The organism is Gordonia gummivorans (assembly GCF_022513585.1).
Classification (GTDB): Bacteria; Actinomycetota; Actinomycetes; order Mycobacteriales; family Mycobacteriaceae; genus Gordonia.
In genome coordinates, this window is the sequence record NZ_JAKWBF010000025.1 from 1 (window position 1) to 57671 (window position 57671).

General features: G+C 64.8%; 39 protein-coding genes (1 of these 39 running past the window's edge). 16 read left to right on the forward strand and 23 right to left on the reverse strand.

The features are described 5' to 3' along the window. Positions 1–137: 137 nt before the first annotated feature. From MKW15_RS17355 to MKW15_RS17375, 5 genes are read right to left on the reverse strand one after another with little or no spacing between them, the layout of a single operon-like run. The gene (locus MKW15_RS17355) at positions 138–935 is read right to left on the reverse strand and encodes an SDR family oxidoreductase (RefSeq protein WP_240860374.1); all 798 of its coding nucleotides are present in this window, start codon (positions 933–935) and stop codon (positions 138–140) included. Between the two features lie 9 nt (positions 936–944). Then, positions 945–1694 (reverse strand): SAM-dependent methyltransferase, encoded by a 750-nt coding sequence (locus MKW15_RS17360; protein ID WP_240860376.1) that lies wholly within the window; start codon positions 1692–1694, stop codon positions 945–947. 10 nt (positions 1695–1704) lie between these two features. Then, on the reverse strand, positions 1705–2001 hold the full coding sequence (locus tag MKW15_RS17365; RefSeq protein ID WP_240860378.1) for a hypothetical protein: 297 nt from the start codon (positions 1999–2001) through the stop codon (positions 1705–1707). 9 nt (positions 2002–2010) lie between these two features. Then, positions 2011–3750, reverse strand: a complete 1740-nt coding sequence (locus MKW15_RS17370; RefSeq protein WP_240860380.1) for an ABC transporter ATP-binding protein — start codon at positions 3748–3750, stop codon at positions 2011–2013. Then, complete coding sequence (locus tag MKW15_RS17375; RefSeq protein ID WP_240860382.1) at positions 3747–6332, reverse strand: ABC transporter ATP-binding protein/permease; 2586 nt, start codon at positions 6330–6332, stop codon at positions 3747–3749. The genes MKW15_RS17370 and MKW15_RS17375 overlap by 4 nt, the downstream gene beginning before the upstream one ends. Before the next feature lie 179 nt (positions 6333–6511). On the opposite strand from MKW15_RS17375, the gene MKW15_RS17380 reads away from it, so the two are divergent. Next, entirely contained in the window at positions 6512–6979 is a 468-nt protein-coding gene (locus MKW15_RS17380) for a YdeI/OmpD-associated family protein (protein WP_240860383.1), read from the forward strand. A 156-nt stretch (positions 6980–7135) separates the two neighbouring features. Here the strand turns inward: MKW15_RS17380 and MKW15_RS17385 are convergent, their stop codons facing one another. The 4 genes from MKW15_RS17385 to MKW15_RS17400 are packed head-to-tail and all read right to left on the reverse strand — an operon-like array spanning position 7136 to position 12349. Beyond that, positions 7136–8800 (reverse strand): dipeptide ABC transporter ATP-binding protein, encoded by a 1665-nt coding sequence (locus MKW15_RS17385; RefSeq protein ID WP_240860384.1) that lies wholly within the window; start codon positions 8798–8800, stop codon positions 7136–7138. Then, complete coding sequence (locus MKW15_RS17390) at positions 8797–9669, reverse strand: ABC transporter permease (protein ID WP_240860385.1); 873 nt, start codon at positions 9667–9669, stop codon at positions 8797–8799. The genes MKW15_RS17385 and MKW15_RS17390 overlap by 4 nt, the downstream gene beginning before the upstream one ends. Further along, positions 9666–10694, reverse strand: coding sequence for an ABC transporter permease (locus tag MKW15_RS17395; RefSeq protein WP_240860386.1), 1029 nt, complete (start codon positions 10692–10694; stop codon positions 9666–9668). The genes MKW15_RS17390 and MKW15_RS17395 overlap by 4 nt, the downstream gene beginning before the upstream one ends. Then, complete coding sequence (locus MKW15_RS17400; RefSeq protein ID WP_240860387.1) at positions 10691–12349, reverse strand: ABC transporter substrate-binding protein; 1659 nt, start codon at positions 12347–12349, stop codon at positions 10691–10693. Before MKW15_RS17400 ends, MKW15_RS17395 begins: the two co-directional genes overlap by 4 nt. A 168-nt stretch (positions 12350–12517) precedes the next feature. Between MKW15_RS17400 and MKW15_RS17405 the strand changes: the two genes are divergently transcribed. Then, positions 12518–13906 carry an LLM class flavin-dependent oxidoreductase gene (locus MKW15_RS17405; RefSeq protein ID WP_240860388.1) on the forward strand — a complete coding sequence of 463 codons (1389 nt, stop codon included), beginning with the start codon at positions 12518–12520 and terminating at the stop codon, positions 13904–13906. Positions 13907–13982: 76 nt separating this feature from the next. Then, positions 13983–15710 carry a DUF3556 domain-containing protein gene (locus MKW15_RS17410; protein WP_240860390.1) on the forward strand — a complete coding sequence of 576 codons (1728 nt, stop codon included), beginning with the start codon at positions 13983–13985 and terminating at the stop codon, positions 15708–15710. A 308-nt stretch (positions 15711–16018) separates the two neighbouring features. Here the strand turns inward: MKW15_RS17410 and MKW15_RS17415 are convergent, their stop codons facing one another. The 4 genes from MKW15_RS17415 to MKW15_RS17430 all read right to left on the reverse strand — a co-directional run bounded on the left by MKW15_RS17415 (position 16019) and on the right by MKW15_RS17430 (position 22170). Further along, on the reverse strand, positions 16019–17314 hold the full coding sequence (locus tag MKW15_RS17415; protein ID WP_240860392.1) for a PucR family transcriptional regulator: 1296 nt from the start codon (positions 17312–17314) through the stop codon (positions 16019–16021). A gap of 13 nt (positions 17315–17327) precedes the next feature. After that, on the reverse strand, positions 17328–18740 hold the full coding sequence (locus MKW15_RS17420) for a phytoene desaturase family protein (protein ID WP_240860395.1): 1413 nt from the start codon (positions 18738–18740) through the stop codon (positions 17328–17330). Then, a complete protein-coding gene (locus tag MKW15_RS17425) occupies positions 18737–20587 on the reverse strand; it encodes a DUF3556 domain-containing protein (protein ID WP_240860398.1) in 1851 nt (616 codons plus the stop codon). The genes MKW15_RS17420 and MKW15_RS17425 overlap by 4 nt, the downstream gene beginning before the upstream one ends. A 95-nt stretch (positions 20588–20682) precedes the next feature. After that, the gene (locus MKW15_RS17430) at positions 20683–22170 is read right to left on the reverse strand and encodes a class I adenylate-forming enzyme family protein (RefSeq protein ID WP_240860400.1); all 1488 of its coding nucleotides are present in this window, start codon (positions 22168–22170) and stop codon (positions 20683–20685) included. A gap of 165 nt (positions 22171–22335) precedes the next feature. Here MKW15_RS17430 and MKW15_RS17435 point away from each other — a divergent pair, with 165 nt between their 5' ends. From MKW15_RS17435 to MKW15_RS17445, 3 genes are all read left to right on the forward strand, one after another. After that, positions 22336–22770, forward strand: coding sequence for a nitroreductase/quinone reductase family protein (locus MKW15_RS17435; protein ID WP_240860401.1), 435 nt, complete (start codon positions 22336–22338; stop codon positions 22768–22770). A gap of 396 nt (positions 22771–23166) precedes the next feature. Further along, positions 23167–23694 carry a hypothetical protein gene (locus tag MKW15_RS17440; protein WP_240860402.1) on the forward strand — a complete coding sequence of 176 codons (528 nt, stop codon included), beginning with the start codon at positions 23167–23169 and terminating at the stop codon, positions 23692–23694. An 88-nt stretch (positions 23695–23782) separates the two neighbouring features. Then, the gene (locus MKW15_RS17445; protein ID WP_240860403.1) at positions 23783–25333 is read left to right on the forward strand and encodes a serine/threonine-protein kinase; all 1551 of its coding nucleotides are present in this window, start codon (positions 23783–23785) and stop codon (positions 25331–25333) included. Here MKW15_RS17445 and MKW15_RS17450 read toward each other — a convergent pair whose 3' ends face one another. Together MKW15_RS17450 and MKW15_RS17455 are read right to left on the reverse strand one after the other, a co-directional pair. Then, on the reverse strand, positions 25334–26959 hold the full coding sequence (locus MKW15_RS17450) for an HNH endonuclease signature motif containing protein (protein ID WP_240860404.1): 1626 nt from the start codon (positions 26957–26959) through the stop codon (positions 25334–25336). It lies immediately after the preceding gene. A gap of 114 nt (positions 26960–27073) precedes the next feature. Next, positions 27074–27856: a M15 family metallopeptidase gene (locus MKW15_RS17455; RefSeq protein ID WP_240860405.1), complete on the reverse strand. Its 783-nt coding sequence runs from the start codon at positions 27854–27856 to the stop codon at positions 27074–27076. Positions 27857–27911: 55 nt separating this feature from the next. Between MKW15_RS17455 and MKW15_RS17460 the strand changes: the two genes are divergently transcribed. Beyond that, the gene (locus MKW15_RS17460; RefSeq protein ID WP_240860406.1) at positions 27912–28616 is read left to right on the forward strand and encodes an endonuclease/exonuclease/phosphatase family protein; all 705 of its coding nucleotides are present in this window, start codon (positions 27912–27914) and stop codon (positions 28614–28616) included. Between the two features lie 122 nt (positions 28617–28738). After that, entirely contained in the window at positions 28739–31990 is a 3252-nt protein-coding gene (locus MKW15_RS17465; RefSeq protein ID WP_240860407.1) for a BTAD domain-containing putative transcriptional regulator, read from the forward strand. 11 nt (positions 31991–32001) lie between these two features. Here MKW15_RS17465 and MKW15_RS17470 read toward each other — a convergent pair whose 3' ends face one another. Next, complete coding sequence (locus MKW15_RS17470) at positions 32002–32793, reverse strand: oxygenase MpaB family protein (RefSeq protein WP_240860408.1); 792 nt, start codon at positions 32791–32793, stop codon at positions 32002–32004. Positions 32794–32919: 126 nt separating this feature from the next. Here MKW15_RS17470 and MKW15_RS17475 point away from each other — a divergent pair, with 126 nt between their 5' ends. Continuing rightward, positions 32920–34074 (forward strand): serine hydrolase domain-containing protein, encoded by a 1155-nt coding sequence (locus tag MKW15_RS17475; RefSeq protein WP_240860410.1) that lies wholly within the window; start codon positions 32920–32922, stop codon positions 34072–34074. A 242-nt stretch (positions 34075–34316) separates the two neighbouring features. Here the strand turns inward: MKW15_RS17475 and MKW15_RS17485 are convergent, their stop codons facing one another. Continuing rightward, on the reverse strand, positions 34317–37067 hold the full coding sequence (locus tag MKW15_RS17485; RefSeq protein WP_240860412.1) for a cation-translocating P-type ATPase: 2751 nt from the start codon (positions 37065–37067) through the stop codon (positions 34317–34319). 150 nt (positions 37068–37217) lie between these two features. On the opposite strand from MKW15_RS17485, the gene MKW15_RS17490 reads away from it, so the two are divergent. Then, positions 37218–37715, forward strand: a complete 498-nt coding sequence (locus tag MKW15_RS17490; protein WP_240860414.1) for a hypothetical protein — start codon at positions 37218–37220, stop codon at positions 37713–37715. Here the strand turns inward: MKW15_RS17490 and MKW15_RS17495 are convergent. The 3 genes from MKW15_RS17495 to MKW15_RS17505 form a co-directional block, all read right to left on the reverse strand. Further along, positions 37704–38672: a DUF808 domain-containing protein gene (locus MKW15_RS17495; RefSeq protein ID WP_240860415.1), complete on the reverse strand. Its 969-nt coding sequence runs from the start codon at positions 38670–38672 to the stop codon at positions 37704–37706. The two genes, MKW15_RS17490 and MKW15_RS17495, sit on opposite strands and share 12 nt — an antisense overlap. A gap of 438 nt (positions 38673–39110) precedes the next feature. Beyond that, positions 39111–39509 (reverse strand): HepT-like ribonuclease domain-containing protein, encoded by a 399-nt coding sequence (locus MKW15_RS17500; RefSeq protein ID WP_240860416.1) that lies wholly within the window; start codon positions 39507–39509, stop codon positions 39111–39113. Further along, positions 39509–39982, reverse strand: coding sequence for a nucleotidyltransferase domain-containing protein (locus MKW15_RS17505; RefSeq protein ID WP_240860417.1), 474 nt, complete (start codon positions 39980–39982; stop codon positions 39509–39511). The genes MKW15_RS17500 and MKW15_RS17505 overlap by 1 nt, the downstream gene beginning before the upstream one ends. Before the next feature lie 175 nt (positions 39983–40157). Here MKW15_RS17505 and MKW15_RS24590 point away from each other — a divergent pair, with 175 nt between their 5' ends. From MKW15_RS24590 to MKW15_RS17520, 3 genes are all read left to right on the forward strand, one after another. Beyond that, positions 40158–40940 carry a hypothetical protein gene (locus MKW15_RS24590; protein ID WP_240860418.1) on the forward strand — a complete coding sequence of 261 codons (783 nt, stop codon included), beginning with the start codon at positions 40158–40160 and terminating at the stop codon, positions 40938–40940. Then, the gene (locus tag MKW15_RS24595; protein ID WP_240860419.1) at positions 40937–41224 is read left to right on the forward strand and encodes an FGGY-family carbohydrate kinase; all 288 of its coding nucleotides are present in this window, start codon (positions 40937–40939) and stop codon (positions 41222–41224) included. The genes MKW15_RS24590 and MKW15_RS24595 overlap by 4 nt, the downstream gene beginning before the upstream one ends. A gap of 284 nt (positions 41225–41508) precedes the next feature. Beyond that, the gene (locus tag MKW15_RS17520; protein ID WP_240860420.1) at positions 41509–41859 is read left to right on the forward strand and encodes a hypothetical protein; all 351 of its coding nucleotides are present in this window, start codon (positions 41509–41511) and stop codon (positions 41857–41859) included. A gap of 456 nt (positions 41860–42315) precedes the next feature. On the opposite strand, the gene MKW15_RS17525 is transcribed toward MKW15_RS17520, so the two are convergent. The 3 genes from MKW15_RS17525 to MKW15_RS17535 form a co-directional block, all read right to left on the reverse strand. After that, positions 42316–42975, reverse strand: coding sequence for a hypothetical protein (locus MKW15_RS17525; protein ID WP_240860421.1), 660 nt, complete (start codon positions 42973–42975; stop codon positions 42316–42318). Next, positions 42923–43942: a hypothetical protein gene (locus MKW15_RS17530; protein ID WP_240860423.1), complete on the reverse strand. Its 1020-nt coding sequence runs from the start codon at positions 43940–43942 to the stop codon at positions 42923–42925. Before MKW15_RS17530 ends, MKW15_RS17525 begins: the two co-directional genes overlap by 53 nt. 246 nt (positions 43943–44188) lie before the next feature. Continuing rightward, positions 44189–44866, reverse strand: a complete 678-nt coding sequence (locus tag MKW15_RS17535; protein ID WP_240860425.1) for a site-specific integrase — start codon at positions 44864–44866, stop codon at positions 44189–44191. A gap of 1412 nt (positions 44867–46278) precedes the next feature. On the opposite strand from MKW15_RS17535, the gene pglW reads away from it, so the two are divergent. The 3 genes in view from pglW to MKW15_RS17550 are tightly spaced (each overlapping or abutting the next) and all read left to right on the forward strand, a layout consistent with a single transcriptional unit that may run on beyond the window. Beyond that, entirely contained in the window at positions 46279–50493 is a 4215-nt protein-coding gene (gene pglW / locus MKW15_RS17540; protein WP_240860427.1) for a BREX system serine/threonine kinase PglW, read from the forward strand. Beyond that, positions 50490–54086 (forward strand): BREX-2 system adenine-specific DNA-methyltransferase PglX, encoded by a 3597-nt coding sequence (pglX, locus tag MKW15_RS17545; protein ID WP_240860429.1) that lies wholly within the window; start codon positions 50490–50492, stop codon positions 54084–54086. The genes pglW and pglX overlap by 4 nt, the downstream gene beginning before the upstream one ends. Further along, positions 54041–57671, forward strand: partial view of a DUF6079 family protein gene (locus MKW15_RS17550; RefSeq protein WP_240860430.1) — the 5' portion only. Its footprint extends 197 nt past the window's final position; the window shows 3631 of its 3828 coding nt (coding positions 1–3631); its start codon is at positions 54041–54043; the stop codon falls past the right edge of the window. Before pglX ends, MKW15_RS17550 begins: the two co-directional genes overlap by 46 nt.

Here is a 57671-nt window from a genome sequence, read left to right on the forward strand (position 1 = left end):
CCTACTCTTGGAGTCCTCCCCCAAGAATTTCTAGGGGACGACTGTGAACCCCGGGGAAGAAGTTCTTCCCCTATTTTCAGGGACAGACCACTGCGGCGTTTTCCCAGGTCAGAGCGTCGGTCACCCAACTCTTCGAGTCAGCTCAACGAACGCTGGAACCGCCGCATACCGCGTAGCCAGCGGTCGTAGTCGGTGCCTTTGTGCCGATACATGTCGAGCACCTCGGGGTGCGGCAGGATGAGGAATCGCTCGTCGGCGATGGCCGCCATCACCTCGTCGGCGACGACGTCGGGTGTCAGCACCGCACCTGCGGTCTCGACGGCACGCTGCATAAGCGCCTGATCTGCCTGCACCACAGCGTCTTTGGGTCGCAACAGTGCGGTGTCAACGCCCATCGGGCACAGGCAGCTCACCCGGATTCCGTTATCGCCGTAAGTGATGTTGAGCCACTCGGCGAAGCCGACGGCGGCATGCTTGGTGGCCGCGTACGTCGCGTTGCCCAGCTGGGTGAGCAGACCGGCGGCCGACGCAGTGCTGATGAAGTAGCCCTCGCCACGCTCCACCCAGCCGGGCACCAGTCGGCGGGCAGCACGTACGTGGGCCATCAGATTCACATCGAGTGCAAGATCCCAGACCGCGTCCTCGGTGTCGACGCCACCGCCACTGCCGATGCCCGCGTTGGCGAAATAGAGGTCCACCGGACCGAATTCGCTCTCGGCGAGTGCAACCACGGCATCGATGTGCGACGGGTCGGCGGCGTCGCCGGCGAGCGATACCGCGTCGGCGCCCAAGGCGTCAGCGACGGTTGAGGCCGACGCCGCGTCGAGATCAGTGACCACCACCCGCGCACCACGGGCGACGAGGGCACGGGCGATCGCACTCCCGATGCCGCCACCGCCGCCGGTCACGATCGCGACCTTGCCGGCTACCTCCATGACAACTCCTCACTGAGTCACGACCGTCGCAGGTCGCAGTACGTATGCGGTATAGCCGAACTCGTCGCCGTGACGTTCCCACATCGCGATCTCCTCGCGAAACGGTGCCAAGGATTCGGCAGGAACCCCACTTCGCGTCAGGTCGTCGAGCCGGGTCCTCAGCGGTCCGTAGTAGGTCGCCCAATCAGCCTTGGGGAGAACATAAGTCGCGCACAGCGTCCAGCCGGCATCCGCTATCGCGGCGACGTTCTGCGCGGTTGTGCGCATCGCCGGGTAGCCCGCATTCCAGTAATCCCGCACCGCCGCTGCCGGTTCCGAGGTCATCCACTCGGCCTCGGTCACCACGACGACGCCGTCGTCGGCGAGCAGCGGCCGCCACGTTGCCAGTGCGGTGTCGAATCCGATGATGTACGCGGCACCTTCGGACCACAGCAGATCCACCGAACCGGCGGGAATCGGCATCGCGTCCATCGACGCGGCGAGCGTTTTGACCCGCTCGGTGACACCGACTTCCGCGGCCCGACGCTGCACTTCGGCAAGAAGGGGTTCGTGCAGATCGACGGCCGTCACCGTTCCGCCGGTGAGTTGCGCGAGTGGTACCGTGGCGGCACCTGGCCCGCTGCCCACATCGAGAACCGTTGGCTCTTCGGGTAACTCGCCCACCAGTCGCAGCAGCAACGCGGCGGTCTCGACCGAACCGGGCGCCGCCCTGGGCAGGCCGTCGTACACCTGCCAGATCAGCTCGTCCGGATCGCTCATGCCAACTCCCTCACGCCCGCGAGGTCACCGCATACGTCGTCGCGGCAGTCGCACCGGTCACCGCCAACACCGACGGCCACGCGCCGATCTTCTTCGCCAGCGGATGCGACGCCCCAAACGCAGCGAGGTAGGTGGCCAACAGACCGCCGGCGACGGCCGGACTCTGGCGCGCCCATTCGCGGGTGCAGTACGCACCGGCGGCGGCGAGAACGACCCCACCGAGTTCGCGTCGGCCACTGAACCGCGCCGCGCCGTAACCGCCGATCAGACCTGCCACAACCACGGGCACCGTGGGGCTCACACTCATGGGGCCAGGCTACTGCGTCGCGGTGAGCGACCACGATGCGGTCGCACCCTGGTGCTCCCAGAACTGCGCGAATCCTCCACCCGCTTCCCGCAGCTCGTCGGGGTTGCCGTCCTCGACGATCGTCCCGTCCTCGAGGAACACCACCCGATCGGCTCGGCGGATGCCCGCCTGCCGATGCGCGACGATGACGCGGGTCTGCGTCACAGTGTCCGCCGACAGCGCGTCGACGACGGCCCGCTCGTTCTCGTTGTCGAGTGCGCTGGTCGCCTCGTCGATCAGCAGGATCGGCGCCCGCTTCAGCAGTGCGCGCGCAATGCTGACGCGCTGCCGCTCGCCGCCCGACAGCACCGCACCACCCTCACCGACCTGCGACGACAAGCCGTCGGGCAGTCGGACGGTGATCTCGTCGACCCGAGCAAGAGCGGTTGCCGCAGAGACTGCTGCCGGCTCCGCCGTCGGATCGCCGGCCAGGATGTTCTCCTCGATGGTCCCGGAGATGAGATACGGCTGCTGGAACACGACGCTGGTCAAGGTGCGTCGTACCTCCGGATCGAGCGTTGCGGCATCCACACCGTCGATCAGGACACGCCCGGCGTCGGGCTGGTAAAGACCCGCGATCAACCCGAGGATGGTGCTCTTACCCGATCCGGACGGCCCGATGACAGCCGTCGTGGTACCGGGCTCGAGGACCAGGTTCAGGTTGTGCAGCACCGGTTTTGCGTCGCCGGCGTAAGCGAAGGTGACGTTCTCGAACTCGACTCTCGGGGCTCCGGAAGCGACGCGAGTCTGGTCACCGGCGGTGACAAGCGGGCCGTCGAGCACGGTCTTGATGCGACGCAACGTGAGTCGCGTGGTCTCGAGCGCCGGTGCGAGTTCGGCGAGCGAGGTGAACGGTTCGAGGTAGCGCACGGCCACCACGATCAGCGCCACGGCCTCCGCGCTTCCGATCTCGCCGCTGACTGTGAGCCAGGCCGCGGTGCCGGCCAGAACGAATAGTGCCACCTGGGCAACGACGCTGAAAAGCAACTGTCCGGGGATCTGCATGAGGAGTAGCCGGACGGTCGCGCCGTGCTGGCGGGCCAGTGCTTCGCCGGCGAGGCTCCGCTCGTTCTCCACCCGGCGCGACACCCGCAACGCCTGCTGCGTGCGAGCGAATTCGACCACCCGCTCGGTGAGTTGGGTGTTGGCCGCATCCGCGACGTGGTCGGCCCGCTGGCTGAACGCGCCGGCCGCCCACATCGCCCCCAACATCAGGGGCACGCCGATCAGTGCGACGACGCCGAGTTGCCAGGCGACCGGGATCAGCGCGATGGCGATGGCGATGGGCACCAGCAGTGCACCCGACATCGGGACCACCAGATAGACGATCAGACCCACCAGGTCGGGGCCGGTCGCGGCGATTGCCTGTCGTGCGGTGGCGGTGTGGTCGGCGGAGAACCAGGTCAGACGAATACGCGAGAGTCGTTCGGAGACACCATGTTGCGCGCTGTTCAGCAGGGTGAAGCCGAGGTCGTGACCGCATCGCGACGCCGTCGCGTCGACCGCCCACCCGATCACCGTGGCAACGGTGAGAACACCGAGCCAGGTCAACGCCCGATCGTGGTCTCCGTCGATGAGCGCCGAGATCAGCGGCACGAGCACCACGACACCGATGGCGCGCGCGATCACCGACACGACCGTGAGTACGACGAACCGCGCGATGACCGGACGGCTGGTGACCGGTAGCAGGGTCAGGATGGTGCGGATCATTGCTGAGCTCCCATCGTGGCGTCCGCGGAGGTGGTCGGCACTTCGGTGGCGTCCCACAGCGCGCGGTAGCGACCACCCGCCGCCATCAGGTCACCGTGGGTTCCGGTCTCGACGACATGTCCGGCGTCGAGCACCACGATGTTGTCGGCTCCGGTGACGGTGTGCAGCCGGTGCGCGATGACGAGCACGGTGCGTCCGGCCGCGAGGCGGCTGAGTGACTGCTGCACAAGGTATTCCGATTCCGGATCGGCGAACGCGGTGGCTTCGTCGAGGATCAGCACCGGCGCGTCGGCGAGCAGCGCCCGCGCGATGGTGAGACGTTGTCGTTCGCCGCCGGACAGCGCCGCGTCGGGCCCGAGTGGGGTGTCGTATCCCCGGGGCAGACGCAAGATGCGGTCGTGGATGTTGGCGGCGCGGGCAGCCGCCTCGATCTGTTCTGCCGTGGCGTCGGGCTTGGCCAGTGCGATGTTCTCCGCGACGGTCGCCGACACCAGCTGCGTCTGCTGCAACACGAAGCCGAGGTGGCGGTACAGCTCGTCGGGTTCCATCGTGGTGATGTCGCAGCCGTCGACGCTGATGCTGCCCGCGTCCACGTCGTGGAAACGCGCGAGCAACGCGGCCAGCGTCGATTTGCCCGACCCCGACGGCCCCACCAGCGCGGTGACCGTCCCTGGCGCGAGCCGCAACGAGATGTCGTGCAGCACCGGCAGATCGGGTCGGTAGCCGAAGGTCACGGTGTCGAACACGACTTCACCTGGAGTACCGGGGGTCTGGGTCGAGGCGACGTGCGTGGTCAGTTCCTGTTCGTCGAGCACGTTCTGGATGTCGCGCGCCGCGATCATGCCCGCCCGCAGCCCGCCCAGCCCGTAGCCGATGCCGAGGAGCCGGGCGCCGAACGTGGTGCCCAGCAACAGGAACGGCAGCAAGTCGACCGGGTTGATCCAGCCCCAGATGACGAAGAACGTGCCCACCGCGGCGATCAGCCACAGGAAGGTGGTGGGCCGGGTGATGAGATCCATCGTGGTCTTGGCGCGTCCGAACGGTCGTTGCCAGCCCTCGAGGAAGTCGATGTAGTCGTCGAGGTTGCGGCGGAAGCTCGACGCCATCACCCCGCCGAAGACGCGGATCACCGGTTGGGCGTCCAGATACGAGGCGGCTTCGCCGTTCATCCGTTCGATCCATGCCTGCGAGAGCGGAATCTTGGCGCTGGACTGGATCAGCATCCGGTACATCGTGATGACGTAGCCGAGCACCGGCACCAGCAGGAACAGTGCGACACCCCAGTCGACAGTGAACAGGTAGATCAGCACGGCCAGCGGCGCGACCACTGCGGCGACCGCGTCGATGACCGCGTGGGTCACCAGATAGTGCAGCGAGAGGGTGTTGTCCTGGATGAGGGTCTTGATGCTGCCCGAGTTGCGTGCGGTGAACCAGCCCAGGGGCAGCCGGGCGAGTTTGGTCAGCAGTCGTCCACGCAGGTCGCGGGAGAATCGCGCGTCGACTCCGTGCAGCCACAGTTGCAGCGCCGAGTCGAGGAGCGCGAACACGCCCAGCAAGACGACCGCCAGGATCCCGACCGACCACAGTTCGGAGGTGGGTGCGTCGTCGAGCAGGCGCCTGCCCAGTTCGACGAGTAGGAGATACGGGGCGAACCCCAGGATCGTGACGATGGCCTGCAGGATGCCCGCCAGGATCAGCGTCCGTTTGAGCGGGGCGATGAGCCTGCCGGCCGAATTGGCCCGCCACTGGCCGGCCGGTTTGGGCTCGGCCGGTGGTTCCGCCGCCGGTTCGGCGGGCGGTGCTTCCACGGTCTCGACGGCGGTCTCGGCCGCGAGTTCCTCCGGGTCGCGTTCCTTGCCCATGGCCTTGCCCTGCGCCCAGTACGCCTGTGCGTGGGTCTCCGACCGGGGGAAGCCGAAGTCCTTGAGCCGCTTGCGAATGGCCTTGAGCGAGTTGGATTCCGGTCCCGCCCACGCGTACCAGTTGGACCAGTCGCGGGTCTCGATGGCGTCGGCCAGGGCTTCCGGGCTGTCACGATGTACCCAGTGGAACCGGGCGCGCGGGTGGGTGGCCAGCGGAATCTCGTGGTCGGCGGGTCCGTGCTCTTCGAGATACACCTCGACGGGGATGTCGTCGGGCACGATCTCGATGATCGAGTTGATCGCCGGGATCGACGCAGAATCCCCGATCAGCAGGTACCCGTGCGGGCGGTTCTCGGCGGGGATCTCGAACGGGCGCGAACTCATCGACATCATGGACAGTTGGTCGCCGGGGGTTGCGGCTGCCGCCCACTTCGACGCCGGGCCTGCCGGTTCGTGCAGGACGAAGTCGAGCGCGAACTCACCGGTCTCCGGGTTCTGTTCGGAGAAGGTATATGCCCGCTGGAACTCCTTGCCCTCACCGTCGGGGAACCACCCGCGGACGAAGCACGTGGGACCGGGTAGCGCCTCGTCGAACAGGGTGTCGGAGCGGAATCGAAGTCTGATGCAGTGCGAGGTCACCTCACCGATATCGGTCACGGTTGCGACGTGGTCGCGGGCGCCGAACGCCTTCATGACCGCGCCGTTGAACCCTCGACTCATCCGTTCCACCCCTTCGCGTCGGGCCGCCACGTATTTGGCAAGCTCAACTAAGGGTAACCTCACGCCGAAATGATCCGGCACTACCACCATGAAGGGGATCGCTTGCGGCGGCTCGATGACATGAGCCCGCGGATTGGTCACACTCGAGGGACGGACATGCGCGGACCGAGGAGATGATCATGCCGGCGACCGAACAGCTCACCTTGACCACGGTGCTGGAGCCGCGCGGACCCGCCGCGGCCGTGATCCTGACCGACGAGCAAGCAGCGGCGCTGGGAGGTGGATCGAAGGCCTTCCCAGTCACGATCACGATCGCCGGCACGTCGCGCGCCGCGCGTCTGGCCCGGATGGGCGGCGAGAACATGATCGGCCTGAGCAAGGCCGCACGGACCGAACTCGGTGTCGAGATCGGTGAGAAGGTCGATGTCACAATCACGTTCGACGATGCCCCGCGCGAAGTCGACGTCCCGCCGGCGCTGGCCGAGGCGCTCTCTACCGACCCTGCACTCGGGGCGGCCTTCGATCGGCTCTCCTACACGAAGCGCAAGGAGCACGCGCGGTCAGTGGCCGACGCCAAGAAGGACGAGACCCGTGCGCGTCGTGTAGCCACGGTTGTGGCGAGCCTGACTGCCGACACCGCTCCTTGAGCCGAGGTGCCCGAGGCGCCAGCCGAGCACCTACCGCTCCCTGCCTCGAAGGGCTGGTGAGACGACAATGTCATCTCACCAGGGTCTTCGAGGCTCGCAGGCTCGCACCTCAGCCATCGGGAGGGCCTCACGCAGGCTGCAGCCGGCGGTGGGGCGTCAGGCCACCAGCTCCCCGGCGTCGATCCGCGGCACGGCATCGAGCAGCGAGCGGGTGTACGGGTGGCGCGGGGTCTCGAAGACGGCGTCGGCCGTGCCGTACTCCACCACCTCGCCGTCGCGCATGACGAGGATGTCGTCGCTGACGTGGTGGATGACGCCGAGGTCGTGCGAGATGAACACGAGTGCGACGCCGGTTTCCGCCTGCAGGCGCGCGAGGAGATCGAGGATGCGGGCCTGGATGGAGACGTCGAGCGCCGACACCGGCTCGTCGCACACGATGACCGACGGCTCGGGTGCGAGCGCACGAGCGATCGCCACGCGCTGCCGCTGACCGCCAGATAACCGGAGCGGGTGGCGTGTACGGAACTCGTCGGACAGGCCGACCTGGTCGAGAAGTTTCGAGACCGCGGCGTCGACGTCGACACCGGGGCCGCGTCCGGCACGCAACGCATCACGCAGGATTCGTTCGACGGTCCAGCGGGGATCGAAGGAACTCAGCGGGTCCTGGTAGATGACCGAGATCAGGTGCCGCGACGCCCGACGCTGCGCATCGTTCAGTGCGCTCCACGGACGGCCGTTGAGTTCCACACTCCCCTCGTCGGGTGTCGTCAGGCCCAGCACGATGCGAGCCGTGGTGGACTTGCCAGACCCGGATTCGCCGACGATGCCCAGAGTCTTGCCCGGCTCGAGGTCGAAGCTGACGCCGTTGACCGCCGCCTTCTGGGTGCGTGCCTTGCCGGTGAACGTCTTGTGCAGGTCGCGGACCTGCAGCGCGAGCGGCCGATCGTGGGCCGGCGCGGGTGCGGCCGGCAGGGTGTCCCCGCTGGTGAGCAGCGTGCCCTTGGACGCACGCGACGGTACGGCCGCGAGGAGACTTCGCGTGTACTCGTGCGACGGGCGGGTCAAAACATCACGAGTGGGACCATATTCGACGATCTCGCCGTCCCTCAGCACGGCAACACGATCGGCGACCCGCGAGACGACAGCGAGGTCGTGCGAGATGAGGATGATCCCGTTGCCCCGTCCCTTGGCCTCGGCCAGCACGTCCAGAATCTGCGCCTGCACAGTGGCATCGAGCGCGGTGGTCGGTTCGTCGGCGATGAGCAGCTTCGGGTCGCGAGCCAGCGCCGACGCGATGAGCGCGCGTTGTCGTAGGCCGCCGGACAGTTCGTGCGGACGCTGCCGCGCACGCACTCGCGGCTCGGGCACGCCGACGAGGTCGAGGAGTTCCACCACCCGCTCCTCGCGCAGCGCACGGTTCAGCCGACCGGACGTCCGCACTCCATAGTTGCCGAGCGCCTCGTCGATCTCGCTACCGACGGTGCGGAGTTGATCGAGAGACACCAGCGCGTCTTGGAGGACGAAGCCGATCTGCTCACCGCGAAGTCCGCGCCATTGCCGGTCAGTGCGTCCGAGCAGGTTCTGACCGTCGAACGTCAGTGTCGCAGCATCGATCTCAGCACCTTCGCCGGTCAAGCCGATGAGCGTGCGTGCGGTCACCGACTTCCCTGAGCCGGACTCGCCGACGATGGCCAGGCATTCGCCTGCGGAGACGTCGAAGGAGATGCCTTTGACGATCTCCTTGCCACCGAACGAGATTCGCAGATCCTGCACGTCCACCAGCTTGGGTGCGCGCACGCGTCCTGCAGTGTCGACGCTCATCGTTTGATTCCTTCCAGTCGGTTGCCGAGGTAGCGCCCGAGAGTGGTGAAGGCCAGTGCCACCACCACGATCACCAGGCCGGGGAAGATCTCCAACCACCACGCGACGGTGATGTAGGTGCGACCGGCGTCGAGCAGCGCACCCCATTCGGGTGCCGGCGGCGGAACACCGAGTCCGAGGTAGGCGAGGCCCGACGCCCAGATGATGGCCTGTCCGATTCCGAGGGTGACGGTCACGATCATCGGCCGCAGCGCGTTGGGAGCGATGTGCTGGAACAGGATTCGCGACCGCGGGTGGAGGATCGCGGTCGCGGCCTCGACATACGGCGCGTTGCGGACCGCCAACACCTGGCCGCGCACGATGCGCGCATACCCGGGCGCTATGCCGATCCCGATCGCGAACACCAGGGTCGTGGGACCGGGTCCGAAGACCGACACCAGCAGCAGTCCGAGCAGGACGGTCGGGAATGCGAACATCACCTCGATCCACCGATTGGCCAGTGCGCGGGCGACGCCGCTCGACAGTCCGGCCGCGATACCCAGCAGCACGGCCAGCACCGAGGCGATCGCCACCGCGCCAAGGCCGATCGCGAGCGATTGCCGGGTGCCATAGATGATGCGGCTCAGCAGGTCTCGCCCGGAGAGATCCGTACCGAACGGATGTGCCCACGACGGCGGCGACAACACGGCGTCGAGGTTGATCGCGTACGGATCATAGGGCGCGAGCAGGGCCGGCGCGACGGTGGCCACCACCAGCAGGACCAACACGACGACGGCGGCGGTGACTGTCGACGGTAGCGGCCAGCGCCCGACCTTGTCCGACGGCCCGGCCGCGGTGCCGGTTCTCGTGCGGGGTGCTATGAGCGTCATGGGACCTCGATCCTGGGGTCGATCACGGTGTAGAGCGCGTCCACCACGAGATTCGCGATGACGTAGATGAAGGCGACGAAGACCACGATCCCGCCGACCAGCGGGACGTCGCGCGAGCTCGCCGCCGCCACCAGGGTTTGGCCGATACCTGCACGGGCGAAGACGGTCTCGGCGATCACCGCGCCCGACAGCAGCGCACCCATCGCCCAGCCAGACACCGTGACCGCGGGAAGCACGGAGTGGCGCAGCACATGTCGCGACCGCACGGATAGATCTCCGAGTCCCCGACTGCGAGCCGTCAGCACGAACGGCTGATCCAGCGCGCGGGCGAACTCGTCGCGCGCGATCTGTCCGAGGAAGCCGGACAGTGGGATGGCGAGCGTGAGAACGGGTAACACCAAGCCCCACAGACCCGTTCCACTCTCCACCGGGAACCAGCCCAGATTGATGGCGAACACCACAAGCAGGATGGAGCCGATCCAGTACTGCGGCAGGCCGGCGTTGACGGTCTCGATGAACGATCCCGCGCCTCCCCAGAATCCCCGACGCCCAGCTGTGAGGGTCGTCAGCACGAGCACGATCAGCCACGCGACGACGAGTGCGCTGAAGGTGAGGACGAGTGTGGGGCCGACCTGATCGGCGATGATCGTGGTCACCGACTCCTGCAACTGGTAGGAGGTTCCGAGGTCGCCGTGCAGCAGACCCTGCAGATAGTGCAGGTACTGCTGCCAGATCGAATCGTCGAATCCGTACTGCGCGTTGATCGGTGCGGTCTCGTCGGGGGTGCGCTCGCGGCTCTGCCCCGACGACAGATTGAGCAGCAGTGTGGCGCGATCGCCGGGCGCGAGGACCTGAAGGAAGAAGGTGACGGTCGCCGCCGCCCACAGGACGAAGACCCCCGATCCGATTTTGCCCAGCCAGCGCGTGACCGTCGGCGATGGGCGCCACCGCGCCTCCCCAGTCCTCGTGGTACCGGTGGAAGAGCATGGTGCTTCCTTCTCGATCGTGCTGTCGGACAACGTCATCGCACAAACCTCGCATCCGCGAACACCGGTCCGCCCTGGGACTTCTCGATCCACACGTCGTGCAGCTTCGGCGCCACCGCGAGCGATGTGGTCTGCGTGTACAGGCCGATGGCAAGCGCCTGGTCGCCGATGATTCGTTGGGCCTGGCGATACAGTTCCTGCTGCTGGGTGGGGTCGGCCGACGAGTTGGCCTGCTCGATCACCTGCTGCAGATGCGGATCGTTGTAGAAGGCGTTGTTGTACGGATTCGGGTTGCCCTCCAGGCGTTGTCGCCAGTTGATGTAGAGCAGACCCGGCGTCGGACTAGTCCAGTAGCCGACGTACGCGTCGTAGGTGTTCGACTTTGCGTACTGCCCGCCGAAGTAGGCGCTCTGCGTCGCGGGCACGAGGGTGAGGTCGAATCCGACCTGCCGTGCCTGGTAGGCGATGTCCTGCAGGATCGCCGCGCCCTCGGGCCCGATGATCGCGTCGGCCGCGTAGACCACCCGAGCGGTCAGACGTTCGGTACCGCGGGTACGGGTGCCGTCTGCGTCGCGTCCGGTCCAACCGGCCTGGTCCAGTAGCGCATTCGCTCGGGCCGGGTCATACGGGTAGGCGCCGGATTGCGGGTCGTAGTTCGGCGTGCTCTGGCTGAGCGCGCCGTTGGCGTTGAACGGCACCACGCCCAAAAAGGCTGTCTTGACGGCCCGTTCGCGGTCGGCGGAGAAAGCGAACGCCTGCCGGACACGCACGTCGTCGAACGGCTTGTTGGCTACGTTGAGCGTGATCGCATTCGGGCGCCCGGGTGTGACGTACTGGCGGGTCTGGAAGGACCGTGTTGCCGCCGTCCAGTTGATGGCGGGCACGTTGTAGATCACGTCCGACGATCCGCTGGTGAGCGAGCCGTACCGAAGTACCGGGTCTTTCAGGAACTTCCAGATCACCTTGTCCACGTATGCCGGGCCCTGGTGCCTCGCGTTGGCCGGCGCCGAGTTGTAGTTCGGATTGCGGACAAAGGTGATGCTGCGGTTGCGATCCCAGCGTTCGATGATGAACGGACCGGATCCCACCGGGGCCGAGCAGTTCGCCTTGGTCCCGCGGGCCAGCGCCTTGGCCGACTGAATCCCGAAGTAGCCCTGCGTGATCACCGTGAGCAGCGGGCTGTACGGCTGTTTGAGATGCAACCGATAGGTGTACTTGTCGATCGCCTCGTCGGAGGCAAAGTACTGCCCGATGTAGGAGACGACCGTACCGTTCGGATTGTCGGGGTTGAGGTAGGAGTTGAAGGTGGTCTTGACCGCCGCGGCGTCGACGTCGGTGCCATCGCTGAACCGCACACCCGGCTTCAAGTGGAAGGTGTAGGTCCGCCGGTCCGGTGAGATGTCCCAGCTGTTCGCCAACCACGGCACCACGCGCCCGTCGTCGGCGAGGGAGACCAGGTTGTCGAGGTATTGCCGTGCCAGGTAAGCATTCTGGACCCATCCGCCGTGGATGCACGGCGGCTCCTGCTCGTGGCCGTACTCGATGGTTCCACCCGTCACGTACTCGCCGGGCGCGGCGGGCACGCCGGTCGATCGGCCGTTGCCGGTTTCGGGCGCGGCGCACGCGGCCAGCAGCGCGCACGCCGACAGCGCCACGGCCAGCAGCGCTCGCGAACGGCGCACAGGGTCAAACACAGAAAACTCCTCGGTGAATGGAATTTGGGGGGACGGAAATGGCCGGCCACGCATGGCACAGCCCGACTGGGGACACAGGCTATGCGGGCACACGCCACCCGGCACCGCTTGCTGTCATGGTGATCTGAAGTCGACAGGGGCTAGCAGGGGATGCGTAGTCTCGCGGCCATGTCTGATGCCAAACCGTTGAATTTCGCTGCCTTCGTGATGAATACGACGTCCCACATCCTGCACGGGGCGTGGCGGGCGCCGGAGGCACGACAGACCGATTTCAACTCGCTCACCCATTGGATCGAGCTGGCGAAAACCCTTGAGCAGGCGCGTTTCGACTTCATCTTCTTCGCCGACGTCGTCGGCCTATACGACGACTACCAGGGCGACTGGAAGAAGTTCGTCGACTCCGGCCTACAGATCCCCAGCAACGATCCGCTGGTCCTCGCGTCGGCCCTGGCGTCGCACACCGAACACCTCGGTATCGCGATCACGAGTTCGATTCTGCAGGAACATCCTTTCGACTTCGCCCGCAAGATCTCGACGCTCGACCACGCCACCGGCGGTCGGGTTGCCTGGAACATCGTGACGAGTCTGTCGAGCAATGCGTGGCGCAACTTCGGCTGCGACGCCATCACCGCGCACGACGACCGATACGCGTGGGCCGAGGAGTACGTCGACGTCGTCTACAAACTGTGGGAGGGGTCGTGGGACGACGGCGCGCTCATCCAGGACAAGGAATCGGGTATCCACGCCGACTTCGACCGCGTCCACAAGATCCACCACGTCGGAGCGCACTACCGGGTGGAGGGTCCGCACCTTGTGGCGCCGTCGCCGCAGCGCACGCCGGTCCTGTTCCAGGCCGGGTCCTCCCCTACCGGACGGCGCTTCGCCGCGCGCAACGCCGAGGCGCAGTTCATCGTGTCCCCCAATCCTGCTGCCGCGCAGGCGCTCACCGCCGATACCCGCCGGCTCGCTGCCGAAGCCGGCCGCGATCCGTCGGATATCCAGTTCTTCCAGGGTCTTTCGTTCGTCATCGGCAGCACCGAAGAGGAGGCGAAGCGCAAGGCGCGCGAACTCGACGACTACATCGATCCGAGCACCATCATCGCCCACTCGGCCGGCGGGCTCGGCTTCGATCTCGGGTTCTACGACCTCGACACCCCCATCGGCGAGATCAAGACGCAAGGCACGCAGAGCACCTTGCTGTGGCTGCGCGAGGCAGTGCCCGATCGCGAGCCCACGGTCCGCGACCTCGCCGAACTCCGCAGCCGTAGCGGCCGCGTGGTCGGGACACCGGAGCAGATCGCCGACCGCCTCGAACAGTGGCGCGACGCCGGCGTGGACGGCATCAACGTCATCAACGCCACCATCCCCGATAGCTACGTCGATTTCGCCGAGCACGTGTTGCCGGTCCTGCGCGACCGCGGGCTCGCCAAGCGCGATTACGAGCCGGGCACTGCCCGCTTCAAGCTCTCCGGGCGCGACCGCCTCCCGGAGTCACACCCCGCGGCACAGTACCGCGGCGCATTCGCCGAGGTGGCCGCGGCGCACGCCGCTCCCTGAGATCGCCGCCCTCAGCCAGGGGCGGGTCAACCGAATCCCCGACCAAGCGATTGCTTGGTTTGTTAGGTTCACTCGGGTGGGATTCCTGAAGCAGAACACTCCGGAGATCGACTTCCCGACGTGGAGCCAGGGGACGCGGGCGGAGAAGATCCGACCGATGGCCCGGCATTGGGCGGAGGTCGGCTTCGGCACGCCGGTGGCGCTGCACCTGTTCTACGTCGGAAAGATCGTCGCGTACATCGTCGTGGGGTGGCTGATCGTGATCAGCACGCCGGGCATCGACGGCATCTTCGACGTCACCGCTTGGTACAACGAGCCAATCGTCTTCCAGAAGGTCGTGCTGTACACGATGCTCTTCGAGGTCGTCGGCCTCGGCTGCGGGTTCGGCCCGCTCAACAACCGCTTCTTCCCGCCACTCGGTTCGATCCTCTACTGGTTGCGGCGCAAGACCATCCGGCAACCACCGTGGCCACACATCCCGCTCACCTCCGGCGACACCCGGCAACCGTTCGACGTGGTGGTCTATGGCGCCCTCCTGGTGATGATCGTGATCGCGCTGTTCAGTCCGGGAACAGGCGCAATCCCCGACCTCGACTCATCCGTCGGGCTACTGCCGGTATGGCAGATCTGGACGATCGTGGCGTTGCTGGCCGTGATCGGACTACGGGACAAGACCGTGTTCCTGGCTGCACGCGGTGAGGTCTACGGCGCGTTCTGTGTGACCTTCCTGTTCGCCGGTGTCGACATGATCATCGGTGCCAAGCTCGTCTTCCTCGTCATCTGGGTTGGTGCCGCGACGTCGAAACTGAACAAGCATTTCCCGTTCGTTATCGCGACGATGATGTCCAACAATCCGATCATGCGATCGCCGGCGATCAAGCGAAAGTTCTTCGAAGACTTCCCCGATGACCTACGACCGGGGCGTCGGGCGCGCTGGATCGCCCACTTCTCTACCGCCATCGAGGGTCTCGTCCCGATCGTGCTGTTCTTCTCCCACGGCGGCTGGGTCACTGCCGTCGCCGCATGCATCATGCTGATCTTCCACTTCGGCATCCTGTCGGCCATCCCGATGGGTGTCCCGCTCGAGTGGAACGTCTTCATGATGTTCGGGGTCGTGACCATCTTTGTCGGTCACGCCGACATCGGGCTCGACGATCTCACCTCGCCGTGGCCGATACTGCTCTTCGCCGCGTGCGCGGGCACCGTCATCGTGGGAAATCTGTTCCCCCGCAAGGTGTCCTTCCTGCCCGGCATGCGCTACTACGCGGGCAACTGGGACACCGGACTGTGGTGCATCAAACCGTCGGCGTCGGCGAAGATCGAGAGCGGGATCGTCGCGATCGCGTCGATGCCGGCCGCCCAGCTCGAACGCTTCTACGGCAGTCCCGAAGCCGCGCAGATCCCGCTGTACATGGGATATGCGTTCCGCGCCTTCAACAGTCATGGGCGCGCGCTGTTCACGCTCGCGCATCGAGCGATGTCCCCCGCCGACGAGACGGGATACGTTCTCACCGATGGTGAGCGGATTTGCAGCACGGCGATGGGCTGGAACTTCGGCGACGGTCATCTCTCCAACGAGCAGCTCATCGAATCATTGCAACGCCGTTGTCATTTCGAACCGGGTGAGGTTCGGATCGTCCTGCTCGACGCGCAACCGATTCACCGACAGACGCAGGAGTACCGCCTCGTCGACGCCGCGACCGGCGAGTTCGAGCGCGGATATGTGAAGGTGGCAGATCTCGTCACCCGTCAGCCGTGGGACGACGAGGTGCCGGTCACGGTCACCTGGAGGCAGGGTCACTGAGCTGGGAAGACCGTGGCCTCGTCGCAGAAACCGCACTTGTTGCCAGGAACCTCAGTTGCGGTCAGAAACCGCTGATGCGCCTCGGGTTTCTGACCAGACACGCGGTTTCTGGGTTCGCGACACGCTGACGCGCACTCGGACGAGGATGTTCGTCCGGCCTTGGTCCGCAACGAAAAGTAGGGGAAGAAGTTCTTCCCCTACTCTTGGAGCTTAGGGGAGGAAGTTCTTCCCCTAGATTCTTCGGCAACGACGGAAGCGTACTTGCCCAGTTCAGAGGGTTGGTCACCGAACTCTTCGACGGATTCAGGCTAAGCCAGCACGGCCGGACCGAGGAATTCGCACACGAGCAGCGCAACCGCGAGATCGAGTCGATCACGGCCGGAAGGGATCTCCGCAAGAGCCTTTCCGATGCGGTACTTGACGGTGTTGCGGTGCAAGTTCAGCTGCTCGGCAGTGTGCAGGTGACTTTCCTTGGTGGCCAGGAACACCGACAGTGTCTCGCGCAGCATCGCCGCATTCGGGGAGTCGTCCGAAAGGCTTCCCAGGACTTCACGCACCCAGGCACGGGTGGTCTCGAGATCCTGGGCGAGCATCGACACCACCGCAACCCCTCGGTCCCCGAAGCCCACCACCGGAGTCGACACACCGGGCAACGTCGCGATGGCGTAGGCGGCGCGAGCCTGCTCGTGGCTGCGACGAAATCCGCGAATGTCACCGGCGGGCAGTCCGATTGCGATTCGCGTCGCCGCCGGTACGCGAACTCTCTGCATGACCTCCGCGGCGTCGACGCTGCGCGCCCGGCTGCCGAGCGGCACCCACATCCAGATCGTCGATCGGTCGACCGCGGTGATGACCGGCGGGCCCTCCGGTAGGAGCCGGCTCGCCATGTCGCGGGCGGTGCGATCCAGCTGCCGCAGGTCTGTCGCCTTGTCGTCGGGTGTCCACAGGATCACCGCAAGATGATTCTGCGCCAGGCGATACCCGGTCTCCCGCTCGAAGGAGCGCTCGTCGGGATCGGCAGAGTCCAGCAGCTGATGGATGGTCGAGGACAACACATTTCCCTCGGTGCCGAACCATCGTCGTCGTTCGTCTTCATATGCCTGGAAGACGTAGAGGGTGATCCAGTCGATGTAGCCGAAGATCACGTCCGAAACGTGTCGGGTCACCGCCATCGCCATGTCAGCGTCGAGCGACAACTCCTCGATCATGCGGTAGCACAACCGCATGACGCTGTTCTGTCCGAGGTGATATGCGCGCACCAACGAGTTCGACGGTACGTCGCGCTGGGCGAGACGCATGGCGTATTCCACTGCCGCCGTGGTGGGTTGCAGGTGTCCCACCGGAATGTCGTTGGCAAGCACATGGATGATCGTGGAGACATTTCCGTGCACGCTGGCGCCGAGCATCTCAACCAGCTTGGGATCGGTATCGAGCTGATCGATCTCCCGGGCCATCATCGCCGAGAGATCGGCAACGAGCTCGGGCTCGTTCTCCCGCAGTTGCTTTGCGATGATCGCCACTTGCTCGAGGACGTCGGCATTCGCGCTCATCGGCACTTCGGCAAGACGGTCGCGGGCCTGCTGCCCCGCATTCGAGCCACTCATCGATCCCGCCCCGTCATCGCAGTCGGCGCAGTCCCGACAGCGCCGCCAAGTGCCCGCACAGGCCGTGCACACCGGCGCCGGGCGGGGTTGCCTGTGAGCAGATGTAGACGCCGTCGACACCGATGGCGTACGGATCGAGGGCGGCACGCGGACGGAACAGCAGTTGTAACCCGTCGTTCGCTCCGCCGATGATGTCGCCGCCCGCGAAATTGGCGTTATACGAATGCATCTGCGCGGTAGTGGTGCTGTGAGTGGCGACGATCCGATCACGAAAGCCCGGGGCAAACCGCTCGATCTGGCCGACGATCGCTTCGGTGGCGTCGCCGTCATAGCCATTGGGTACATGCGCATAGGCGTAGATCGGATTGATGGAGCCGTTGCTGCGCGTCGGGTCCGCGACGTATTGCTGGCCGAGCAGCACGAAGGGCCTCTCGACCATGACGCCCTGCGCCCGCTGGGTCTCCGTGTGGCGCACCTCGTCGAAGTCGCCGCCGAGATGTACAGTCCCGGCGCGGACGAGATCGGGGCAGGTCCAAGGGATGTCGCCGTCGATGGCGAAGTCGACCTTGAAGGCCGACGACCCGGTCCGATACTTGCTGTAGGCGCGTCGTACCCGGGCCGGCATCTGATCGCCGTAGATCGAAAGAACCTGTGCTGGTGACAAATCCAGGAGCACGAGGTCGGCCGGTGGAATGTCGGCGCGAGCACTGACCCGCACACCGGTCTCGATCTTGCCGCCTTCGTCGCGCAGCGCAAACGCCGCTGCAGCGGTGATCGCGCCCGATCCGCCTTCGGCGACCGGCCAGCCGAAGCGATGTCCGCTCGCCGCGATCATCAGGCCCAGCGACGCGGTCAGCGGTCGGTCGAGACGGGTGTAGACGTGCGCGGCGATGCCCCCGTACAGCGCCCGCGCCGTCTCCGTGCGGAACCAGCGTGCCGCCACGGTCGCCGGCAACAGGGCACGCGGGCCGAATGCGGCGAGACGGAGAGGATGGTGCGGCACGTTGACGATGGGCCGCAGCAGATCCTCGCCGAGGGCGTCGAAGTTGCGTGCGAGGTCCCCGAACATCAACTCCCATCGGCGTCCGTCGTCGCCGAGGCCGGCAGCGGTGGCCTCGATCGACCGGTACAGCAGACCTGCCTCGCCCGTGTCGAGCGGATGTCCACAGTCGATCTCTGGCCACCGCCACGTCAGGCCGTGACGATCGAGTCCCACCTCGGCCCAGAACGGCGAGCCGACACCCAACGGATGGAAGGCCGAGCAGTGGTCGTGGATGACCCCGGGCACCGTCAGCTCACCCGAACGCGCACCGCCGCCGATCTCGTCGGATGCCTCGAGCAGCGTCACTTCCACGCCCGCACGGGCGAGCGTGAGCGCGGCGGCGAGCCCGTTGGGCCCGCCGCCGACCACCACAGCAGTGGTCACTGACCCACCTTGTTGGGGGTCTGAGCTACACCGTTGGAGCGCATCTGCGGTTCACGCACCACCTCAGGATCGGTGACGGCGCGACGAGCGTCAACGTCCAGCGTCCAGTCCACCTCGAACGGGATGGGACCGTTGGGCAGCCAGGGCTGCTCGGCGACCGCGTCGCGGACACGATATGTGCCCGTCTCGATGACGCCGAGTGCCGCGTCGATCACCTTGAACCGCTGTGTTCCCCGATGAATCGGCTGGGATTCGATCCAGGCGATCGTGAACTCACCCGGAGCGAAGTTGCAGCGTCGTTGCAGCGCGGCGATCATCTTCTCGTCGTGCAGATGCCCGTCGCCGAAGTTGAAGGCCACCAGCGAGTTACACGAGAACTCCGCCTCCCGGAGCGTGTAGGTGTCGATGTCGTCGCCGAGATGGCGCATCATCAGCGAGAACAGCGCCCGGCCCTGACTGTGCATCGACCGCCACGCCATCATCTGATGCATCACCACGTCGGCCACCTCCGGTTCGTAGGAGGCGAGCAGCTGGGTGCGGGTGTTCTTGGCGCCGCGGACGACGAACTCGTCGAGCTTCTCCTCGGCGCCCGGCGCGAACGCCCAAGTGGCCGATGCCCAGTTGCCCGCGTACTGGCGCATGGACGGCAGGAACGACACCAAGTCGGGCCGCAGATTTCCGAGAATCGGGAAGAAGCACAGGGCGGCGGCGATCAGCACCATCGCCCAGGGCATCGACGTGTCGGTGAGGCCAAAGCCGTCCCAGTTCGGGAAGCCCCAGAAGAGGAAGATCGCGGCGAACGCGAACAGCAGATTCCATTCCAGCGGCACCGCCAACGGGAACGTCGACAGGATGAACAGGTGGAAGCACACCATCAGCGCGACGGCCCCGAGGGTGAGCCACTTGTTGGTGGAGAACAACAGGATCAGCGGGGTGACGATCTCGACGATGGTGCCCAGCACATGGCCAACGCCACCGGCCAGTTTCGACGGCCGCATGTCCTCGGGAAAGTTGCGGTAGTGCGCGCGCTTGATCGCCTTGCTGCCCAGCCACGGTGTGTTGGAGAGCATCGGCGGGATCACCATCGAGAAGTGATGTCCCATCTTCGACACACCCGCCCCGACCCACACCGTGACCATCAGCAACTTGAGGGCGATGATCATGTCCACGAATGGCAGGAAGCCGAAGAAGACGATCGCCGGCAGGTACTGTTCCGAGCGCGCAGCAATGAAGATCACCTTGTCGCGCAATCCGATCACCACCATCAACGCGATGAGCGGGTACATCAGTACAGGGTTCACCAGACCAGCGTTGTCGGCGACCACGGAGTCCAGCGACGTCGAGCTCACACCCGGAAGGACGATGGCCACAACCAGATTCACCAAGATCAGCGAATAGACCGCGATGTCGAACGGCGTGCGGGTGTCACCACGGGTGAACGGCACCTTGTCCGGCCACGGTGGCAGACGAATCGTCTGCGGCCGTAGCCAATACAGGAATCCGCCGGTCATCGGCTTGAAGTGCCCGGCCAGCGGACCCCACGAACCGCCGATGCCGAGGACCTCGACCAGCACCGTCCACAGCAGGGCCTTCTGATAGACAATCGGCTCGTTCCACCACTCGCCGACGTGCAGCGGATTGAGGCCGGACGTCAGGGTGGCGATGGTGATGCCGACGCCGGCGTAGAACACGAACACCTTGACCAGATAGATCAGGTGCACCATTTTCGGTGTGCCGAAGCCGTATTCGGCCCAATGCGCACCGAGAATGCGCAGCCGCTCGAGGAACGGTTTGTCCAGGAAGGTCGCCGGGTCGACCGGCGGGAAGTCGGGTTGGGTCAGTCCCATGGCAGATCTCTCCTCAGTTGATGTGGGTATGGGGGTTCGGGTATGGGGTATCGCCACGACGCCGGGCGGTGCCGTGTGGGTCGCTATCTGTTCGCTCAGGTGGGCAGGGGATCCTTGAGGCTGCTGCGCAGTGGATCTTTGAGGCTGCTTCGCAGGGATGGCTTGTCGATCTTTCCGACGGGGTTGCGCGGTAGCTCGTCGACAACGTGAATACTGCTGGGCAACTTGATCTTTGCCAGCGCACCAGCGATGTGCGCGATGAGCTGCCCCTCGGTGATCATCCGATCGGGATAGGAAACGACAAACGCGACCGGCACTTCGCCGTACAGGTCGTCGGGCATTCCGACGACCGCGACTTCGAGCACGTCGGGATGGGTGGCGAGTGCGTTCTCGATCTCCTTGGGATAGATGTTCTCTCCGCCTCGGATGATCATGTCCTTGATCCGGTCGACGATGGTCAGGTAGCCGTCGGCGTCGAGTCGCCCGACGTCGCCGGTGTGCAGACGTCCGTCGATCACGGTGCTGCTCGTCGCCTCGGGTCGATTCAGGTAGCCGCGCATCACATTCGGCCCGGAGATGACCACCTCACCGATCTCGCCGGTCGGTACGTCGTTTCCGTCCGCGTCGACGATGGCGATGTGCTGGTCAGGCAAGGCGGGTCCGACCGTGCCCAGCTTGCGCACTCCGTCGACCGGGTTGCACGCCGAGGCGCACGTGCCCTCGGTGAGTCCGTAGCCTTCGACGATGGGAATGCCGAGTCGCCTTTCGGCCACCTCCAGCAACTCCTTCGAGATCGGTGCCGCACCGCAGATCGCAAACCGCAGGGAGGCAACGGCATCCGCGGTGAGTCCGGGTTGCGAGACCAGCAACGCGTAGATCGTCGGTACCGCTGAGAAGTACGTCGGCCGAAGTCGTGCGGTGTCGTCGAAGAAGCGCGCGGGCGAGAATCTTCCGGTGATGCTCAGTTGGCCACCGGCAAGCATCGGAGCCAGGAAGCTGACGCAGATCGCATTGACGTGGAACAGCGGTAGCACCAGCAGTGCGTGATCGCGCTCGGTGAGCGAAAGATGCTTGGCCATGGCCGATCCCATGTAGAGCAGATTCGCGTGCGTGAGGCGCACGCCCTTGGGCCGGCCGGTGGAGCCCGACGTGTAGATGAGCAGCGCGTCGTCGGACGCCGTCGGATTTCGCGGAGGCTGCCAGTCCGGCGATGCCTGTTCGGCCAGGTCTTCCGGTGCGATGACGGTACGTGCCGGCGACGTGCAGTCCGGGCCGCCGACAACGATCCGCGCGCCCGAATCGTCCAGCTGGTAAGCCGCTTCCACTGGGGTGAACGCCGGGTTGACCGGAGTCGCAACCGCACCCACCCGCCAGGCCGCGATCATCGTGATCAGCAGCTCGACGCGATTCGGCAGAAACGTTGCCACGACGTCGCCCGCGACAACTCCGCTGCGGCACAGCTGCTCGGCGACCGCTTCGACGCGACGTGCGAACGTGGCGTAGTCGAGCGACACCGAATCGTCGCGGACACACGGAGCAGCGCCGCGTTCGGCGAGGTCCCAGGCGAAGTAGCTACCGGTCACGTTTGTTGCCCTTTCGGTGACGATGGGGTGTGATCCAGGACACTATGTGCGGATGAACGCGCTGGGTACGGCCTACCAAGCCAGAGTTCGGGGACCGAATTGTGCTGAGAGGACAATCGGGGCTGCGAGACTTGACGCAGTCGTTCGTTGGCGAAAGGTCTCGTGATGGCATCGCTCTTCATCCGCACGCTGCAGGCTCACCAGTGGCTCTACGAGCACTCCGGTGGGCTCGTCGGGCATCGGCTGCTGTTCGGCAATCCGACGCTCCTGCTGCGGACCGTCGGGCGTCGTACCGGTGAAAACCGCTGTAGTGCACTGACATACGGCCGCGACGGGGACGCCTACCTGGTGGTTGCTTCCAACGGCGGTTCGCCGAGGCCGCCGGGCTGGTTGGCCAACGTCAAGGCCAAGCCGGACTGCGAGATCCAGGTGGGCCGCACACGTCTACAGGTGGTTGCTCGGCCGACCTATCCCGACGACCCGGATTACGCCCGGCGATTCGAGATCGTGGATAAGGTCAACCAGGGCCGATACACCGGCTACCAGAAGAAGACGTCCCGGCCGCTGGCCATCGTCGAATTGAGGCCGCCACACGGGTGATGCCATCGGGCAGTCACTGCCCATCGCTGTCGGCGTGATGATCAGTCCACTCCCGATTGTCGCATGGTGTTGTTGCTGGTCATCGGTGCGAAACTGATCGGCGACGGCATCACCATCCTGTGAGCACCCATCTGCGGTGACCTCCCACCCGAACCACCGGCGTACGAGAAGTCTCGAGAACCGGAGGTCATCGTGGAGTCATCAAGTGGTTGCAACTCAAGGCGAGGTCGTCATCGCGCACCCGAACGTCGCCGTTGGGCGGGGTGGGTAGCTGCGGGGTCGGCCCCGGCCGTCCTGGCGTTCGCCGGCGCCGGACTGGCATCAGCCGAGACCACCGCACCGGCCCGACATCCTGCGGTGTCGGTGCACCAGTCGGGCGATCGCACCGGACCTGGTGTGCGTGCGCTTCCTCGCTCAGCGCCACTGCCACGACTCGATCCGGCGAAGTTCCGGGCGCCGCAGCGGACCGAACCGGTCCGGCCGATCGTCGCGCCGCGCGGAACGGTGCGGATCGGCGATCTCCAGGCTCCAACGCCGAATTGGATGAACTCGCAACAACGCTCCCAGGTGAACAACGCTGCAGCAGACGCTGAGGCGCAGGTCGCCACTGCTGCCGATTCGGTTGGCCTACCCGCCGCCCGTTCGGATCGGGTGGCCGCAGCGGTCGTCGGTGATTCCGCCGCAGGTGCCGCCATCGCCACGGCCACCGTCGGAGCTCCGCTCGCGGCCGCAGGTGCGCTGGTCGGAGGTGTCGCCGGATTGATCGTCGGCGTGCCGTTCCTGCCGGCCGGCCTGGTTGCCGGTCCGATCGCCGGCGCGGCCATCGGCGCAGCGGCCACCGCTGCCCCGTTCACCGCACTCGGCGCGGGCATCGGTGCCGGCGTCGGATTGGCTCGCGGATTGGCCGAACCACCGCACCGCTGAGGTCTGCTGTCGTCCGTTCGGACGCAACCCTGCGTGCTGACGTGACACTCTCTGTGTGATTGCCGATGCTCTACACAGGGAGGTCAGCATGGGTGCCAGCGGGACGCGGTTGGCGGCGGGCGACGTGATCGCCGGCTACACCGTCATCCGGACGTTGGGGCGCGGCGGGATGGGCACGGTGTACCTCGTGCAGCATCCGCGCCTGCCGCGGAATCAGGCGCTGAAGGTGTTGGCGTCGACGCTCGGCGGCGATCCGTCGTTCCGGGAACGCTTCCGACGCGAGGCGGATCTTGCATCGCGCCTCGATCATCCGAACATCGTCAACGTCCAGGACGCCGGGGTCGAGGACGACGTCATGTGGATCGCGATGCAGTACGTCGACGGGACCGACACCGCGGCGATGCTCCGCGACAGCGACGGACCCCTGCAGGCCGACGCGGTGGTGGGCATCATTGCTCAAGTCGCGTCGGCGCTCGACTACGCGCATGCGCAGGGGCTTCTGCATCGTGATGTGAAGCCCGCCAATGTCCTGGTGACAGCCGGGCACGGCGGTACTTGGCGGGCGCTGATCGGTGATTTCGGTGTGGCCCGTCTGATGACCGACTCCACCGATCTCACCGGCACCGGCAACATGATCGGGACCCTCAACTATGCGGCCCCCGAAATGTTCGGTGGCGCGCCGCTCACACCTGCGGTCGACGTCTATGCGCTCGGCTGCACGCTGTATGAGTTGCTCGCCGGGCAGCCTGTCTTCACCCGGCCCGACCAGCTCGGCCTGATCGGCGCGCACGCACACGCGCCGGTCCCGCGTCTGTCCGAGGTGCGTCCCGATCTACCGGTCGCACTCGACGACGTGATCTTTCGAGCGCTCGCCAAGCGGCCCGAGGACCGCTTCCACACGTGCACCGACCTGGCTGCGGCAGCATCTGCCGCGTTGCATGAGAAGCCAGCTCCGACAACAACTCTGGGACGAACGGTGTTGTCGCCACCCGCGTATCGTCCGACCGAGATGCGCCCCACCACGGCTGTCGGGCGACCCAACTTCAGTGGGCCGGCGCCGGCCTATCCGCCGCCGGGGAACCGCCCGCCGACCGGACCGCCCCCTGGTGGGCCGAGCCCCACTCCCCCGCGTCGTACGGGGTTGATCGCGGCCGCGGTGGTCGGGGTTGTGGTGTTGGTGGCGGCCATTGCGATTGCCGCGGTGGTTCTCACCGGTGGTTCCGACGACACACCGAGCGCCGCGGTGCAGACCACACCCACCACCGTGGGTTTGTCCGTCACGGAGACGTCACCGCCGACGACCGCCTCGACCACTGCGGAGGCATCGCTGACGGGAACCTGGCGTGGTGCGGTGTCGGGAGATCAGACGGGCTTCGACGTCGTCGCCACCATCACGTCGAATCAACCGGTCGCCGCCACAGTCGAGTATCCGCAAATCGGTTGCGCCGGAACATGGACCGAGAAGTCTCGGCAGGGGACGACGGTGATCCTGACCGAGAACATCACCCGCGGCACCTGCGTCACGTCGGAGATCACCATCACCCCGATCTCCGACGATTCGCTCTCGTACTACTCCAGCTATTTCTCGCAGTCGCAGAACCGGACGTTCGTCATCAACGCGACGCTGCGGCGCGTGTGACTAACCGATCCCGAGGTGCTCTTCCAGCATCCCGACGAGCCGATTCTCGATCACTGATTCCGGGTTGATGGTTTGTCGGAGTTGGAGTCGGGCGAGTTCGTTTCGCGTGCGGGCGTTTTCGAGCAGCCGGAAGTGCCCGACGACACTGTCCTCGGTTGCCTGTGTGTCACCGTCGTCCGGCGGCCCGTGGATTTCCGCACGCACTCTGTTGAGGTGTGCGGTGAATCCGGCGGCGATGTCGGGGAAGCGGTTGATGCGTGCAGGGTTGGGTGGTGCGCCGGGGTGGGCGTTGAGTCGCCACGCGCACCGTCCGGCGTCGGGGCCGTCCTCGATGATCCAGGTGGTGAACTGACCCGGTTTAGGCCCGACTCGCCGGTTATGCGGTGGGCAAGCCGGATACAGTTCGGTGATGTCGGTGTTGCCGCCCAACGCGAAATCCAGTTTGGCGTGGTGTATTTCAACGTGGGTGGCCGGTTGATCACAGTCCGGTGCCGAACACCGCTCCCCGCCGATGCGAACAAACGACGCCAACCGTTGAGCCATGGAGGCCAACCGCTTACCCCGACCAAGGAACAGCGGCTCGGGCTTCGCGCCATCAAAGATCGCCAGCCACGGCTGCACCTGTCCGGCCATGCCGATCAGTTCAGAGATCGGGATGACCCCACCGGTGGCGGTGGTCGCCACCCCGGACCCCCGGACCAAATCCGCCAGGTTGGCTTTGATGATCAGCTGGATCGGCAGACCGCGATGGGTTGTGCCGAGCAGACCGTCTTCCAACACCGCTTTCAACAACGCGTTGAGCGCGTCGTGATTGCACTGGGCCACCGACCGCCCGTCCCGCAGAGCGGCCGCGGCCACCACGTTGGGGTCGGCATCCTCATACGGCCCGGACGGCGACTCGGGGTCCTGTGGGTTGTTCATTCCGGGCTGCGCCCACGCGGCCAACATCGTCGCAAATCGGTTTGCCAGAACAGGATCGAGCGTGCCGGTGAGCTTTGACGTGCCGTCGGCGCGTTGCTTGTTCATCCACAGATTGCGGCGCCGGGCGCGGTCGGCGTCGTCGGACAGGGTGCCGTCGGGGTCGAGATGACCGAGGAGGCGTTGTCCGGCGGTGGCGATGTCGTTGGGGGTGTGTTCTTTGGCGATGTCGACCATCTGCCGCTCGGCCGCAACCTGCACGTCGTGCGGGGTGGTGTGCGGGATCTGATCGAGGGTGTCGAGCACGGCGCGGATGTGTCCGTGTCCGATGCTGCCCTCGGCGAACGCTTCGGCCACCGCGGGGAAGCGGGGTTCGCGTTCTTCGCCGGTCGGCTGGCGGAAGGTGGCGGTGACGGCCATCTGGGCGCGGCGTCGGCCCGGATCGGACACGCGCAGGCGGGCGTTGAAGAAGTTGGTGGGGCTGCGATATCCCATGCGGTGGGGCAGATCTCGATCCGACACCTCGACCAGCTGCCGGTCCCCGGCATAAGTCATCCGAGCCAGAGCCTGCTCATGGGCGGCAGCGACCTCCACCAACTCGTCGTCGGTGCACGCTGTGAGATCAGCCTCGACCAACTCGTCGAGCAGGGCATGGACCTGCGCCACCAACTCCGCTGCGCGTGACGTGCCGCCGATAGTTGTGGTCATCCGATGCTCACCCCCGAAAGCCGTCCCCTCGAACTTGTGTTCGAGAGTAACCGCTCCGAGCGGCCCGCGCAAGGGATTTCTCGAAAATTCTTTCGATGAGTTTCTGGCGGCTGCTCAGTAGGGCGGAACGTCGATGATCGGTCGTCGGACGTCCGCACCGGCACCGTCGAAATGCCACCACTCGCCCGAGTACACCGACAGCCCGCCGGCGGACATCGCCGACCGTAATCTTGCGCGATTACGTTGTGCCACCGCGGAGACTCCGTCGGTCGCGTACGCGGTTGCCGCAGGCGTGAAGGAGTCGAAGTCGGTACCCATCTCGACGAGGCAACGGTCGGCGATGCGCCGGTTCGGCGGGCAGCCGGGTCGTCGCGCGGCCAACGTGACGTCGACCGACCTGCCCGACTCGTGACTGCGCGAATACGGCCCCGGCGCAGCGACCCACGCGGGATTCGACACCTTCTCGTACATGGTCTGCTGCACCGAATGCGGGCGGTAGCAGTCCCAGAACACCAACACCTCGTTGCTGCGCCGTAGTTGTTGCGCGGCACGACGCAGTCCCGGACCCATCGACCGGTGAACCAGGCAGCGTGCATTGGCCGAGTACAACCGCACCCCGACAAAGTTGTTCGTCGTCGCATACCGCAGATCGATCAGCGCATCGGGCACAACGCTGCGTACATCGATGAATCCGACCGACCGGGCGTTGGCCGACACCGGCGGAATCCGCGTCGGCGATGCAGTGACGCTGCCTGGCGGCGAGATGATCGACGGGCTCACGTTCTGCGACGGCGACGCCGAAGCCGTTCGTTCCGACAGGGTTTCGTTGGCGCACCCGACCGCGACGGTGCCGGCCACCAGCAGGGTGACCAACCGCAGAACCGATCGTCGACGCATTGGTGTGTTTCTACCACGTCTCCGATGCACGAGCGTCGAGTCATAGGCTTGCCATGTGCACGCGAACACCATCACCGTGGCCTCGTGGAACACCGAATGGGCGCCGAACTCCGGCAGGGGTGTGGCGGTACGGAAGCAGATCGGTGCCGTCGACGCGGACGTCTGGGTCGTGACCGAGGGGCAACACTGGTTGCTACCCGACAGCGGGCACGCCGTCGATGCGGGTGACGACTGGGGGTATGACGCAGCTGCCCATCGCCGCAAGACTCTGCTGTGGTCGCGTTGGCCGTTGACCGACATCGTTCGGCTCGACCGGGGCGCCGGGAAAGGCCGCGTGGTGACTGCTCGGAACCACACTCCGATCGGTGAGATTCAGATTCTGGCCGTGTGTATTCCGTGGGCGAGTGCGCACGTGACCACCGGACGCAAGGACGCCACCAATTGGTCTGAACACCTCGAATGTTGTGACCAGATCGCCGGTCTCGCATCCGGATTCGACCCGTTGGTTCCCACAGTGGTGGCCGGCGACTTCAACCAGCGGATACCTCGCGCACGCCAACCGATCCGAGTAGCGGAACGTCTGACGGATCTGCTGACGCCTTGGCGCGTGCACACCGCCGGAGAGGTCGAGCATGGTCCACTGATCGATCACATCGCGTCCACGATGGAGGGCGTCGAGCTTCTTGCGTGGCCGGGTCGTGTCGACGGCATCCGGTTGAGTGACCATTCGGGTGCGATGTGCCGTCTGCGCTGCACGTGACCGGCCACGAGGGGTCGCTTGCCGCATCAGTGTCGTGACCAACCGCCCCACGTCGAACGTTGCGCGCCGGTACGCTCATCACCACCTGCCGGCCCGACGCTCCACGAGGTGCGTGATCACCCATGACGTCACAGGACTTCCCCGTGTCGATGCGTCTCTCGGGATCGGTGTCGGTGACCGTCGGCGGTGAGACAGCCGTCATCAGGTCCCGCCGCGAACGCGCGGTGCTGGCGCGACTGGCCGCCGCGGGAGGGCACATCGTCTCCTCGGATCGGCTGATCGACGATCTCTGGCATGGCGAACCACCGCCCAAGGCGCTCGCGGGTCTGCAGGTGCACATCTCCAATCTGCGTCGCGTGCTCGAACCCGGTCGCGCGCCGCGCACTCCTGCTCAGATCCTGGTCAGCGACGCGCCCGGTTATGCCCTGCGACTGCCGCGCGAGGCCGTCGACCTGTGGCGTTTCGAGGATCTCGTGGGCTGTCCCGAATCAGACGTCGGCATCCGCCACACCCGGCTCACGGAGGCGCTGGAACTGTGGCAGGGCGTGCCGTTCGGCCCACACGCCGAGGACGACTGGGCCCGCGGCGAGGTGGCCCGTCTGTCCGAATTGCGTCTCGCAGCAACCGAAGCGATCGCGTCGACAGCCCTCGAACTCGGCAGGGACGCCGAGGCTCTCGCCGCGCTTTCCGGCTTGCTCGAGGTGCACCCCGACCGGGAGGAACTCTTCCGGCTCACCGCCCTCGCGCAATACCGACTCGGTCGCCAGGCGCAAGCACTTCAGACTTTGCGAACGCTGCGCGAGTATCTTGCCGACGAACTCGGCGTCGACCCATCACCGCCCTTGCGGGAACTCGAATCGGCTATTTTGCACCATGATTCGCGGATTCAGCGAGCACCGGCGTCGGTAACCGCGCCGGCGCCCGTCGCCACCACACCTCGCCGCGTCGACCCTGCTCCCCGACGGACAGGACCCGAAGCGGCGCGTCGGGCCGAGCTCGGAAAGGTCGAGGTGCACGCCGCGTCGACACTGCAGTCCGGCGCGCGGTTGGTGTGGATCACCGCAGAGGCCGGCGGCGGGAAATCGACTCTGGCCCAACATGTCATTCGCCGGCTGGGCGAGGAAGGGTGGACGACTGCCATCGGGCACTGCCCGGAGGTCGAGGGTGCGCCAACCGCATGGGCGTGGCGAGAGGTCCTGACCGGCCTCGGAGCGGAGATCGATACCGACGACCCGTTCCGCATCGCACGAAAGGTCCTCGATGCGTGCGCGTCCGCGCCGACGGATGGCGTCGGAACCGTGCTTGTCCTCGACGACGTTCACCGCGCCGACAGCGCCACCCTGCAGATCCTGCGCCAGCTCACCACCTGGCTCGCCGATGTGCCGGTGCTCATCGTTGCCACGTACCGGCCGTCGGAGGCCGGCGGCGAATTGCTGGCCAGCGGTGCGGCTTTGCTCTCGGTCACGGCCGACCATCTGGCGCTGTCGGGACTCACCGATGCGGGTATCCGGGCCGTCGCGGGCGAGGCCGGGCTTCGCCCCGTCGACGACGAGACGATGGCCCTGCTGCGGTCCCGCACGGACGGTAACCCGCTGTTTGTCCGGGAACTCGCGCGGCTGATCGCGTCACGCGGCCGCGGGGATGCCCGCACCGGAGTGCCGCGCGGTGTGCGGGAAGTGTTGTTGCGCCGCATCGAACAACTGCCGCCGGCGACCGTTGCGGTGCTGGAGATGCTGTCGGTGTCCGGTCGTACCGCCGACACCGACGCGCTGGTCTGCCTGTGCACGGTGAGTCTCGGTTCCGAGAACGCGGTGCTCGACGCGCTCGACACCGCGGTGGTCGCAGGTTTGCTGGCCGTCGAATCCGACGATGTGCGCTTCAGTCACATCCTCATGCGCGACGTCGTCTACGACGCGATACCGACCCTGCGCCGGCGACGAATGCATTGGCAGGTGTTCCGGCAGCTGGAAACCCGCGCGCCGACAGAGGAACTCGCCGTGCACGCCGCTCTCGGAGCCACCGGTGCGACGGTTGCCGAGGCACTGCCGATCGTCGAAGCAGCAGCCCGGCAACGGTTCTCCACCGCGCTCGCTGCCGACTCGGTCGAGTTGTGGCAGCGGACGGTGGATCTGCATCTGCTCGCGGGGCACGACGCGGCGTCGGCTCCGATCGGTGACCGGACGGCACTCGTTGAGGCACGCTGCAATCTGGTCACCGCATTGGCCCACCGCGGCGATGTGGCGCTCGCGCGAGAGAACCAGCGTGATGCCATCCTGCTCGCGGAATCGCTCGGTGACCGGGCGATCATGGTGCAGGCATTGACCTGCTGGCGCACCCCGTGGATCTGGGGAACACAGACGAAAGGCGTTCTGGACACAGAGATCGCATCGGCGCTCGACCGAACGCTGGCCGACGCGACCGGCGCCGAACGCGTGGCACTGTTGGTGGCAGCCGTGCTGGAGTACGAGAGTGCCGACGAACGGCTCGCCGCCGAGTACGGTCGCGAAGCGCTGCGACTGGCTCGGGATCTCGACGATCTCGAATTGCGCTGTGCTGCTTTCAATGCCCGGGTGTTCACCGCCGTTGGACCGGACGATCGTGCCGAATTCACCGTGATCGCCGAGGAGTTCTTGGACACCGCGCGCGCAGCCAAAAGCCTCGCCTATCAGGCGGCCGCGCACTTCTTCTTGTTCATGCTTCGGCTCGCGCAAACGGACCTGCCCGATGCGATCGAGCAGATGCGACTGGCGATGAGCACCGCCACGAGCGGGCGCCTCGGGCAGTTGGCGATCGTGCTCATGTCGTTCAGCGCCGTGCTGGAGGTGCTGCGCGGCAACCTCGACGCTGCCGAGATCATCTATGCTGCCCTCACCGCTCAGCTTGTGGGAGCAGGAATTCCAGCAGGCGCCGACTTCCATGTGCTCTCGGGTGTGTGCCTCGGTTGGCACCGCGGCAGCATCGCCCCCATCGCCGACGACCTGGCCGCCATCTATGCGCGCGCACCCCGGACGGTGGCGTGGACGCAGGTGATCGCGCTGCTCGACACCGGCCGCGTCGACGAGGCACGTGCGCTTGCCGAGAGTGACCCGCCGATCAGCCGGGACTACTACTGGACCGGCAACCAGGCCTTTCATGCCCGCGCACTGATTCGCCTCGGCATGGTCGAAGAAGCGAGACAGCTCTACGACGAGCTCCTCCCGTGGTCCGGCTCGATCGCCGGATTAGACGCTGCGAGTGTGGCTTTCGACCCGATGGACCTTCTCTTAGCCGACCTCGCCGAGCTGGTCGGTGAATCCGAACAGGCTGCGCGGCATCGTGAGCTCGCACGCGAAGTGTCCGCGAAGGTCGCGCGCGATCTCGCCGGGATCGGCTGAGGGGCAGGCAGTCACTTCGACCGCCGCGCAGCAATCACTCTGTCGCGCACCTCGTCCGGCCAGATGTTGCGTGTCGGCGCCACTGCGTCGATCGCCGAAAGTCTTGCTGCATAACGCTTCAGGGCGCGTCGGTCTCCGTCGGACTGCGTGATGCCCAGGTACTCGGCGGCGACCGGGTGCTGGATGGCCCGCACTGCGGCGGTAGGGAGCTTCTTGAAGAACCAGTAGTCGGGTCGCAGGAGTTGATCGCGGTACCAGGCCACGCCCGGTTCGGGGTCGAGTTCGGTCGCGAGTGCATATGCGAAGTACTCGTCGAACTCGGCAAGGGTCGCGGGCATCACGCGCGACGAGATACCGAAGCGGCGATACCACTCACAGGTCTCGGCGTAGAGCTGTTCCCGCATTGGCTCGGTCAGGCCGCCGAAGAAGACATCGACGCACGTGAACAGGGCGTCGACGTAGGTGGCGTGCTCGAAGAAGAACACGTCGGGGTTGAGCGCGTGGTAGCGCCGACCGTCGGGGCGTTGGCCGTGGAACTCGTCGTGGCTGTAGCGGATCATGCGCACCTCGTCGAAGTCCGCGTCGTAGGCCGACCGCACGATGCACGGTGCCGTGCGCTGCTTGTGCACAAAGACGCGCCGCTTCACCAGCGAGAACTCGTGGGTGGCCGACGCGATCGACGGGTGCAGCATCTGCAGCGAGACCGCCCGGCAGATCGACATGACGAACCGGCGGTCGCCGAGATAGCGCCACAGCAGTGAGTTCTCGTCGAGCGTGACATCTGCGTCGTTGCTGATGGTCATCGTGGCACCCCCGTCGGACCGATTATCTGATCACAACTGTAGTCAGACTTGGCCGCCGTTTCGCCCCCGGTCACCAAACTGCGACCTACCATCGAGACGCGGGGATCACCGAGTGAGGAGACCGACGTGGGCAATGGCGCCGACATCGAGGTACACGGCGAAGCGGACTCGCGCTTCGCCGGCGTCCGGGACGCGCTATCCGAGCAACTTGCGTCGGGTGAAGAGCTCGGTGCCGCGATCGCCGTGGATATCGACGGCGACCTCGTGGTCGACCTGTGGGGTGGTCACCGCGATGCGGCTCGCACGCTGCCGTGGGACCGCGACACCATCGTCAACGTGTGGTCGACGACCAAGGAGGTCACCGCCCTCGCGGTGCTGATGCTGGTCGAGCGGGGCCTGGTGGATCTGTACTCGCCGGTGGCCACCTATTGGCCGGAGTTCGCGCAGAACGGCAAGGAAGCGATCGAGGTGCGCCACGTCATGGCGCACACGTCGGGGGTGTCGGGCTGGGATCAGCCGTTCACCATCACCGACATGTACGACTGGGACAAATCCGTCGGCCAGTTGGCCCGGCAGGCGCCGTGGTGGGAGCCGGGTACCGCGTCGGGCTATCACGCGCAGAACCAGGGGCATCTGCTCGGTGAGATCGTTCGGCGGGTGACGGGCAAGCACCTCAAGCAGTTCGTCGCCGACGAGATCGCCGGGCCGCTCGGCGTCGACCTCCAGATCGGGGCCAAGCCTGAGGACGACGACCGGATCGCGGAGATCATTCCGCCACCACCTCTCGATCTCGACTTCTCGTCGGTGCCCGCCGACTCGCCGATGATCCGCACCTTCACCGGTCCGGTCGCAAGTGCCAACGCCGCCAACAGCATTGCGTGGCGTCGTGCCGACATGGGCGCGCTCAACGGACATTCGAATGCCCGTGCGCTGGCGCGGACACTGTCGGCGATCTCTCGCGGTGGGTCGGTCGATGGCGTGAACCTGTTGTCCGAGAAGACGATCGACCACATCTTCGACGAGCAGGCGCGCGGCGTGGATTTGGTTCTCGGCGTGCCGTTACGCTTCGGGATCGGATTCGGCCTGCCTGAGCCCGTCACCGTCCCGTCGCTGCCCGACGAGCGAATCTGTTTCTGGGGCGGCTGGGGAGGATCGGTGACCGCGATGTTCCCCGACCGGCGACTCACCATCTCCTATGTCATGAACAAGATGGGGCCGGGCATCATCGGGTCGGACCGATCTGACGCCTACACCCGCGCGATCCTGGCGGCCGTGCCGTAACTTCGTGGCCGCTTCCCTCCGCTCCCTGAGGTGTGAGGAGCGCAAGCGACGAGCCTCGAAGGGCAGGTGACGAACGCTGATCTCCCTCCTCATCGTCCTGCTCGTCCTCGGCACTGCCGCCTCGGCCTGCGCCGTCATCGCGGCCTACGTCTACCTTCGGGATCGCCCCGACCGCGATCGCGAGACTCGAGATCGACTGGCACGACGATGGCTTGTGGCCACCGCCATTCTGGGGTTGTCGGTCATCGTGTTGCGGTTTGTGTGGGTGTTGTTGCTGTGATCCCCTGTACCGGAAAGGCAATACGCACCACGGCCTTCCGGATCTCCTCCGCCCAGAGCACCGACGATGCGACCGCCACCGCGAACGCCCACTGCGGAGCTGTCAGCGACGTGGTGTCGAAAAGGTTCTGCAGGAAACCGACATTCAGCACCGCGATCTGCAGGATGATCACGCCGACGATGGCGAACCACACGGCCTGATTGGTGAACGTCTGCAACGAGAACACCGAGTGGCGATCCGACCGCACGTTGAGCAGGTTGAAGACCTGGTAGAAGACGAAGGTCGTGAAGCCCAGAGTTGTTGCGAACAGGGCGTCGTCGGCGCTGTCGGGGAAGATGTCGTCGGCGAAGACGAGCACGAGGATCGTGCCCACCGACATCACGACACCCAGGAACAGGATGCGGACCAACCGATTTCGGTTGAGGAGTTGTTCCGACGGTGACCGTGGTTTCTCACGCATGACGTCGGGTTCGGTGGGGTCGACGCCCAGCGCCAGCGCCGGCGGGCCGTCCATGATGATGTTGACCAACAGGATCTGCAACGCCGTGAACGGTGCGCCGCCGGCGATACCGAACACCCCCGCGGTGAGGAAGATGATCACGAATCCCCATGCGGTGGTGAGCTGGAACTTCACGAACTTGATGATGTTCGCGTAGATGCCACGCCCATCACGCACGGCCGCGACGATGGTGGCGAAGTTGTCGTCTGTGAGGATCATCTTGGCGGCGCCCTTGGAGACGTCGGTGCCGGTGATCCCCATGGCGATGCCGATGTCGGCCTGTTTGAGCGCGGGTGCGTCGTTGACGCCGTCACCGGTCATGGCGACGACGTCACCCGCCTTCTGGAGGGATTCGACGTAGCGGATCTTGTGTTCGGGCGCGACCCGGGCCAGGACCCCGAATCCTTCAGCACGAGATACGAGTTGGTCGTCGTCGATCTGGTCGAGGTCACTACCCGACACGGAGTCGCCGTCGATGCCGAGATCGTGGGCGATCGCGCTCGCGGTGGTGAGGTGGTCGCCGGTGATCATGTGGACGCCGATGCCTGCACCGTGTGCGATCTTGATGGCTTCCCGCGCCTCGGGGCGTGGCGGATCCAAGATGCCGACGACGGCGTAGACGACGAGGTCCTGCACCGCGTCGAACAATCCCTCGGCGTCGGACGGCAGTGTTTCCAGGGTGCGCCCGGCGATCATCAAGGTGCGTAGCCCTTGGCGTGCAAGGGAATCCACTGCGTCGGTGATGCGGTCACGGTCGGCGTCGGTGAGTTCACGCTCGCCGTCGCCACCGCGCAGACGATTGGCGCGAGTCAGCAGAACGCCTGGCGCACCCTTCGCGTAACAGCGCACCCGGTCCTGCGGGTTGGGTGTGCTGGTCTCGTGGAAGGTGGCCATGAACTTGTAGTCGGAGTCGAACGGAACCTCACCGAGGCGCGGATGACTTTCCCGCGCACCCGCGACGTCGATGCCGCCCTTCTCCGCGAGGACCACGAGCGCGCCCTCGGTCGGGTCGCCGACGAGCGTTCCGTCGGAGACCGACGCGTCGTTGCACAGCGACATCGCCAGATAGGCGCGGCGGAAATCGGGCAGCGGTTCCTCACCGTCGCTGAGGATGTTGCCGTCGGTCGCGTACCCCTCACCGGTGACGCGGTAGCTCTTGCCGCCGGCCAGGAAGCGTCGCACCGTCATCTCGTTGAGCGTGAGCGTGCCGGTCTTGTCGGTCGCGATCTGGGTGGTGCTTCCCAGCGTCTCGACCGCGGCGAGCTGTTTGATGATGGCGCCGCGTTTCGCCAGCCGCGACGCACCCAGCGCGAGAGTGAACGCGACGACGGCGGTCAGGCCCTCGGGGATGGTCGCGACGGCAAGCGACACGGCGGTGAGGAGGAGGTCGTCCCACGACTCGCCACGAAGCAGACCCAGAACGAACACGATCACGACCACGACGATCGCGATGATCGTCAGCAGTGTCGCCAGCTGATCGATGCGACGCTGCAGCGGGGTCTTGTCGGTGCCCGCCGAGCCGAGCAGCCCGGCGATCTTGCCGATCTGGGTGTGCATGCCGGTCGCCGTGACCACCATGACGGCGCGGCCGCGGGTGATCTCGGTGTTCATGTAGAGCATGTTGGTGCGGTCGCCGACGGGGAGGTCGGGGTCGTCGAGGGCTTCGGTGGTCTTGTCGACGGGCTGCGACTCACCGGTGAGCGCCGCCTCGGCCACCTGCAATCGCGCCGCCTCGACCACTCGGCCGTCGGCTGGTGTCGCGTCACCGGCCTCGAGGAGAACGACGTCGCCGGGCACCAGATCGGTGCGATCGATCTGCTGCTCACGACCGTCGCGCCGGACGCGGGATCGCGCGATGGACATCGTCTGCAGCGCCTTGAGACTCTCCTCCGCGCGCGACTCCTGGACGTAATTGAGCACCGTGTTCAACGTGATGACCAGCAGGATCACCACCGGCGTCTCCCACTCGTGCGACACCCCCGCGCTCACGGCGGCGGCCGCGATGAGCACCAGCGTCATCTTGTCGGCGAGCAGCCGGACGATCTTGCGCAGAGCGGATTCGCCGGCTTGTTCGTCGAGCCGGTTGGCGCCGGAGGTTTCGCGTCGATGCGCTGCTTCGGTGTCGGAAAGTCCCTGTGCGGTATCGACATTCAGGGTCGTGGTGATGGTGTCCGGACTCGACGTGTGGACGGTGTCGGGGTCGATGTCAGCCATGGCGCTCCTTCGCGACGTCCCGCGTTCGAGCACGGGGTCTCACCGTGAATCTGAGTTGAGCTAAGCACAGATCACTACTCGTCGGGCGCTTGCCGACTCCCTGGCAGATCTGGTGTCTTCCTGCACGACGTCGTGGTGAGATCCGCATCGATGACACGCGACATGGGCGTCAACTGGATAATCCAGACGACGACGCTGACCGGTGTCATCGGTGCGGTTCGCGCAGTCAGGAAAAACGAGTTCTCGGAGGTAACGATGCCGACCAACGGTTGGGAGTTCTGGCGTCTCATCCGCGTCGACGATGAGTCGGTGGACTGGCTGGCAGCCACCAAGCCGAACGCCCGCGCTTTCATCGATCAGCGCAAGGTGTGGACGCTGATCCCGAACCGATCGATGTTCATCGCCAACTGGTTTGTGACCGAGGACCATCACCGCGGCTCCGATTACTTGTGGACCCACGAGAACATCGACGTCGACGAAGCGCGCGAGATCGCACTCGAGGTTCCCGACATTGGTGGCGACGAGTTGCAGCGCATCACCAGCCCCAAAGCTGGACTGACGCTGGACCAGATCGACCGCTATCCGGTGGAGAAGGTGCTGGGCAACCGCGTGGCGACAGTGTTGAGTGCTCGGCGATCACGCCGCTGACTCAGCAGGCTCCTTCTTTTTGCGCCGCGGGATGAAGTGCATGATCACCACGATGATCACGCCGACCACCAATCCCACGAGCGCCGACACCACCGTCCCAGCGGTCCAACTCAACAGTCCCCCGAATCCATGGGCGAGTTCTTCGAACCAGTGCTCGATGTCGTGTAGACGGTCGGCGGGCCAGTGGAATCCGGCCTCGCCGACGTTGACGATCAGAATGTGGCCACCGACCCACAGCATGGCGGCGATGCCGACGACGGTGAGCGTGGACATGATCTTCGGCATCGCCTTGACCAGGCCACGCCCAATTCGCTGGCTGACCGTCGACTCGCGCTGCGCCAACGACAGCCCGACGTCGTCCATCTTGACGATCACTCCGACCACGCCGTAGACGAGGATCGTGATGAGGAAGGCGACGACGATGAGCACCAACAGCCGTGTCAGGAATGGTTCGGATTCCACCGACGACAACGAGATCACCATGATCTCCGCCGACAAGATGAGGTCGGTGCGGATCGCGCCGTTGACCATCGTCTTCTCGAACTCCGGGCCCTTCTCCGCAGCCGGCACGTCGTCGTCGGCGTGGTCGTGGGAGTGTCCACCGCCGAACGCCTCGTACACCTTCTCGGCGCCCTCGTAAGAGAGGAACAGACCGCCGGCGATCAGCAGATACGGCAGCGCCTGAGGAAGAAACTGACTGAGGATCATCGCCACCGGCAGGATGATCAGCAGCTTGTTGCGTATCGACCCGATGGCGATCTTGCGGACGATCGGCAGCTCACGGTCAGGGGTGAAGCCGTGGACATACCGGGGCGTCACGGCGGTGTCGTCGACCACCACGCCAGCCGCCTTGACACTGGCCTTACCGGCTGCCGCGCCGATGTCGTCGATCGATGCCGCGGCCACCTTGGTCAGGGCCACGATGTCGTCGAGCAGGGCAACGAGGCCACCAGCCACAGGAACCTCCAGAGAAGCGAGCGCGAGTCAACGAACAGTATGGCCCACCGGTCAGTCTGACCGGGATCGGCAATATGACCGATGCGCGTGCTGCCCTGGCCGGCCTAATCCGGCGACGGTGCGAGATCACTGGCTCGGACCGTGAACCCGCCACGTTCGCGGGCATGTCGAAGCGCGCTCTCGGGGGCTCTCTCGCCCACATCCTCGGGGAGGTCGTCCTCGCCCAGGCATGGCGTGCGCTCGTCGGGTGTGGCGAGGTTGAATACCGTGCCGCTCACTCTCAGCACGTGGAAGCAAGGTAGCCAGCCTGCGCGCTCGATGCTGCCGCGCCGGCTGCGGTCGAATCGCTTGAGCTCGCCGTCGTTGGACCGCGCGCAAACCCTGGTGAGTGGTTGTCAGGCAACGCAAGTTCTCCTCGACGGAAGCCTCCGCTCCGCTTCACTCGACTTCGCCACGCGGGGCTTCGTGATCCGTACCCAGCGCACTGTCCTCGATGACCGTGGAAGCACCCTCGATGAGCGCACTCAACGACTCGTGCCAGGCAGGCAAGTCCCTGGAAAGGGTGAGCCAGCTGAGTTCGCGGTTGATTTCGTCGTACTGGTGGATCAGAAAGTTGCGATTGGCGACTGCGAGCGACCATTCGACGCCCTCGGGCGCAAGGAGTCCTACCCTGGAGAGTCGATTGGCGGACTCACCGAGCTTCATCATCAGGGAGTCGCCAGCCTCCTGCAGCAGATGATCGCCCATGTAGGCGTCCTTGCCGCGGCTGTTGATTTCCTCCACGTGTAGCAGCCAGGCGTGGATATGTAGGAGCTCCTTGGCCGCTTTCCGGTCCATCAGAGCAGCACTGCCTCTCGACGAATGTCATCGTCGACGGTGGGCTTTAGGCCGCCGTACTCGACGAGATCGATCTCTCGCCCGAGGACCTTCTCGAGCAGCTGTTTGAAGCCGACGAAGTCGAACGACGACGTCGCCTCGGGCGCCTCGACAAGCAGGTCGATATCCGACGTGGGATGCGCCTGATGGCGAGCCACCGAACCGAACACCGCCATCCGGGTGTATCCGCGTTCGGCCGCAAGGGTTTTGAGGACAGGCGCCGCAGCTTCCAACAGAACCTCCGGGTGAACATTGTCGAGGTCGGGAGCGAACTTGAGTTGCTGACTGACGGCCGGCTGCGTGATATCGAGGATCTCCGCGATCTGGCGTTGGGACTTCCCGGTCGCGGCCAGCGCTCGCAAGGCAAGGATGCGTCGCAGGCGCGCAACATCTTCGGCACGCCGCGCGTTGCGGTATTCGGCAACCAGACCCATAAGTCAACCTTATCACCGGTCGGAACGAGTGGCGGTCCAAACTTTGGGCGCCGGCACTGTAAGCAAAACCACAACCAGCCTTCATCGTTTGACCAGCTAACAGGTTCATTCTGAATGGTGGTAGACCCCATCGGGCCCACCTACGCAGAGACAACGGACGTCGGCGGAGGTTCACGTGAGCGTCGTTCTCGGGCTTCATCTTCAATCGGATCGCGTGCTGGCCGCAGTCGGCCCAGACGGCTCGGCCGGCGAGTCGCGACAGGTATTCCCGGCATCTCTGCGATGGCCGGCCGACACCGCACCGACGCTGCCCGACCGCCGGAACCACGACGCGATCTACCGCCATTTCGTCGACCACATCGGCGACCCGCGTCCGCTCTCGGTCCCGGGCGCACCGGATCGGCTGGCCGACGACCTCGCCGCCACGCTGATCGCGACGGTCGTCGCCGCCGTCGAAAGCAGCCGACACGAGCACGTCTCGCGGGTACTCATCGCGCATCCGACGTATTGGACGGTGGCCCAGCTGTCGTCGTTTCACACCAGCCTCGTAGGGGCCGGGCTCGGCGAGAACCGCGCCCTGCTTCTCGCTCCAGACATCGACGTCGCCCTGGGGTGGATCGACCACACCAAGGACTCGTCGGCGCGCAACAGGTTTCGGTGTGCGATCTGCGTGCCGAGAGCGCGATCGTCGGCCATGCCCGACGGCCGCGCTCGGGTCATCTCACGGCTGTCACCGCACACGGCTATCCCGGTCTCGGCGTGTCCCGCCTCGACGAGCGTCTCGGACGCCGTGTCCTGGCCAGATCGGCCCGCGCCGGCCGCCCGGTACCGCGCCATCCGGCCCTGCTCGCCCAAGTGCGTGCAATCTGCGCCGAGACTCGAAACACGTTGCATACCGGTTCGATTCGAGTGGAGGTCGCGGCGCCCTGCACGCGTCGCATCGAAAAGCACAACGTGACAATTCATCCCGACGACGTCTACCAACTGGCCCGCCCCCACTCCGCCGAGATCGTGCGCGCCCTGCAGCGTTGCGCCGCACCTGGCGCAGAACCCGACCGCGTCGTCCTGATCGGCTCGGCACCACGCTTCCCGCTGCTTGCCGAAGCCGTGGCCGCGCGGTTCGGCTGCCCGGTGATCGTGCCCGACGATCCCGAGTTCGCCTGTGCGCGAGGGGCCGCTCTACTGGCTGAGGCAGCGCCCAACCCGCGGGCAGCACTGCCGATTCCGGATTCCGTCGTCTGAGCGTGCCGCGGTCGAGCCGAGCGCCGAACTGGGTTGATACGTCGACGGCCACCTGCTGAAGCTCGCCGGTTCTTGCCGCTCGGTGTAGACCTCACCCGGGCACACACTTCCCATCGACAGGTCATCCGGCAATCGAAACCAACCCGCACTGCGCCTGTTCACATAAGTGCAGGCCGCTCGTGTCCGCCGAATAGACCCGGTCTCGCCGCTGCGGTCCGCGCACTCTTTTTGTCGGACCATCCGGCTACAAACAGCAGCAGTACTTGACTGCCGAGGAGGCGCGCATGACGAGCTGGGCTGACTTGGCACCTTGGCTCCTGGCGATGACCGGTGTCTTCACGGTCATCAAGGGGGCATCGAAGGTGATGGCGAAATCACCGCGTGAACAGCTGGCCTTGTGGTCAGCACGTGTTGAGGCATCGGCCGAGATCTCCACGGGCATTGCCGTGTTCCTCCTGTTCTACGCGTGGGTGTCGCAGTACACCGACGGGACCTTGTGGGCACTGAAAGTGGCTGCCACCGCTGGCGGCGTACTCCTCGTGGTGCTCTTCTTCGTCAGCATCTTCGAATTCGGCGCTACCCGATATCGCGGCGGAGAATCCTCCCAAACCATGCCCGGAGACGCCCGGACATGAGGTTCGAGCGCAGCGAAGTCCCCGAAATCTCAACCTCGGCGCTCCTCTAGCCGACCGAACTGGACGAACAGCGAGGCCACAGTCCGACAGGACTGTGGCCTTGTATCTGCTGCTGTGGTGCCGCTCGTGGTGTGCAGTCCGTGATGGCTGGTCAGCCACCGGGCCAGCGATGGGTGTCCGGGGAATTTGTCCCTGATGTCCGGAGAATTTTCGGCAGTCGACGACGGGCGCCGGATCGGCGCGCGTGCTCCCTGAGTCGCTTGCTGACAACTGGGCACGGGCACTCGCACGCCCGACGGCCTTCTGCTCGTCGGTGGTTCTGCGCTGATTTCACGAAGTCATCGCAATTCTGGTCCCAGAATGTTCGGAGAATTACCGCCTGGTGGAGACACGACGAGGGATGGACTCCATGGGAGACCATCCCTCGCAGGTGTGAAGTTGTTGACGTGCCCCTAGCTAGCTGCGGGGCGGCTCCGTGGCCGGATCATGCCCCAGATCGTCGGTGAGTTGCTGCCACCGTTCGTCGATCGACTCGAAGTCTGGGATGCCCCGGTGTTTGAAGCCCTGGATCGTCAGCCAGTTCACGACCGCGAATGCGACCGCGATAGTGATGCACACGACGGGCTCACGCCGGGCCCCGTACTTGAGGTGCTCCAAGCCGGTGGATGGGCGCCGTCGGACGAGGTCGAACCGTTGCTCGGTGAGCGCGCGATAGGCCTCGTAGGTGATGGCGTGCATCCACGATCCGGGAATGTATTGGGAGTGCTGTTGCCGCTGAACCTGGTCGTCGGTCAGGGTGACCACCGTCGCCTTCTGTCGGCAGCTCCGGTATACGGGTACCTCGGGGCCTGGGTCGATGAATGGCAGATCGTCGCGACCGTCCGTTGCCGGATTGAGCCAGCGTGCGCAACGGACGTTTCCGAGAGCAGCTGGGCACGTGAACTCCATTTTCATCACCCGCTTGCCGTCACTACCTCGTTTCGGTCGGCCTCGACGTTCCCCGGCTTCGTAGGCTCTGCGATTGACTCCCATCACCATCGGCATCATCCGCTTGAGGCGCACATCATGGGCCTCCCACGCGTCCTTGTCGAGGATGGTGCGCAGGGGTCGAATCATGCGCCGACCGTTGTAGAGTTCGACCGCGGCCGGACAGTAGAAGTTTCCTTCGATTTGCGTCGGGCCGGGGGCGTTCTTCCGGTTCGCACCGGTCGGGTCGACGGCTGGCAAGACCAGCGAAGTCCAATGCTCCGGATAGCGGAAGATCGCCGCGTATCCGTTCGCGATTTGCCACCCCCCCCCCCCAGCCCTTTTTCAAATATCCCATGTCGGCGACGAGCAGTGGGCGGCGGGCATTGGCGGCCTTTGACCGGGTATCGAAGCCCGCCTTGCGGTGGAAGCGAACCGCTTCGTCGAGTCCTTCCAGCGACCCGGACGTGGGTTTGTGGATCGAGAGGCCTGTGAACAGGGGTGGAACGCTGTGTAGGTTCCCTACCGGGCCGACAGAAGTGACTGCCGTGACTTCGATGCCCCAGCCACGTTTCTTGGCGATCTTGTTGCCTTCGGAATCGAGACGGTGGCGGGCGTCGCGTCGGTAATTCGCCCCGGGATATGCGGCTGCTCGCCGTCGGTTCTCTTGGCGGGTGAACTCGGGCGACGGGCCAGCAAGGTCGACGATCATCCCGTCGACAACCAGATCACCTCGTCGGCCTGCACGAAGTGCGGGATCAATCCACGCTGCAACGATTGCGTTAACGACTTCGGCGCGGCGCTCACCCGCGAGCTTGTAGGCGGCTTGCTGCTCGGGTGTTCGTGTTCGCTCAATCGCTCGGGACTGGTCGACGGTGATGCGACTGGCGGGTTGGTCGGGTCCGGAGTCCAAGCACTCCAACTCGGCGTCGAGCCATCCAGCGAAGCTCTTGTAGGCGCGCTCGAAATTGCTGCGCATAGGATCAAGGGCCTTGTCGTCGATACCGACCTCAGCAAGCTGCTCAGCACTGAAGTCCAGGAGGGTGCGAAAGGTTCCGGTGATTGTGGGCGGCTGGGATAGCAGGCCCCGCACGATCAGCGCCGTCTGCCAGCCCACGATCGTGTAGGGCAGGCGACGCCGCCCTCCTTGCGATGGCCGGCGCTGTTGCTTGTTCCACCCGGCGATTAGTTCAGCGATTCCTGAACCTTTGGCCATCGCAAGGGCGGTGGCGAAGGTCTGGGGAGAGGGTGTGCATGCGGGGTCGAAGTGCCGAGGATGTATTGCCATGATGAAGCCTTTCGAAAGATTCGGGGTCGGCAAAGCGACTGACGTCGCCCGCCAACTAGTGAAAGTGGCTAGCAGTCAGCCGTTTTCGCGAGAGTTGTCTCGCTGCTGTGCGTCCCACATGGCCTTCGTGAGGTGCGAGAGCGATGGTGTGGGGCCAGTCATGATGGCCCGGACACCGCGGATGTCGATGATGTTGGCGACCGCGCAGAATTCGTCGAGTTTGAGCGTCTTCGCCTGGGTGACCATCCACCGGTTGCGCAGCGCGTATGGGTTGACCCTGCACGACAGGCCTCGGTCAGCGAGTTTCTCGTTCACCCTGTTGACGGCATTCCGTTCAACCGTCGAAGCTTCCCCGAAGGCCATCAGCCGGTCGTGAGGAGCATCCCGCACCAGGCGCATCACCCGCCGTGCTTGTGCCTCATCCACCACCGGCACCTGCCGGACCGGGGTCTTTGCTGTCGACAACGACACCACAAGGACCCGATGACCATCGAACTCGCGCCATCGAAAGTCATTGTGCTGCATCCATTTCAATTCTGAGATGCGAGCTCCGCATGCCAGTACGATCTCGACGATGAGTTGCAGTGCGCGTTCCCATTTCGGGCTCAATGATGGCGCCGCCTCCCGAAGCGCGCGAATGTTATCGACAGTGGCGGGTGCGCTGAGTTCCCCGCGGTACATGATGTCGCCGTTGCCGGTCGGGAATTCCGCCGGGTGCAGCACTCGCCCCGCGGAATGCAGGTAGTACCGCACTGTGCGTGGGGCACTGCTCTTCCGTGTGCCGAGGTATCGGGTGACTGTTGGTCGCCGCAACGCGCGGTAGAGGTCGACCGTGCCAGTTTCGTGATGGGTGTGCACCAGGAACTGCGTCAACGCTGATACGGATTCGCGGTCAACAGCCTCCGACACGAAGGGGCGAGATGCCTGAAACAGTGCGGCGGCCTCCAGTGCCACCTTTCCGACCTCGGGGTTGCGGACCTTCGGTCGGCGGTTCATCAATCGCTCGTAGCGCTCCCGGTCCACTCCGTGGAGCGGAAGCTCCTGGACACGTGGCTTTGGGGCATCGTCGTTTACGACGGCGTTGATGAGCGAGTCGGATTCGTCCAGGTCGTAAGGATCGACGGGCTCAGGCGCAGCGGGTGCAGGACCACCCGCGTGCCGCGCCATCACCATCCTCCGCTCGACACGCAAGAGATGGGCTTGAGTTCGTGCCCAGGGCACGCTGAAATAGACATGACGTCCTTCCATCAGACTGGCGGGTTGTCGAATGCGGCGTTGCCGCTCCGTGGGGGGCCGGGGCCAACCGGCCCTCCCACGGCACACCGGAACATGAATGTTTCCGGTAATTCGAGACGCGGATGCGTCAACGAATCAGGGCATCAGAATGCTGCGGGCGGCGGAATCCCTGTCTGCGGAGACCACCATGACTCGAACGCGTCGTCGCGCGCTGCCTCAGTGACAGCGCCGACCGCGAGAGCGGTGGCACTACGATTGACCACGCGGGTCACCTCTCATCATCCGGGTGCCCGAAGGGGGTGGACGTCGTTGGCGCGACGTCTACTCCCGCCCCCAAAGTTCCAGGGCACACAAGGAAGATACCCCGATTCCTTCGCTATTGATTCGCGTGATTGCGGCGTGTCGCAAGCGAATTTGCCCAGTTGTAGCTCCTGCAGCTGTGCTATTGATCCGCTAGAATGGCCTCACCACACACACAAACCCACAGGAGAGGCGCGTTCTTCGACACGAGTGTCGGAGGCCGCGCGTAGATGATGTGCCATGAGCATTCGTTCCCTGAAACCAGTCACCGCGCCTGACGAGCTGCTGTCGCAACGTCGGCTGTATCCCCAAACGGCATCTTGTATGCATCCGAACTGCGCAGAGCCGTGCACCTACCCCGAGCACTCCGCTGGCCGTCGCCCCATGTTTTGCTCGCGGAGTTGCGCACAGAGTTACTCATCCAGCCGACGCGCTCTGCTTCGTGAGGTCGCGGCGATTCAGGGTTCGATCGCATTGATTGGGAAGCGCAGTCACACCGTCGAGGCGCTCCGTCGGCAGCTGGCACACGCAGAATGGCACCTTGCGCGATACGGCGGACCGGAACACTGAACGACTCGGGCTTGGATGAAAGATAGGGTCACACGTGTGAAGGGGTCGAGACTGCGCGCATGGACCGCGACGCTGGCATCCAATGCGGGTACGCGATGAAGCGTGACTCTCCACTTTGGAAGGTGATGGGCGATCCGGCGACCCCTGCAGAGGCGGCCGCGCTCGATGCCTTCCGTGAGCTTCTGCCGGAAGATGGCATCACCACCGCCTGGGTGAACCTGACGTTCATCAGCGATCGGGGACGTACTGCGGAAGTCGACGTACTCCTGCTGACATCGAACGGCATGTACCTCGTCGAACTCAAGGGCTGGCACGGCACAATCCGGGGCGACTCTCAGCACTGGGCCCATGGCCAGCGAAACGTCGAGAACCCCCGATTGGGTGCCGACCGAAAAGCGAAGTGGTTGAAAGGTCTCCTTCAAGACCGGGCCCCCAACCAAGCTGCCCGTTCCCGGATACCGCGCATCGAGGCCCTCGTCGTCATGCACGGGGAGGGCAGCACTGTCCAGATTGCACCGCCCGCGGACATTGGAGTGCTGATCCTCGACGGATATCACGTCAACTCCTCGCCCCGTCTTGTGAAGTTCTCAAAGTTTCTCGCTAATCCCCCCTACGACTTCTGGCAGTCGATCGATCTCCAGCGGGCTAGGCAAGTCCGTTCGCTCTGTGACGCAGCGGGATTCACGCCGACACCCAAGGTCAGGATGGTCGGCGACTTCGTCGTCGCCGACAAGGAGCCCATCGCGCAGGGGCGGGACTGGCAGGACGTGCTCGTCAACCTCCCTGCCTTGCCCGATGTAAAGCGTCGGCTGCGCTTGTATGACGTGCCTGCTAAAGCGTCACCAGCCGATCGTCAGCAGATCGAACAACTCGCGCAACGCGAGTTTCAGCTCACCCAGGGGCTGCGGCATGGTGGCATCGCAGTGCCGATCGACTTCAAGCGAACCGACGACGGCCCTGCATTGGTGTTCGAGCACAATCCCCACGAGCTTCCGCTCGACGCCTACATGTCCGGCGAGGGGTCCGAACTCGACCTCGCCCAGCGACTCGCGCTAGCAGTTCGCTTGGGCGAGATTCTGCGGTTCGCCCACAACGTTCACCTTCGCCATCGCGCGCTGTCACCGCGGCGAGTGTGGGCAACACCCGTGAAGGGCGCCCTGCCCGACCTGACAATCCGAGACTGGTACTTCGCCCAGCGCGACAGTTCGACGCGAAGTGCCTCGCGTCTAACTGACATCAGCGCGGGTGTAGACGACCTCATGGGCGTGGCCGACCAGGACGACTGGATCTGGCTCGCACCCGAGGCACGTCACTCCACCGAAGGCCTCCCGCCAATTCCACTCGACGTCTACGGTTTTGGTGTCCTCGTTTATCTGCTTCTCACGGGTAAGCCGCCTGCGCAGACGTTTGTCGAGTTGGAGCAGCGCCTGGCCGAAGCGGGGTCACTTGACCCGCGCGCGGCGTCGCCGGGGATGCCCGACAGCGCGGCCGAGGTCGTCACTATGGCCACGTGCGCGGCGGAGTCAGAGCGTCTAGCAACCATTGAGGAGATGCTGGAGCTTCTTCGCCTTGCGAGCGACGAACTCCGACAGACAAACCAAGGCGAGGACCCGACATCGGTAGATGACCCCGTGGACGCCCAGAAGGACGACATCGTCGCCGACCGTTTCATCGTCGCGAGTCGTCGCGGTGAAGGTTCCAGCGGTGTGGCACTCGCAGTCCACGACACCGAGTCGGAAGATCCCAGCCGGGAACTCGTTCTCAAAGTCGCCCGCACAGATTCAGCCGGACGCAGGCTCTCACTTGAAGCCGACACGCTGCGAGCGCTCAACCACCGTCGGGTGGTCCGACTCGTCGGGGGACCACTCGACGTAGCGGATAGGCGCGCACTCCTGCTCAGCGACGCTGGCAGAGAAACACTGGCCACACGCCTTTCCAAAGAGGGGCGAGCGACGGTGGGCCAGCTTGAGCAGTACGGCAGCCAATTGCTGGAAGCGATGATCTACATCGAATCTCAGGGTGTCTTTCATCGGGACATCAAGCCAGCCAACTTGGGCATCACCCCAGACCCCGGCACCAGGAAGCCTTCGCTGGTCTTGTTTGACTTCTCGCTCGCAAGTGAGAGTGTCGACAACACCGCGTCTGGCACACCGGGATACCTCGACCCGTACCTCGGCCGCGGGCGGCGACAGAAGTACGACCGCGCAGCCGAATTGTGGGCTGTGTCGACCACGCTCTTCGAGATGGCGACTGGTCAGCTTCCGTGGTGGGGCGAGGGAGCTGGACGGCCTGCCGACCCCAGTGACCCAGCGATCATAGAGCCCACTAGCTTCGAACCGGCCATTGCGACTCAACTCACCGCTCTCTTCCAACGTGCTCTTGACCCGGACGCACGAGCACGATTCGGCAGCGCCGATGAGTTGGCGGGCGCTTGGCAGAGTGTGTTCGCTGCTCTCGACACAGAAGAGGACGGCACGGGCGGAAGCGACGACCTCGCGGACTCTGCGACGCTCGATACCCCGTTGGAGCGGGCGGGTCTGTCGGCTCGGGCACTGTCCGCCGTCTCACGCCTGGATGTCGCGACAGTCGGAGAACTCTTGGGCGTGCACCCGACCCAGATCAATTCGATCCGAGGCCTCGGAGAGACCTACCGCAAGGAAATCCAGGCGAGAATTCGCGGCTGGCGAACTCGACTCAGTAGCCCGGGAGAGATCGCCGATGACCGAGCGATGGGCACGGAGCGACTCGTGTCCTCGCTGTTGGATCAGCTCAAGGGTGCAGAGCGCACCGTAACCGAGCGCCTACTCGGTCTATCGGGCGACGTGGACGCAAGCGAATGGCCGTCCACCGGAGACGCAGCCCAGTCGCTCGGGATGACCCGAGAGCGCGTAGCACACGCCATAGATCACGCCGTCACGACCTGGGGCAAGGAATTGGGTCCGACGATCGACGGTGTCCGCGCCGAAACAGCCACAATTCTCGCTCGCAGCGGTCGAGTGCTGGCTGTACCGTCCCTGGCAAATGCACTGGTCTCCCGACGCGGGTCCCTGCTCGACGGGGAAGATCGCCTACGCCAGGGCGGGGCGTTGCTTCGGGCAATCTACGAGGTTGATGCCCGCATGCCCGAACCAGAGCTCGAACTCCGGCGAAGCATCGGAAAGCGTGCCAACGTCATCGCCCTGCAAGAGTCGGCAGACCCCGATCAGTCGGGCCAGGAATTCGTGACAGCCGACATCCTGACCGAGACGGCTATCGAGTTGGGACGCCGTGCAGACGAGTTGGTCGCGATCGGCATTGTATCCTTCGCTACCTCCATCAAAGCCCTGTCTGACATCGTGAGTGAAGCGGGTGCGTTGCCGCTCACCGCCTTGCCTGGCCGTCGACTCCTCAGTTTGGCTGCCTCGATCTCGACAAAGGCAGCCGTCTCGGGTTTCGACGAGCTGTATCCAATCGTCCTCGACCCACAGCAAGCAGTGGAGCGTGCGCTTCGCGGCAAACCCGGTCGGCGTATCAGCGAATCCGCTGTCCGGAAAAGCGTCGCTGCGCGGTTCCCGCAGGTGGAACTGCCGGCACCATCGCATCGCCTCGACATGCTCGTTTCCGCGGTTCTACCCGGAGTGGTGAATAACAACGGAGTCTACGAGCTGGCCTCCGAAGCGCGGCCCACTACGCACTCGTCCACCAGTCTTACAATCCTTGCACCGGTCGCCGTCACAGAGGCAGCCGCAAAGTTGGAGGAATCGCTCGGCCGTCACGGCGCACTCACCCTTACAACACCACCCAAGCGTTATGTGAAAGCCGCTCGCCAGCTCTCGAAGCTGTACGACGTCGAAGTACTCGATGTCTCGTCACTGGTCGTGACGGCGACACATGCCCTCGCCAACCAATACGGAGCGAGTTGGGAATTCGTCCTCGGAGTCGATGCCGGCGACAAAGGCACCGCAGACTGGTCGCAGCTCACCAACCTAGTCCAGCAGGCGGTCACGCCAAGGTGGGAAGCGAAGCTGGCCAGGAACAAGCCCCTGCTCATCGTCAATGCCGGACCTCTCGTCCGATACAGCATGTCAGGGCTACTTTCAGATGTTCTCGACGTCGGCACGCCACGTCATGCTGCCCGGTGGCTGCTTGTCGCCAAGCAAGGTAGCCAGGCCGTCCCGCTGTTGGAGGGTAAGCCCGTTCCGCTCGGTCCGAGCCGCTGGGTCGAACTACCCGCCGACCTCTCACTCCTTACAGACAACACGTTTGCCCGCCGTACTCCAGGAGACCGTAAGTGATCAACTCGTCTGCTCTCCTAGCAGATCTCAAAGCTCAACTAAAGCTGCTCCAAGCCGACTTGAAGCAGCGCGCGGAGGACCCATTGGACTCTTGGGGCGCTCGGTTGAAGCAAGAGTATGCCGAAGCGTTCGACCGCAAACGCACCGGATGGTCGTGGGTTGACTGGCGAGACAACGAGATCGACCTGGCTGCCGTCGCCTGGATCGTTTCCACGACTTTTCTGCGCTTCTGTGAGGACAACGACCTGCTCGTCGGCGCCAAGATAAACGGTCTACCGACCCCCGTCGGCTGGATCGCTGGCCCCGGCGACCGGGTTGAGCGGGCCCAAGAGAATCTCACCGCCTACTTCCGTGACAACCCCACCCACAACCGTCGCCACTGGCTCCAGCAGGGCTTCAGGGTGCTCGCTGCGCAGCCTGCCGGGGCCGCTTTGGTCGATCCCAAGCACAACCCAGTGTGGAAAGCCGAGATCAGCCCGGAGTCAGCAACCGCTCTCATCAAGTTCTGGCGGCGCACGAAGGACGACACCCTCGTCCACGATTTCACTGACGCCAGCCTGGAGACTCGTTTTCTCGGCGACCTCTACCAAGACCTCTCCGCGCACGCCAAGAAGACCTACGCACTACTCCAGACCCCGGTGTTCGTGGAGGAGTTCATCCTCGACCAGACGCTGACCCCGGCGATTCGAGACTTCAAACTCGAAGAGATCAAACTGATCGACCCCGCCTGTGGGTCGGGCCATTTCCTACTCGGGGCGTTCGAGCGACTCAACCGAGAGTGGCTCAGAGCGGCGCCTGGGATTGACCCCCGGGAGCGGATCCGTCGTGCGATGAACTCCATTCACGGGGTCGACATCAACCCGTTTGCGGTGGCGATCGCACGGTTTCGCCTTACCGTTGCGGGCTTGAAGGCGGCCGGAGAGCGTTCGCTTGTCGGAGTGCCTGCGGCGGGGTTCCGTCTCGCGATAGGCGACTCGCTTCTCGGTGTCCAAGGTGGCCTTGCTCAATCGTTCGACTTCGATGAAGGGGCAGTCGAGTCGGCTTTCCGCTATGACAACGAGGACATAAACGAGTACTTCGGAATTCTTCAGCCAGGCCAGTACCACGTCGTTGTTGGGAACCCGCCCTATATCGCCCCGAAGGACAGAGCCCTCAAGACTATTTACCGGCGCGCGTACGTCTCCGCGTTCGGGCAGTACGCGCTCTCAGCACCCTTCATGGAACTACTCTTCCGGCTCGCAATCAAAGGAGAGCAGGGTAGGGGCGCTGGATATGTTGGGCAGATCACCGCGAACGCCTTTATGAAGCGAGAGTTCGGCAAGAAGCTGATCGAACATGTCTTTGCCGGACACGACATCGGCAACCCTATCGATCTGACCTTGGTTATCGATACCTCCCGGGCTTATATCCCAGGTCATGGAACGCCCACGGTGATCATCGTCGGCCGTCGCCGCCGTCCCGTTGCTCAGCAAGTTCGAGCTGTCTTGGCCATACGAGGCGAGCCAAGGCAGCCCGCGGATCCATCGAAAGGCTTGGTATGGACCGAGATCGTTGAGCATGTCCACGAATCCGAATATGAAGGCCAGTACGTCACCGTCACCGCTCTCGACCGCACCAGTCTCACAACTCATCCATGGTCGCTGGGAGGCGGTGGGCTGAATGAACTGAAGGTCCTTGTCGAGCAAACCGACGGATGCCTAGGCCAGCGAGTTAGCCGAATGGGCATGTTCGGGGACAGCCATGCGGAGGAATACTTCGCGGCTCCCGTCGGAGTGTTCACCCGATTGGGTGTCGCGAGCACCGAAATAGCTGCCGCCGTTGACGGCGATGCAACTCGCGACTGGACGACCAACGTGATCGGCGAGTTATTCTTCGCTGGGGGCCCAGCGCCCAAAGTGAAGGCCGACGAGCGATCGCGGCAGGCCCTCTGGAGGTGGAGGACCTCGTTATGGGCAAGGGCGACGTTCTCGGGGCAATCGTATCGAGACGCCGGCGTCGATTGGCTTTCCTGGCATCAGGTCAGCGCAACCCGAACTTCGCGCATCCGACTCGTGTTCGCGAAGATCGCGACACACTTCCACGTAGTGCGGGTGGATACGATGCACATCGAGAAACCTGGCGCGCTCCGAATTGAGTTGCTTGCCGACGCGACCGAAGACCAGCATTTGGAACTACTTGGCGTGCTGAACTCCTCTACCGCATGCTTTTGGCTCAAGCAGGTTTGCCACAACAAGGGCAACGGTGGTATCGGGGGAGGCATTGGAGATGAGGATTGGGAGCCCCGCTACGAGTTCACTGGAACCAAACTCGATCAGTTCCCACTGCCAGCCACCCTCCCGCTAGATCGGGGACGCATCATTGATGAGCTGGCACAAGAACTAGCTGGCAGCACACCAGCGGCGGTGGTGAACGCCTGGCTCGCCAATTCCGCGGCGAGTCTCAGCGATGCTCTCGCAAAGGCGGAAGCCGAGTGGCGTCGACTGCGTGCGCGGCTGATCTTTGAACAAGAGGAGTTGGACTGGGAGGTCTATCAGCGGTACCGCCTGCTCGATGCCGATCTCACCTACTCCGGCTCTTCTATCGACGTGATCGCGTTGGGACAAAGGGCATTCGAGGTTACCCTTGCCCGGCGAGTCGACGAGTATCAAGAGGAAACTGCGTGGTTCGAGCGTCATGACTCGACCCCGCTCACCGAGCTGCCCACCTCTTGGCCGGACGACTACAGAGTCCTCGTCGAGCGCCGCCTTGAAATTGCAGAATCCGACGACGCCATCCGACTGTTGGAGAAACCGGAGTTCAAGCGTCGCTGGGCGACTACTCCTTGGGGAGTTCAACAGGTGGACGCACTGCGAGACGCCGTCCTCGACCGCCTTGAGGACCCCGCGCTCTGGCGGGACTCGCAAGGTCCAATCACGAGGTCGGTCGCCGAGCTCGCTGACCTGCTCCGTACGGATACCTCACTTAAGGAACTCGGCCGCGCACTCACCGGAATAGCTGAGCCAGACCTTGGGGCAGTAATCGCAGGTTTGATTCCAGACGAATCGGTGCCCTTTCTGGCTGCCTATCGCTACAAACCGACAGGCATTGAGAAGTACCGGGAATGGCAGGAAGTTTGGGAGTTGCAGCGTCGCGAGGACGCTGGAGAGAAGCTCTCCATCTCGGTACCGTCCAAATACGGCCGTGGTGACTACACAAAGACGAGCTATTGGCTAGCAAGGGGCAAATTCGATATCCCCAAGGAACGTTTCATCGCGTATCCCGGCATTGCCCGCGAAGGCGACCCGACGCCGGTCCTGGGTTGGGCGGGTTGGTCCCATCGCGACCAGGCACTAGCCCTCGCCCGCGAGATTCCTACCCTACAAGCACTCGGTGCGGAAGACGACGCCCTGATTCCTCTCGTCGCCGGCCTAGTGGAATTGGAGCCCTGGCTAGCGCAGTGGCACTCAGACGACGAGCCGCAATTTGGCACAAGCCCGGCTACAGTCATCTCTGGCGTGATCGACCAGTATCTTGCCCGTATGGAGAAGACGCGCGACCAGGTGACAGCGTGGACGCCTCCAGCCTCAACGCGGGGACGGAGGGCGTCGCGATGACCGACCTATCTTTGCCATTGCGCGAAGCGATCGACATTCCGCTAGCAGTCCATGACGACGACTTCGTCCTCCAGATTCACCGGGCGCAAGAGGCCGCGAGTCAAACGCTCGCTGACTATGTGGTCACCGAGTCGATCGCGGCGTCGTTCGAGAAGGGTCTCAGACTGGTCGAGGCCACCCTGTCGAGCGGTTCGTCCAAGGGCGCGTTCATCCATGGGTCCTTCGGCTCCGGTAAGTCGCACTACATGGCTGTCATGCACCTCCTACTTGCTGGCAACCCTCAGGCCAGAGCACTCACTGGACTCCAGGAACAGGTTGCCAAGCACGAGGGATTGCTCAACCGCAAGCTCCTCGCCATCGACTACCACCTCATCGGGGCCGACTCCTTCGAGTCAGCCCTCTTCGGTGGCTATCTCGCCACCATGAAGCGCCGCCATCCGGATGCGCCCGTTCCGGTCCTGCATCGCTCGGACTCCCTGTTCGAGAACGCTGACCGATTGCGTGCCCAGCTTGGAGACGAGCAATTCTTCGGCCAGTTCGAGGCGAGTGGCTCGGGTTCGTCTGGCTGGGGCACGTTCGCTGCGGCGTTGACTCCTGAGTTGTATGACACTGCCCGAAGCAAACCGGCAGCAGACGCGGAAAGGCAGCGTGTAGTCGCCGATCTCGTTCGCGCTTATTTCCCGGCCTTCGAGAACACCGGCACTTGGTTGGACATGACCGACGGTCTCCAAGCGATGACCGAGCACGCCAAGGGCCTCGGATACGACGGGGTCGTCCTTTTCCTCGACGAGCTTGTTCTATGGCTGGCAAACCACCTGCGCGACACCGCCTTCATCCAGACTGAGACCTCAAAGGTCGCCAAGCTCGTAGAGACAGGTATCGGAGCACTGCCGATCCCGCTGGTGTCTTTCGTGGCTCGTCAGCGCAACCTCAAGGACTTTCTGGGCGGCGGCGCTGTCGGCGCGGAACAGGTCGCACTGGACGACTCCTTCCAGTGGTGGGAGGGCCGATTCGACAAGATCACGCTGGCTGCAGCGAACCTTCCCCAGATCGTCAATAAACGACTGCTTGAGCCGACCAGTGAGGCAGGGCGAGATGCGATTGCTGCGGCTGTGGCCCGCGTGCGTGCGAATCCAGTTGCATTCAAACACTTACTCACCGACGAAACTGGCTCCGCCGCAGTCGATTTCGAGCAGGTCTACCCGTTCTCACCCGCTCTCGTGGACGCGATGATCGCCCTCTCATCGATCATGCAGCGCGAACGCACTGCGTTGAAGATCATGAGCGAGTTGCTGGCGCGAGGTCGAGACGAGTTGACCGTCGGTGACGTCATCCCCGTCGGTGACCTATTCGATGTGGTCGTGCTTGGCGACGCTGAGCCGCTGACCGACGACATGAAGAAATTGTTCCGTGTAGCGCGCACCTTCTACACCCGAAAAATGCGCCCGTACCTCCTAAACCGCCACAGCCTCACCGAGCAGGAAACGAAAGGACTGGCGCGTGACCACTCCTTCCGGCGCGACGACCGGCTCGCCAAGACCCTCCTCGTCGCTGCCATTGCCCCGGGCGCAGCCTCACTGAAAGACCTCACCGCATCCAAGCTTGCAGCGCTCAACTTCGGCACGGTGGTCTCGATGATTCCAGGTCAGGAAGCAGTCCAAGTTGTCGGCATCGCACGCGAGTGGAGAGGGGAGTTCGGTGAGATCACCGTCGGTCCTCAGACCGGTGATCCGGTCATCACTTTGCAGCTATCAGGAGTCGACTACGACTCTGTCCTCGTACATGTCCAGAACGAGGACACCCACGAGAACCGGCGCGGCCTACTGCGGCGCCTGATCGCCCAGCACATTGGTGCGTCTCTCACGGGCACGCTGGGGAGCGAGTATTCGCTGACGCATGTATGGCGTGGTCAGAAGCGAGAGGTGGATGTCGTCTTCGGCAACGTTCGAGACTCGCGGGCTATCCCCGACACTGCACTTACAGCGACTGACGGACGCTGGAAGCTAGTCGTCGACTTCCCATTCGATGATGCCGGCCACCCACCGTCCGACGATGTGCTCCGCCTCGTGCAGCTCAAGCAGGACCGATTGGAGAGCGATACGATCGCGTGGCTGCCGCACTTCTTGACCGCCTCCCGGATGGAAGACATCGGCAAGCTCGTCGTCCTCGACTACCTGCTGACCGGCGCACGGTTCGATCAGTATTCGACTCCCTTGCCTGTTAATGATCGAGAACCTGCACGCAGGCAGCTCAGCAATCAACGAGACTCCCTATGTGACCAGATCGTGCTCGCCTTACGTCAGGCCTACGGCATTGACGCTGCAACCGACGACCATCTCGGCGAGCGGGTGCCGGAGGGGAACACGTTCGTCACACTTGCGCGCGATTACGACCCACGGAAGCCTTCTTCACCCTCCTTCACCGATGCGGTCGTAGCCGTCCTCGGTGGCGGTCTCGATGCGCGCTTCCCGACGCATCCCGATATCGACCGTGGAACTGATGAAGTCCGCAAGCCTGAGTTTGCGGCCGTGCTGAACCTAGCGCGTGAGGCGATGACTAAAGGTGGACGGATCGACACCGTCGAAAGGGCCACCGCGAACAAGGTGCGAAGGGTGATCGATGCCTACGGTGTCGGCACTTTGAGCGAAGTCACTTACGTTCTGGACACCGTGCACTTCGCATGGCATGACGCCTTCACGAAAGCACTCGCCAGCGGGGATTCGACAGTCAGCACACTCCGAGGTGCGATCGCCAACACTGGCATGACCGCCGACGCCCAGGATCTGTTGATCCTGGCATGGGTAGCACTGACCGACCGGCAGTTGCTCCACCATGGATCTCCAGCAGGCTCGCCCGGCATCGGCGGATTGGCCAACGACATAACTCTCCAGGAGCCCGTCCTCCCGAACCAGGCCGACTGGACCAAAGCCCTAGGCCGGGTCAAAGCGATCTTCGGAATTGGGGCTAGTGAGCACCACCTCTCCAGCAGCGCCGTGCAGCGAATTGGGGACGAGTTGGCAGCGAAGGTAAGCGTCCTCAATCGGGCCGCATCGGATCTGGTCGCGGCCCTTGAAGCGCACAGCGATGTGCTCAGGCTGGGGGATGTGAGTCCGCGACTTGGTACGGCCCGCCGCGCTCGGGATCTGCTTGATAAATTGCACGACGCAGCTGACCATGTGGACCGGATTCAGGTGATCGCCGAATTCGATCTTCCGGAGGAACTGCCACCCCTTGCTCGGTCGCTCGCGTCCGCAGCAGAGGTTTCGGCGGCGCTTCAGGGAGCGAACTGGCAACTAATCAATCAGCTTCCCGATCTGTCAGGCGAACGTGCCGACGCCGCACTCACCGCGTTGCGAAATGCCGCTGACGCCGATCAGATGCATGTCGACCTCGCCCCAGCGCTTACCGAGGCAGCCAAAGAGGTCACCGAACTTCTCGTTGAGCGGCGCCGTAAGGAGACCCCGGGCGACGGTGATTCCGAACAGGAACAGGAACGTGCACGCCGTGATCAAGAGGACCAACGCCGACGTGAACAGGAGGACGAGCTCAAGCGGCGTGAGCAGGAGGCTGCCGACCGCGAGCAGC

Bases quoted from the DNA above. Each gene is read 5' to 3' on its own strand.
- MKW15_RS17405 (WP_240860388.1), top strand. From the start codon at position 12,518: ATGTCTGATGCCAAACCGTTGAATTTCGCTGCCTTCGTGATGAATACG.
- MKW15_RS17490 (WP_240860414.1), top strand. From the start codon at position 37,218: ATGACACGCGACATGGGCGTCAACTGGATAATCCAGACGACGACGCTG.
- MKW15_RS17520 (WP_240860420.1), top strand. From the start codon at position 41,509: ATGACGAGCTGGGCTGACTTGGCACCTTGGCTCCTGGCGATGACCGGT.
- MKW15_RS17465 (WP_240860407.1), top strand. From the start codon at position 28,739: ATGACGTCACAGGACTTCCCCGTGTCGATGCGTCTCTCGGGATCGGTG.
- MKW15_RS17370 (WP_240860380.1), bottom strand. From the start codon at position 3,750: ATGATCCGCACCATCCTGACCCTGCTACCGGTCACCAGCCGTCCGGTC.
- MKW15_RS17425 (WP_240860398.1), bottom strand. From the start codon at position 20,587: ATGGGACTGACCCAACCCGACTTCCCGCCGGTCGACCCGGCGACCTTC.
- MKW15_RS17505 (WP_240860417.1), bottom strand. From the start codon at position 39,982: ATGGGTCTGGTTGCCGAATACCGCAACGCGCGGCGTGCCGAAGATGTT.
- MKW15_RS17500 (WP_240860416.1), bottom strand. From the start codon at position 39,509: ATGGACCGGAAAGCGGCCAAGGAGCTCCTACATATCCACGCCTGGCTG.
- pglW (WP_240860427.1), top strand. From the start codon at position 46,279: ATGGACCGCGACGCTGGCATCCAATGCGGGTACGCGATGAAGCGTGAC.
- MKW15_RS17365 (WP_240860378.1), bottom strand. From the start codon at position 2,001: ATGAGTGTGAGCCCCACGGTGCCCGTGGTTGTGGCAGGTCTGATCGGC.
- MKW15_RS17380 (WP_240860383.1), top strand. From the start codon at position 6,512: ATGCCGGCGACCGAACAGCTCACCTTGACCACGGTGCTGGAGCCGCGC.
- MKW15_RS17435 (WP_240860401.1), top strand. From the start codon at position 22,336: ATGGCATCGCTCTTCATCCGCACGCTGCAGGCTCACCAGTGGCTCTAC.
- MKW15_RS17445 (WP_240860403.1), top strand. From the start codon at position 23,783: ATGGGTGCCAGCGGGACGCGGTTGGCGGCGGGCGACGTGATCGCCGGC.
- MKW15_RS17355 (WP_240860374.1), bottom strand. From the start codon at position 935: ATGGAGGTAGCCGGCAAGGTCGCGATCGTGACCGGCGGCGGTGGCGGC.
- MKW15_RS17385 (WP_240860384.1), bottom strand. From the start codon at position 8,800: ATGAGCGTCGACACTGCAGGACGCGTGCGCGCACCCAAGCTGGTGGAC.
- MKW15_RS17415 (WP_240860392.1), bottom strand. From the start codon at position 17,314: ATGAGTGGCTCGAATGCGGGGCAGCAGGCCCGCGACCGTCTTGCCGAA.
- MKW15_RS17470 (WP_240860408.1), bottom strand. From the start codon at position 32,793: ATGACCATCAGCAACGACGCAGATGTCACGCTCGACGAGAACTCACTG.
- MKW15_RS17455 (WP_240860405.1), bottom strand. From the start codon at position 27,856: ATGCGTCGACGATCGGTTCTGCGGTTGGTCACCCTGCTGGTGGCCGGC.
- MKW15_RS17360 (WP_240860376.1), bottom strand. From the start codon at position 1,694: ATGAGCGATCCGGACGAGCTGATCTGGCAGGTGTACGACGGCCTGCCC.
- MKW15_RS17485 (WP_240860412.1), bottom strand. From the start codon at position 37,067: ATGGCTGACATCGACCCCGACACCGTCCACACGTCGAGTCCGGACACC.
- MKW15_RS17395 (WP_240860386.1), bottom strand. From the start codon at position 10,694: ATGACGTTGTCCGACAGCACGATCGAGAAGGAAGCACCATGCTCTTCC.
- MKW15_RS17525 (WP_240860421.1), bottom strand. From the start codon at position 42,975: ATGATTCGACCCCTGCGCACCATCCTCGACAAGGACGCGTGGGAGGCC.
- MKW15_RS17390 (WP_240860385.1), bottom strand. From the start codon at position 9,669: ATGACGCTCATAGCACCCCGCACGAGAACCGGCACCGCGGCCGGGCCG.
- MKW15_RS17375 (WP_240860382.1), bottom strand. From the start codon at position 6,332: ATGAGTCGAGGGTTCAACGGCGCGGTCATGAAGGCGTTCGGCGCCCGC.
- MKW15_RS17450 (WP_240860404.1), bottom strand. From the start codon at position 26,959: ATGACCACAACTATCGGCGGCACGTCACGCGCAGCGGAGTTGGTGGCG.